We start from the raw sequence: 54944 nt of genomic DNA on the forward strand, positions 1-54944 counted from the left end.
CCCCGTACCCGCCACCGTCGTGCACCCGCCTCATCGGCGTCCTGGGCGCACATCGATGCGAGAGCTCGGCCCATTCCACCCGCCCCGACGATCAGCAGATCCTTCGGAGAGAGGGGGAGCGGCCCGGCGCGGTGACGTATGCGGAGGTTACGGTCCCGTCGTTGCCGTGCCAGCCTGACGCCGTGTAACACGCTGCTCCCCATCGGTCTCCGGCCGACCGGGCATTCGGCCGTGGTCGTCGGCAGACGATACAGCGGCCGCCGACGCGGGTGCTCCGGTCTCGGAATGTGGGGCTGAGCCCCCGGGGGTCTGTCAGGCCACGGCCAGCAGGGTCATCAGGGCCGCCGTGAGCACCCCGGTGAGCAGCAGGGCCGGGGCGCCCGGGGGCGGGGACCAGAGGTGCGCGGCGCGGGGCGGGGGTTCCGTGCGGGCGGCGGCGCGGGCTCGGGCCAGTTCGGCGGCGGGCGGGTCCTGCGGCAGGTCGACCAGCCAGGGGCGGCGCGGGTCGTGGCGGACGAGGGCCGCGCGGTGGACGCGGACGTCCTGGAGGTCGAGCGGGTGCTCGACCTCGATGCGGTACGGGGCGCCCCGCTCGGGCCGCACGGTGAGGTCGAAGACGAAGGCGGTCCCCCGGGTGGTGAGGCCGTTCAGGAGTGCGGGCGAGTGGGCGGCCCGCTCGGCCGGGACGGGGCCGTGGGCGACGCCGGGGCGGTGGTTCAGCCGGGCCGCGCCGAGCGCCACGAGCAGGGCGGCGGTGCCGTTGAGGCCCAGCATCATGATCCAGCGCGGTCCGTCGAGGGCACCGTGCACGAGTCCGGTGGCGGCGAGGGTGCCGGGGACCGCCGCGAGCAGGGTGGCCGGCGCGACCAGCAGGCGCAGCAGGGCGAGGGCCTGCGGGCGGCCACGCGGGCGCGGGGGCCGGTCGTCCTCCTCGGCCGCCGGGCCGCCGCGTACGGCCCGGACCGCTCCGGCCATGACGAGGACGACACCGAGCGCGGCGAGGCCGTACGCGGCCAGGAGCGCGTGGTCGTCCTCGCGGCGCACGAGGAGCCCGAAGGCGGCGAGGAGCGCCCCGACACCCGCGCCGCCGAGGCCCAGGTACGGGGCGGCGAGCACGGCGGCGACGACCGCGGAGATCACCCCGAAGGGGATCGCCGGGCCCGCGAGGTCGTTCGTGCCGCAGCCCTCCGCGTCGCAGTCCCAGCGCACGCCCGAGTGCTCGGTGGCGTACACGTGGAAGAGGAACCAGGTCTGCCAGAACAGCAGGACGGCCGCCGCGGCCCAGGGCCAGGACGTCCGTCCGTACGCGCGCGTGCTCATGGCCCGACCGTAGCCGCCGGACCGGACGGTGCGGGAGGCCCCCGGGGCCCGCGTCCGATTCGTACAAGACCGGCCGCGAGCACCCTGCCTAGCGTGACCGCATGGACACCACACCCCGCGTCACGCCCCGTTTCGACCTCGTCGGTCTCGTCGTCTCCGACATGGCCGCCTCGCTCGCCTTCTACCGGCGCCTCGGCCTGGACGTCCCGGCCGGGGCCGAGTCCGCCCCGCACGTGGAAGCGGTGCTGCCCGGCGGGCTGCGGATCGCCTGGGACACGGAGGACGTCGTACGTTCCTTCGACCCCGGCTGGACGCGCCCGGCCGGCGGCAACCGGGTCGAGCTCGCCTTCCGCTGCGGTGCGCCGGAGGAGGTGGACGCCGTGTACGAGGAGCTGGTCGCCGCCGGATACCGGGGGCACCTGAAGCCCTGGGACGCCGTGTGGGGACAGCGCTACGCGGTGGTCCTCGACCCGGACGGCGTCGGGGTCTCGCTCTTCGCGGCCAGGGAGGCCGTGTAGGCGCTCAGCGTCGTGCCCGCGAGGGCCCGGGTCTCGCGGGCGAGGTGGGCCTGGTCGGCGCAGCCGGCGCGCAGGGCGGCCTCCGCGTACGGGACCCCGGCCCTGACCAGGGCGAGCGCCCGCTGGAGGCGCAGGACGCGCGCGAGGGTCTTGGGGCCGTAGCCGAAGGCGTCCAGGGAGCGCCGGTGCAGCTGCCGGGCGCCGAGCCCGACCGCCTCGGCCGTCTCGGCGACCCCCCGGCCCGCGGCGAGGCGCGCCACGACGGCCCGCAGCAGCGGATCGGGCGCGAAGACGTCGGCGGCCCGCCGCAGGACCAGCTCCTCCAGGGCGGCGGCCGGGTCGGGGGCGTCCGTGATCCGCTCGGCGAGCCGCCGCGCCTCCGTCTCGCCCCACAGCGCACCGAGGGCGATCCGCCGGTCGCGGAGTTCATGGGCGGGGACGCCGAGGAAGCCGGGGGCGTCCCCGGGGGCGAAGCGGATGCCCGCGTACCGTGCGGCGAACTCGCCGGGCACGTACGCGCGTGTGTCGGGTCCGGCGACGAGGAGGCTGCCGTCGGCCCAGATCAGGTCCATGCAGCCGTCGGGCAGGACGGGCCGTTCCGCCGTGGGGCCCGCGGCGGCGCTCCGGGTCCACAGCACGGCCCCGTCGAGCAGGGCGGGGCGCTCCTCGTACATCCTTCGAGCCTATGCGCGCCCGGGGGCGTCAGTCCTTCTCCCGGCCGGAGAGGTACGTCCGGGGCCGGACGTCAGTCCTTCTCCCAGCCCGAGTGGAGGCGGGACTTCACGTCGTCCGGGGGCAGGAACCTGGACCAGCGCTCGGGGAACTCGGACGGCATGTCCGGGTCGTCCTCGTCGACGTCCTCGGCCTCGGCCCGCACGCGGGCGACGAGCTCGGCGGCCTGGACTGCGCGGGCCCGTTCGTTGGCCTCGCGGGCGGCGGCGGTGGCGACGGAGGGCCAGACGCGGTCGATGGCGGCGTTCACGGCGGCGCCGACGAGGACCGCGAAGGCCGAGATGCCGATCCAGAGGAGGACGGCGATGGGGGCGGCGAGGGAGCCGTAGATGGTCGGGCCCTCGACCTGGCTGGTCAGGTAGATGCGCAGCAGGAAGCTGCCGAGGACCCACATCCCGAGCGCGACGAGGGCGCCGGGGATGTCCTCGATCCACGGCGATCGGACGGGCACGGACACGTGGTAGAGCGTGGTGAGGAAGGCGATGGAGAGCAGGATGACGACCGGCCAGTAGAGGACGGCGACGACCTCGGTGCCCCAGGGGACGAGTTCGACGACCCGGTCGGGGCCGACGACCGCGAGGGGCAGCACGACGGCTCCGATGAGCAGCGCGATGATGTAGAGGAGCAGGGCGAGGAGCCGGGTCTTGACGATGCCGCGGCGCCCGTCGAGTCCGTACATGACGGTGATGGTGTCGATGAAGACGTTCACCGCGCGCGATCCCGACCAGAGGGCGATGGCGAAGCCGAGGGAGATCAGCTCGGGCCGTTTGCCCTGGGTGATGTCGTCGAGGAGGGGCTCGGCGATCTGGTGGACGCCCCGGTCGGAGAGGACCGTGCCGGCCGCGTGGAGGATGTTCTCCCGGATGCTGGCGACGGTGTCGGTGTTGGTCCAGTCGTCGGCGTAGCCGAGGACGGCGATCAGGCCGAGCAGCAGCGGTGGCAGGGACAGCAGGGTGAAGAACGCGGCCTCGGCGGCGAGGCCGAGGATCCGGTACTCGATGCACGAGTTGACGGTGTCCTTGAGGAGCAGCCAGACCATCTTCCGCTTCGAGACGTTGCGGTAGAGGACGCGCGCGCGGTGGAGTCTGCTCCAGGGCCGCCGCTCGGGCCGTTCGGGTGTTTCGCTTGCTGCCTGCACCTGCTTACCGTATCGGCATGGCAGCGAGCACCCACACCGTGACCAATCAGGCTCCTCCCCTGGTCGGATATGACGTCTTCACGAGCGATCGGGCGCTCTCGGAGGCGGTCGGGCGGCACCTCGCGCCGGAGCTTCTGGCGGAGGCGCGGGAGGAGCTCGGCCTGCTCGGCCGGGCGACCGGTTCGGAGCAGGTACGGGAGTGGGGCGAGCAGGCGAACGCGAACCCGCCCCGGCTGCTGACCCACGACCGGTACGGGCACCGGATCGACGAGGTCGACTTCCATCCGGCCTGGCACCGGCTCCTCGGCCGGTCCGTGTCGGCCGGGCTCACGCACGCGTGGGGCCGTCCGGGTGGTCATGTGCGGCGGGCCGCCGGGTTCCTGGTGGCCTCGCAGGCGGAGGCGGGGCACGGCTGCCCGGTGTCGATGACGCACGCGGCGGTGCCCGCGCTGCGTGCCGAGCCGGAGCTCGCGGCGGTGTGGGAGCCGGCGGCGCTCTCGCACGTGTACGAGCGGGAGCTGCGTCCGGTGGCGGAGAAGCCGGGGGCGCTGCTCGGCATGGCGATGACGGAGAAGCAGGGCGGCAGCGACGTCCGGGCGAACACGACGGAGGCCCGGCCGCTCGGTGCCGACGGGGAGTACGTCCTGACGGGGCACAAGTGGTTCTGTTCGGCGCCGATGTCGGACGCCTTCCTGGTCCTCGCGCAGGCCCCGGCGGGGCTGACCTGCTTCCTGGTCCCCCGGGTGCTCGGGGACGGCTCGCGCAACGCCTTCGCGATCCAGCGGCTCAAGGACAAGCTCGGCAACCGGTCGAACGCCTCGGCCGAGGTGGAGTTCGACGGGACGACCTGGGCGCGGCGCGTCGGCGAGGAGGGGCGCGGGATCCGGACCATCATGGGCATGGTCGCGGCGACGCGCCTTGACTGTGTGCTCGGCTCGGCGGCGCTGATGCGGCAGGCGGTGGCGCAGGCCGCGCACCACGCCTCGTACCGCTCGGCCTTCGGCGGGCCGCTCGTCGACAAGCCCCTGATGCGGAACGTCCTGGCCGATCTGGCCCTGGAGTCGGAGGCGGCCACGACCCTGGGCCTGCGGCTGGCGGCGGCCTACGACGCCGGGACTCCGGAGGAGTCGGCGCTGCTGCGGATCTCGGTGCCGGCGGCGAAGTACTGGGTGACGAAGCGGTGTACGCCCCTGGTGGCGGAGGCGCTCGAATGCCTGGGCGGCAACGGGTACGTGGAGGAGTCGGGGATGCCCCGGCTGCTGCGGGAGTCGCCGCTCAACTCGGTCTGGGAGGGCTCCGGGAACGTGCAGGCGCTGGACGTGGTGCGGGTGCTGCGGACCGAGCCCGCCGCGCTCGACGCGCTGCTCCGGGAGGTGGGGGCGGTGCGGGGCGCCGACCACCGGCTCGACCGGGCGATCCGGGGCCTGCTCGTCGAACTGGCGGACCTGGAGGGGATCGAGGCGCGGGCGCGGCGGCTGACGGAGCGCCTCGCGCTGGTGCTCCAGGGTGCGCTGCTCGTGCGGTGGGCCCCGCCGGAGGTGGCGGACGCGTTCTGCGCGGCGCGGCTCGGCGGGGACGGCGGCGCGGCGTTCGGGACGCTCCCGCACACCCTCGACCTGCGGGCGCTCGTGGAGCGGGCGCGGGTGGAGTGCTGAGCCGGAAGGAACTGTGCCGCGCGTACCAGGGGTGGACCTGAGGGGGTGTCTCATCAGGCCGGCACGCGCGGAAAAGCGGGGGTGGTGCTGCGCCGACACGGCACCACCCGCCGCTCGCACCACCCTCGCCCAGGAGGCCGGTCGGTCGCCAGAGTTGCAAAGGGTTGCAGGATTACCCGAACCGGGCCTCACCGGGGGGTCCCGGACGGCACGATGGGCACCGACACTCCGGACATCTGCCGTGTGCAGAACCGATACAGCACCCCGGGTGGCTGGGAGAGACCGATGAACAACACGCAGCTCGACATGAAGCGGCTCGCCTCCATGGACGCCGCCCAGGCCACCCGGCTGCTGCACCGGGTGCGCGAGGAGACGCTGGCGGGCCGCCGGCCCCCGATCGCGCCCCGCCCGGTGATCGACGCGTCCTGGCAGCGGATGGCCCGGCTCGGCCTCGACCCGGACCAGAGCACGAGCACCGTGCTGCTCCAGCGCGACGAGCTGGAGCAGCGGCGCAGGACCACGCTCCTCTCCGAGGTGATGCAGACGCTGAGCGGCGGGCTCGCCGGCATCGCCGACGCCTCCCTGCAGATCATGGTGGTCACCGACGAGCACGGCCGGGTGCTGTGGCGCCAGGGGAACCTCTCGGTGCTGCGCCAGGCGCACAGCATCTGTCTGGAGGAGGGCGCGGCCTGGGCGGAGGACGCCACCGGGACGAACGCGGTCGGCACGGCCCTCGCCATGGGCCGGGCGGTGCAGGTGCACTCCGCCGAGCACTACGTGCAGTCGCTGCACAACTGGACCTGCGCGGCCGCGCCCGTGCACGATCCGCGCGACCAGCGGCTCCTGGGGATCCTGGACGTGAGCGGTCCCGCCTCCAGCTTCCACCCGGCGATGCTGGCCCTGGTGGGCTCGGTGGCGCAGCTCGCCGAGGCCGAGATGCGGGAGCGGCACCGCCGGTCGATCGAGCGGCTGCGGGCGGTGGCGGCGCCGATCCTGTGCCGGGTGGGCGGCCGGGCCGTCGCGGTGGACGCCCACGGCTGGACGGCGGCGGTGACCGGGCTCGCGCCGGTGGACCGGATCCCGCTGCCGAAGTCGTTCCGGGCCGGGCGGGTCTGGCTGCCCTCGCTCGGCGTGTGCGCGGTGGAGCCGCTGCCGGGCGGCTGGCTGCTGCGCGTCGAGGAGGAGACGCGGCCCGAGGAGCCGGGCTCGGAGGAGGCGGCGAGCCGGGTGGTGCTCGACCTCAGCCGGCCGCGCCGCTGGACGGTGGCCGTCTCGGGGGTGGCGGGCAGCTGGCAGCAGGAGCTCAGCCCCCGGCACGCGGAGCTCCTCTATGTACTGGCGCTGCACCGCGACGGACGGACGGCGGCGGAGCTCGCGGAGGACGTCTTCGGGGACCGTACGAGGACGGTGACCGTGCGGGCCGAGATGTCCCGGGTGCGGCGGAACCTGGCGGGGGTCCTGGCGCACCGCCCGTACCGCTTCCGCGAGGAGGTCGCGGTGGAGGTGCTGCGCCCGGAGTGCCCGGGAGACCTGCTGCCGCACTCCACCGCGCCCGCCGTCCGCGCGGCGAGCCCCGCCTGATCGGGCTGATCGGGCTGATCGGGCTGATCGGGCTAGGAGGCGAGCTTCTGGAAGAGGACGCCGATCTCGTCCTGGGTCGCGACCAGCGGCAGGGTGTCGAAGTACAGCTCCCACTCCCCGCCGGGCCCGAAGCGCTCCACGATCCCGAAGGGGACGCCGGTGCGGAGCGTGCCGCCGTCGCGTACGGAGGCGGTCCCGTGCCACTCCACGTACGTGGTGGTCTCGCCGACGGCGACCTGGCCCGCCTTGAGGTCGAGGTCGGCGGTGGCGAAGAGGCGCTCCAGGTAGGCGCGCTTGCCGGCCTCGGAGGCGAGCGGGGCGGCCAGTCCGGGTCCGCCGAGCCGCGCGCCTCGGGTGCGGGCGAGGAGGGCGTCGGTGTCCCCGGCGTTCCAGGCGGCGAGCCGCTCCGGGACCTCTTCGGCCCGCGCCCGGAAGCCGGGCTGGGCGGGGAGGCCGGGCTGGGCGGGGAGGCCGGGCTGAGCGGGGAGGCCTGCCTCAGCGGCCGGGACGTCGGCCTGAGCCGGGAGGCCTGCCTCAGCGGCAGGGACGTCGGCCTGAGCCGGGAGGCCAGCCTGAACCGGGACGTCGGCCTGAACCGGGACGTCGGCCTGAGCCGGAAGATCGACCTGCGACCGCTCACCGCCCCCGGGCGCTCCCCCGTCCGTGATCCCCGCGAAGAGCGGTGCGGGCGCCGCCTCCGGCACGGTGTCCTGGAAGAGGACGGCCCGGTCGTAGTAGCGGCGGGCCTGGAGGGTGCGTCCCTCGTCGCCGAGGACGTTCCGCGCGATCTGCGGATAGGCGACGGTGCGGCCCTTGAGGGTGACCTCGTTCCACTGCCCGAACATCACGGTGCTGCCGTCGGCGACCACGTCCGTGCCCCGGTAGCTGAGGCTGGGCGCGAGGCCCAGGGAGCCGGTGATGGAGGTGCCGATCGCGGTGCGGCCGCGCTGCGCGGAGCCGCCCGCCTCCCAGAGCGTGGCCTCGGGGTCGAAGATGTCGAGGTAGGCGCGGACCCGGGGGTGGGCGAGATCGCCGTACGCGGGCGGCGTGCCGGTCGGCATCTCGCCGAAGGTGATCTGCCTCTCCATGAAGGCGCAGGCATTGGGGGTGATGCGGCCCTCCAGCCGCTCGACCTTCTCCCGCGCCGCCGGGCAGTCGCCCCGCGCGATCGTGGCCGCTCCGCCCGGCAGCGCCTCCGCCGCCGTCACGGTGACCGCCGCTCCCGCGACGATCGCCGTCGCGATCGCGATGCCCGCCAGACCACGCCGACCCGTACCCATGTCGTACCCCTCATGTCGTCGATCGCCGGGTGCGGCCGTCTGCCGTCCCGGTGCGCTCACCCTGCCGGGAGGGCGGTGCGGGGGTCGATTACCTCGGAGGTCATGCGCGACGGCGGCCGGGCGCCGGCCTGCTGTCCGCATGGCGGACACCCTGTCCGCCGCCACCGAACAGGGTGGGAATCCGGCGCTCCGCATGATGCGATGACCCTATGAGCATCACTCTCACCACCTGGTCCCTCGAACAGACCTCGCCGTCCGACCTCCGTCCCGCCACCCCGCCGGAGGGCGACGACGTGGTGATCCGGCGTGCCGAGGTGCCCTCGGCGGAGTTCAGCCGCTTCCTGTACACGGCGGTCGGCGGCGACATCCGCTGGTCGGACCGGCTGTCGCTGACGTACAAGCAGTGGCAGGAGATCGTGGAGAAGCCGGGCGCCGAGATCTGGGTGGCGTACGACAAGGGGACGCCGGCCGGGTACGTGGAGCTGGACCCGCAGGACGACGGCGTGGTGGAGATCGTCTACTTCGGCCTGATCCCGGCCTTCCGGGGCCGCCGGATCGGTGGCCACCTGCTCTCCTACGGGGCGGCGCGCGCCTGGGACCTGGCGGAGCGCTGGCCGGAGCGGGAGGCCACGCGGCGGGTCTGGCTGCACACCTGCTCGCTGGACGGGCCGCACGCCATGGCCAACTACGAGCGGCGCGGCTTCCGGCTGTTCGACACCAAGGTCGAGGAGGCGGAGGAGGCGGAGACCCCCGGCCCGTGGCCGGGCGCGTACGCCTGAGCCGTTCAGCAGACCGTTCCACCCGAAGGGGCCCTGGTCAGGGCCCCTTTCGCGTGACCCAGACCACACCATCTCGATCTACGAGACGACTATGTCCAAATCCTGGACGATGCTGGACTGGGTCCAAAGTCCCGTGACACGCTTCCGTCATGTCTGGAACTGGAATTGCCTTGGTGAGTCGGCGGCACGTCGACCTCGGCCGCATGTCCAGCGCCATGTGTTCGGCGCGCTGAGAGAACCAGCACCGCCGCGCATTCTTTCATTCCCGACTCTGCCCCACCCTGCTGCGCACTGACGCGCCACCCTCTGACCTGAGCGCGAGTGTGCAGGTCAGAGCCGCCCTCTCGCAGTCCCGAAGGACGAAACGCCATGGCCGCCACTCCGGAAAACCCCACTCCCGCCGCCGCCCGCCGCAAGGCCGGGCGCCACCGTGGCGAGGGTCAGTGGGCCGTGGGGCACTTCACCCCCCTGAACGGCAATGAGCAGTTCAAGAAGGACGACGACGGTCTCAATGTGCGGACACGTATTGAGACGGTCTACTCGAAGCGCGGCTTCGACTCGATCGACCCCAACGACCTGCGCGGACGCATGCGCTGGTGGGGTCTCTACACCCAGCGCAAGCAGGGTCTTGACGGCACCAAGACGGGCGTCCTGGAGCCGGAGGAGCTGGACGACGAGTACTTCATGCTCCGCGTCCGCATCGACGGCGGCCGGCTGACCACCGAGCAGCTCCGCGTCATCGGCGAGATCTCCGAGGAGTTCGCCCGCGGCACCGCCGACATCACGGACCGGCAGAACGTCCAGTACCACTGGATCCGCATCGAGGACGTCCCCGAGATCTGGAACCGCCTGGAGGCGGTCGGCCTGTCGACCACCGAGGCCTGCGGCGACACCCCGCGTGTCATCCTCGGCTCCCCCGTGGCCGGCATCGCCGCGGACGAGATCATCGACGGCACCCCCGCCATCGAGGAGATCTACCGCCGCATCGTCGGCAACAAGGACTTCTCCAACCTGCCCCGGAAGTTCAAGTCCGCGGTCTCCGGCTCGCCGCTGCTCGACGTGGCGCACGAGATCAACGACATCGCCTTCGTCGGCGTGGAGCACCCGGAGCACGGCCCCGGTTTCGACGTGTGGGTCGGCGGCGGCCTGTCCACCAACCCGAAGCTCGGCGTCCGCCTCGGCACCTGGGTCTCCCTCGACGAGGTCCCGGACGTCTACGAGGGCGTCATCTCGATCTTCCGCGACTACGGCTACCGCCGGCTGCGCAACCGCGCCCGCCTGAAGTTCCTCGTCGCCGACTGGGGCCCGGAGAAGTTCCGCCAGGTCCTGGAGGACGAGTACCTCAAGCGCAAGCTGACGGACGGCCCCGCCCCCGTGCAGCCCGCGGGCCGCTGGCGCGACCACGTCGGCGTCCACCGGCAGAAGGACGGCAAGTTCTACGTCGGCTTCGCGCCCCGCGTCGGCCGCGTCGACGGCGCCACCCTGACGAAGATCGCCGCGATCGCCGAGGAGCACGGCTCCGGCCGGGTCCGCACCACCGCCGAGCAGAAGATGCTCGTCCTCGACATCGAGGAGGCGCAGGTCGACTCGATCGTCTCCGCCCTGGAGGCGCTGGACCTGCGCGTCACCCCCTCGCCGTTCCGGCGCGGCACGATGGCCTGCACCGGCATCGAGTTCTGCAAGCTCGCGATCGTCGAGACGAAGGGCCGCGGCTCCTCGCTCATCGACGAACTGGAGCGCCGCATCCCGGAGTTCGACGAGCCGCTGACGATCAACATCAACGGCTGCCCGAACGCCTGCGCCCGCATCCAGGTCGCGGACATCGGTCTCAAGGGCCAGCTGGTCCTGGACGACCAGGGCAACCGCGTCGAGGGCTACCAGGTCCACCTGGGCGGCGCGCTCGGCCTCGAGGCCGGCTTCGGCCGCAAGGTCCGCGGCCTCAAGGTCACGGCGGCCGAGCTCCCGGACTACGTGGAGCGGGTCCTCAAGCGCTTCCAGGCGGAGCGCGAGACGGGCGAGCGCTTCGCGACCTGGGCGGCCCGCGCGTCGGAGGAGGCCCTCTCATGAGCGAGCGAGCCGCACCGTTCCACTGCCCCTACTGCGGGGACGAGGACCTGCGCCCCAACGAGCAGGGTCACGGCGCCTGGGAATGCGCCGCGTGCAGTCGAGCCTTCCAGCTGAAGTTCCTGGGGCTCCTCGCCCCGGCGACTTCGGACAACCCCACTGGGAGGGAATCGATATGACGATCACTCAGGACGCGACCGCGGCCGACCTGAAGGCACTCGCCGAGCAGGCCGGCCGTGATCTGGAGGACGCCTCCGCCCTGGAGATCCTCCGTTGGGCCGTGGACACCTTCGGCGACCGCTTCTGCGTCACCTCCTCCATGGAGGACGCGGTCGTCGCCCACCTGGCCTCCCGGGTCAAGCCCGGTGTGGACGTCGTCTTCCTCGACACGGGCTACCACTTCGAGGAGACCATCGGCACCCGCGACGCCGTGGACGCCGTCATGGACGTCAACGTCATCACCCTGACCCCGCGTCAGACGGTGGCCGAGCAGGACGCCGAGTACGGTCCGAAGCTCCACGACCGCGACCCCGACCTGTGCTGCGCGCTGCGCAAGGTCAAGCCGCTGGAGGAGGGCCTCACCGCCTACGGCGCCTGGGCCACCGGCCTGCGCCGCGACGAGTCCCCCACCCGGGCCAACACCCCGGTCGTCGGCTGGGACGAGAAGCGGCAGAAGGTCAAGGTCTCCCCCATCGCCCGCTGGACGCAGGACGACGTCGACGCGTACGTCACGGAGCACGGTGTCCTCACCAACCCGCTCCTCATGGACGGTTACGCCTCCGTCGGCTGCGCCCCCTGCACCCGCCGCGTGCTGGAGGGCGAGGACGCCCGGGCCGGACGCTGGGCCGGACGCGCCAAGACCGAATGCGGGCTGCACGGCTGATGACCCCCACCCCTCAGACCTCCCAGGAGAACCACGTGACCGGTGCCACCATCTGGCTCACCGGCCTGCCGAGCGCCGGAAAGACCACCATCGCGTACGAGCTGGCCGGCCGCCTCCGCGAGGAGGGCCAGGCCGTAGAGATCCTCGACGGCGACGAGATCCGCGAGTTCCTCTCGGCGGGCCTCGGCTTCACCCGCGAGGACCGGCACACCAACGTGCAGCGGATCGGCTTCGTCGCCGAGCTGCTCGCCTCGCACGGCGTGAAGGTCCTGGTCCCGGTCATCGCCCCGTACAACGACAGCCGCGAGGCGGTCCGCAAGCGCCACCAGGCCGAGGGCACCGCCTTCGTCGAGGTGCACGTGGCCACCCCCGTGGAGGTCTGCTCCGTCCGCGACGTGAAGGGCCTCTACGCCAAGCAGGCCGCGGGCGAGATCTCCGGCCTCACCGGCGTCGACGACCCGTACGAGGCGCCCGAGAACCCCGATCTCCGGATCGAGTCCCAGAACCAGACCGTGCAGGAGTCCGCGGCGCAGCTCTACGCGCTGCTCACTGAGAGGGGTCTGCTGTGACCACCGTCGTCCACGCTCACGACACCACGGACAGTCCGTTCGCGCTGTCGCACCTCGACTCCCTGGAGTCCGAGGCCGTCCACATCTTCCGTGAGGTGGCGGGCGAGTTCGAGCGGCCGGTGATCCTCTTCTCCGGCGGCAAGGACTCCATCGTCATGCTGCACCTGGCGCTGAAGGCCTTCGCCCCGGCGCCGGTCCCCTTCACGCTCCTCCACGTCGACACCGGGCACAACTTCCCCGAGGTCATCGAGTACCGCGACCGCGTCGTCGCCCAGCACGGGCTGCGGCTGCACGTGGCCTCGGTGCAGGAGTACATCGACGCCGGCAAGCTCCGCGAGCGCCCCGACGGCACCCGCAACCCGCTGCAGACCGTCCCGCTGACCGAGGCGATCCAGCAGCACCGCTTCGACGCCGTCTTCGGCGGCGGCCGCCGCGACGAGGAGAAGGCCCGCGCCAAGGAGCGGGTGTTCTCGCTGCGCGACGAGTTCTCGCAGTGGGACCCGCGCCGCCAGCGCCCCGAGCTGTGGCAGCTCTACAACGGCCGGCACGCCCCCGGCGAGCACGTCCGGGTCTTCCCGCTCTCCAACTGGACCGAGCTGGACGTCTGGCAGTACATCGCCCGTGAGGGCATCGAGCTGCCGGAGATCTACTTCGCCCACGAGCGTGACGTCTTCGCCCGCAACGGCATGTGGCTGACCGCCGGCGAGTGGGGCGGCCCCAAGGGCAACGAGACGGTCGAGAAGCGGCTCATCCGCTACCGCACCGTCGGCGACATGTCCTGCACGGGTGCCGTCGACTCCGACGCCACCACGCTGGACGCCGTCATCGCCGAGATCGCCGCCTCCCGCCTCACCGAGCGGGGCGCGACCCGCGCCGACGACAAGATGTCCGAGGCCGCGATGGAAGACCGCAAGCGCGAAGGGTACTTCTAATGAGCACGTCCACCGAGCAGTTCGCCGACGTCTCGGCCACCACCCTGCTGCGTTTCGCCACCGCCGGCTCCGTCGACGACGGCAAGTCCACCCTGGTGGGCCGGCTCCTCCACGACTCCAAGTCGGTCCTCGCCGACCAGCTGGAGGCCGTGGAGCACGCCTCGCGCTCCCGCGGCCAGGAGGCGCCCGACCTGGCGCTCCTCACCGACGGTCTGCGGGCCGAGCGCGAGCAGGGCATCACGATCGACGTGGCCTACCGCTACTTCGCGACGCCCCGCCGGCGCTTCATCCTCGCCGACACCCCCGGGCACGTGCAGTACACCCGGAACATGGTCACCGGCGCCTCCACCGCCGAGCTGGCCGTGGTCCTCGTCGACGCCCGCAACGGCGTCGTCGAGCAGACCCGCCGGCACGCGGCCGTCGCCGCGCTGCTCCGCGTCCCGCACGTGGTCCTCGCCGTGAACAAGATGGACCTGGTCGACTACCAGGAGCCCGTCTTCGCCGCGATCGCCGAGGAGTTCACGACGTACGCCTCCGAGCTCGGCGTCCCGGAGATCACCGCGATCCCGATCTCGGCGCTCGCCGGCGACAACGTCGTGGAGCCGTCCGCGAACATGGACTGGTACGGCGGCCCGACGGTCCTGGAGCACCTGGAGACCGTCCCGGTCAGCCACGACCTGACGGCCTGCCACGCCCGCTTCCCCGTGCAGTACGTGATCCGGCCGCAGACCGCCGAGCACCCCGACTACCGGGGCTACGCCGGTCAGATCGCCGCCGGTGCCTTCCGGGTCGGCGAGGAGATCACCGTCCTGCCGTCGGGGAAGAAGTCGACGATCACGGGGATCGACGCGCTGGGCACCGGTCTTGAATCAAACACAGCCGTGGACATCGCCTGGGCCCCGCAGTCGGTGACGATCCGGCTCGCCGACGACATCGACATCTCGCGCGGCGACCTGCTCGCCCCGAGCGGCGACGCCCCGGCCACCAGCCAGGACGTCGAGGCGACGGTCTGCCACGTGGCGGACCAGCCGCTCGCCGTCGGCCAGCGGGTCCTGCTCAAGCACACCACGCGCACGGTCAAGGCGATCGTCAAGGACATCCCCTCGCGGCTGACCCTCGACGACCTCTCCCAGCACCCGAACCCGGGTCAGCTGGTCGCCAACGACATCGGCCGGGTCGTGGTCCGCACCGCCGAGCCGCTCGCGCTCGACGCGTACGCGGACTCCCGCCGTACCGGATCGTTCCTGCTGATCGACCCCGCGGACGGCACCACGCTCGCGGCCGGCATGGCGGGCGAGTCCTTCGCCACGACCAAGGCCGTCGCCGCGGTGGACGAGGAAGAAGGGTGGGATTTCTGAGATGAGCCAGAACGTCTACGCCACCTTCGCGAAGGAGGGCGGCCGGGTCGGCTCCGGCGCCCTCGGTGCGGGCATGGGAGGTGTCGCGCGATGTGCGTGCTGACCTCGATGTGCCGCGCGATCGGTACGCACCGGCTCCACCCGCTCCACCCCGAACGACATAGACGCAGACTTCGCTGAGAAGTTGAACCGAGGGGAACACCACCCGTGCCTGCCACCACCCGTATCACCCTGCGCCGCGGCCTGGCCGCCGCCGCCGCCCTGCCGCTGCTGATCGGCGCGCTCGCCTCCTGCGGCTACGGCTCCGAGTCCAAGAACGACGACGACTCCACGAAGAAGGTGGCCGCCGAGGGCGAGAAGCTCTCCGCCGACACCGTACGGCTCGGGTACTTCCCCAACCTCACGCACGCCACCGCGCTGGTGGGTGACCAGGAGGGCATCCTCCAGAAGGAGCTGGGCGGCACCAAGCTGGTGTCCACCACCTTCAACGCGGGCCCGTCCGAGATCGAGGCGCTGAACGCCGGCTCCATCGACATCGGCTTCATCGGCCCGTCGCCGTCCATCAACGGCTACGTCAAGACCAAGGGCACCAACCTCCGCATCGTCGGCGGCGCCGCCTCCGGTGGCGTGAAGCTCGTGGTGAACCCGGCGAAGATCAAGACCCTGGACGACGTCAAGGGCAAGAAGATCGCCACCCCGCAGCTCGGCAACACGCAGGACGTGGCCTTCCTCAACTGGATCTCCGAGAAGGGCTGGAAGGTCGACGCCCAGAGCGGCAAGGGCGACGTCTCCGTGGTCCGCACGGACAACAAGGTCACCCCGAACGCCTACGCCTCCGGCGCCATCGACGGTGCCTGGGTGCCCGAGCCGACCGCGTCGAAGCTGGTCAGCGACGGCGCGAAGGTGCTGCTCGACGAGTCCGACCTGTGGCCGGACAAGAAGTTCGTCATCACGAACATCATCGTGTCGCAGAAGTTCCTGAAGGAGCACCCGGACGTCGTCGAGGCGTTCCTGCGCGGTTCGGTGAAGACCAACGAGTGGATCAACGCCAACCAGGACAAGGCGAAGGCCTCGGCCAACGCCAAGCTGAAGGCCCTCTCGGGCAAGGCGCTGGGCGCCAAGGTGATCGACGCCGCGTGGCCGTCCATCGGCTTCATCAACGACCCGCTGGCGGCCACCCTCCAGGCCCAGGCCGACCACGCCGTCAAGGCCGGTCTCCTGAAGAAGCCCGAGCTCTCCGGCATCTACGACCTGAAGCCGCTCAACAAGGTCCTCAAGGCCGCGGGTCAGCCCGAGGTCTCCGACGCCGGTCTCGGCGCGAAGTAACAGCCCGCAGCTGATCCCCAGGAGGTGACGACCATGGCCACGACCACGACGCTCGCCAAGGCCGAGGACCGTGCGACGGCGACCCATGCCGCCCGCATCGAGCATGTCTCCAAGTCCTTCGGCGGACCCGCCGGCGGGCAGCTCGTCCTCGACGACATCTCGCTCGATGTCGCCCCCGGCGAGTTCGTCACCCTCCTGGGCGCCTCGGGCTGCGGCAAGTCCACGCTGCTCAACCTGGTCGCCGGGCTCGACCGGCCGTCCGCGGGGTCCATCGAGACCCCCGGCGGCCGGCCGGCCCTGATGTTCCAGGAGCACGCCCTCTTCCCGTGGCTCACCGCGGGCAAGAACATCGAACTGGCCCTGCGGCTGCGCGGGGTGCCCAAGGCCGAGCGGCGCGAGGAGGCCGAGCGCCTCCTGACCCTCGTCCGGCTCGGCGGCTCGTACGACAAGCGGGTCCACGAGCTGTCCGGCGGCATGCGCCAGCGCGTCGCGCTGGCCCGCGCGCTCGCCCAGGACAGCGACCTGCTCCTGATGGACGAGCCGTTCGCCGCGCTCGACGCCATCACCCGGGACGTGCTGCACGACGAACTGACCCGGATCTGGCGGGAGACGAAGCTGTCGGTGCTCTTCGTCACCCACAACGTGCGCGAGGCCGTGCGCCTTGCCGAGCGTGTCGTCCTCCTCTCGTCCCGGCCCGGCCGGATCGCGCACGAGTGGACCATCGACATCCCTCAGCCGCGCCGCATCGAGGACGCCGCCGTCGCGGAACTGTCCGTCGAGATCACCGAGCACCTGCGTGGGGAGATCCGCCGTCATGGCCAGCACTGACATCACACCGAAGACCGACGACCTCGCCGGCCTCGAAGCCGGCCTGGACGCCCTCGACACCGTGCAGATCCGGCGGACCCCGGTCCGCGAGGTGCTGGTCAAGAAGGTGCTTCCGCCGGTCGTCGCCGTCGTCCTCGTCCTGGTCGTGTGGCAGCTCCTGGTGTCCCTGAAGGTCACCGACGAGTACAAGCTGCCCGCGCCGTCCGCCGTGTGGGACAGCCTGACCGCGATGTGGCTGGAGGGCACGCTCCTCGAAGTCCTGTGGACCAGCGTCTCCCGGGCCCTGTTCGGCTTCCTCCTGTCGCTCGCCATCGGCACCCCGCTGGGCCTGCTCGTCTCCCGGGTGAAGTTCGTGCGCGCGGCGATCGGCCCGATCCTCGCGGGGCTCCAGTCGCTGCCCTCGGTGGCCTGGGTCGCGCCGGCCGTCCTGTGGCTCGGCCTCAACGACAGCATGATGTACGCGGTGATCCTGCTCGGCGCCGTCCCCTCGATCGCCAACGGCCTGGTGGCCGGCGTCGACCAGGTCCCGCCGCTCTTCCTGCGGGCCGGCCAGACGCTCGGCGCGACGGGGCTCAAGGGCGCCTGGCACATCGTGATGCCGGCCGCGCTCCCCGGCTACCTCGCCGGTCTCAAGCAGGGCTGGGCGTTCTCCTGGCGTTCGCTGATGGCCGCGGAGATCATCGCCTCCTCGCCGGACCTGGGCCTCGGCCTCGGCCAGCTCCTGGAGAACGGCCGCAACAACATCGACATGGCCGGGATCTTCCTGGCGATCATCCTGATCCTGATCGTCGGCATCGCCATCGACCTGCTCATCTTCAGCCCGTTGGAGCGCGCGGTCCTCCGCCGCCGCGGCCTGCTCACGAAGGCCTGACCATGAACCGCCCCGCCCTCCCGTCGCCCACCACCGCCCTTGCAAGGAAGCGCTCCGCGCCTTTCCTTTTGGTCGTCGCCCACGGCAGCCGCGATCCGCGGCACGCGGCGACCGTCCAGGCGCTCGTGCGCCGGGCCGGTGCGCTGCGGCCGGGGCTGCGCGTGGAGACGGCGTTCCTGGACTTCAACCTCCCGTCGGTGCCGGGGGTCCTGGACCGCCTCGCCGCCGACGGGGTACGGGACGTGGTGGCCCTGCCGCTGCTGCTGACCCGGGCGTTCCACGCGAAGGCCGACATCCCCGCCGTACTGCGCCAGGCTCCCGCGTCCCTGAACATCCGTCAGGCGGAGGTCCTGGGCCCCTCGCCGCTGCTGATCGCGGCGGTGGAACGGCGGTTGTACGAGGCCGGGCTCGGGCCCGGCGACAAGGGCTCGACCGGGGTCGTCCTGGCCTCGGCGGGCTCCACAGACCCGGAGGCGATCGCGGTGATCGCAGAAACGGCGCGGGAGCTGCGGCGCACCGGTTGGTGCTCCGTGCGGCCCGCGTTCGCCTCCGCATCCCTTCCGCGCACGGAGGAAGCGGTACGGGCGCTCCGCGCCGAGCCGGGCGTCCGGCGGGTGGCGGTCGCCCCGTACGTCATCGCCCCGGGCCGCCTCCCGGACCGCATCGCGGCGGGCGCGGCCGGGGCCGATGTCCTGGCGGACGTCCTGGGTCCCTCCCCCGAACTGGCCCGTCTGCTCCTGGAGCGCTACGACGGCGCCCGCGCGGCCCGCCGTCCGGTCGCCCGGACCGCCTGACCCTTCGGGTTCCGTCCACTCATCGCGACAGGTGTCGCCGCCGGGTAAAATGGCCGGTGAAATGGTTCGGCTCCGGCTGGACTCCGGCCCGGCCGGAACCGGCGAGACATCGACTCCATTGATCCCCGAGGAACGCTCATGGGTATCCTCGCTCACTCGAATCTGCGCAGCCGGCGGCATGCGACCGTCGGCATGGCGGCGGTCGTGGCGGCCGCCATCAGCCTCGCCGTTCCCGGCGCGACCTCGGCGCACGCCGCACCCGCGGGCGCCCCCGACGCGCCCTCTCTGGTGAATTGCGGGACGACGCTGCCGTGGCTGTCGCCGTACACCTTCGACGGCCATCTGAAGCTCAACGGCGGCTGCTTCACGCTCGGCCGTCATGTCTTCCTCATGGTGAAGCACAACAACGGCACCATCTTCTTCAAGAAGTGGGTCTTCGCCAAGGAGAACCCGAGCCTGGCCGGAGGCTGGGTCAACACCGACACCGGCCTGAAGGCTCCCTGCGCCGGCCCGAGCAACGGCTATGCGCGGGGGTACGACGAGGCCACGGACAGGTGGTCGCCCCGGTACCCCGTGACGATCTGCGTCGCCTTCGACTAGCTGAGCCTTCGACTAGCTGAGCCGTCGACTAGTTGAGCCTTCGCAGCCGAGCCTTCGACTAGCTGAAGTCGAGGCCCCCGGTGCGGGTGCGCTTCAGCTCGAAGAGGTCGGGGTGGGAAGCCAGGACCCTGAAGCTGTCGAAGAGTTCGGCCGCCTTCTCGCCGCGCGGGATCGCCCGCAGGACCGGGCCGAACCAGACGGTGCCGTCCACGTGGATCGTCGGGGTGCCGACGTACCCCTCCGCCTCGGGGTCCTTGCCCGCCTCGTGGCTGCGGCGGACCGCGGCGTCGTACGCCGGGTCGTGGGCGGCGGCGGCCAGCTCGGGCGGGAGGCCGAGCTCGGTGAGCGATTCGGCGATGACCGCGTCGAAGTCCTTCTGCTTCTTCTCGTGGATGCGGGTGCCGTACGCGGTGTAGAGCGGGCGCAGGATCTCCTCGCCGTGCTGTTCGGCGGCGGCGGCCGCCACCCGGACCGGGCCGATGGAGGCGTCGACGAGCTCGCGGTACCAGTCGGGGAGTTCGTTGCCCTCGTTGTGGAAGTACAGGCTCATGACCTTGAAGCGGAGGTCGATGTCCCGGTGGCGCTCGACTTCCAGGATCCAGCGGGAGGTGATCCAGGCGAAGGGGCAGGCGGGGTCGAAGTAGACGTCGACGGTGGGGCGGGGCGCAGTGTGCTCGGTGCTCGTCATGAGGTCGAATCTAGTGGGCAGTTGGCCCGTGGCCACGGGCCATTCCGCGCCCTCTCGACTGGGCCACTCCGGGGTCAGTCGCCCCGCGTCATCTCGACGAGCTTGACCACTGTGTTCCAGTTCCGGCCGGTGGCGACGAGGCCCTTCACCACGGACGGGCGGGAGACGGCCTCGCCGAGCTTGGACTTCCCGAGGCCTTCGGGGGCGTAGAGGTAGAGCACCCGGTCGCCGAGGGCGAAGTCCTCGGGGAGGAAGGCCTCGCGGTCGATCGCGGCGAAGCGCGCGGGGTCGGCGGCCTCCGAGTAGTAGATGGCGTGGAGCTGCTTGCCCTCCAGTTCGGCGGCCGGGAAGGGGCAGGCGTCGGCGACGGCCGCGAGGTAGTCGCCGTCGCGGACGAGGCAGTCGACGCGGAAGCCGAAGCGCTCCTCGATCGCGTCTTCGAGCGCGATGGTGAGCTCGTCCTCGCCGGCACCGGAGTCGGTGGTGAAGACGGCGTTCCCGCTCTGGAGGTAGGTGCGGACGTCGGTGTGCCCGAGCTCTTCGAGGAGCTTCCGGAGTTCCGCCATGGGGACCTTGCGGCGCCCGCTGACGTTGATGCCGCGGAGCAGGGCCGCGTAGGTCTTCGTCATGGGCTCAATCTAGTCGGCCACCGTGCCGCGTGGGGGGCGGCGCGGTGGCCGGTTCGAACACTGTCCGATCGAGGAGTTCCGGAGAAGACCCTTCACCCATCTGTGACTTATTCAACAAGGTTTCGTAATCACGAATCCGTCATCTGCGCTGATAGCGGGCGAGAACCCGGTTGCCGTCCTCGACCAGGCGCCTGCGCAGTTCGCCGCCGTCGATGGCGCCGCTGTAGTACTCCTGGAAGGCCGGGGTGGCCACCTTGTCCTTCCACTCCGGGTAGCCGCGCACCGACTGCGCCGGCGCCGGCCGCAGGTGTTCGGCCACCGCCGCCCCGGTCGCCCAGCCGTCCCGCGCGGTGTGCAGGGAGGGGTCGGCGAGCGCGGCGGTGCCGGTGGGCAGCATCCAGTCGCCCCGGGCGAGCCGCACCATGTTCGCCGGGCGCAGGAAGAAGTCGAGGAACCGGGCGGCCTCCTGCTTGTGGGGGCTGTCCTCGGCGATCGACAGGGTCTGCGGGGAGACGCCCTGGGCGAGCCCCTCGGCGCCGGCGGGCGCGGGCAGCACCGTCCACTCGAAGCCCTTGGGCGCCTGCTGCACGATCTGCTGCCGGTAGGCGAATCCGAGGGGGACCATGGCGTACTTGCCGGCGAAGAAGCCGGGCAGGGTGTCGGAGCCGCCGCTGCCGAGCGTGGTGCGCGGGGCGGTCCGGTCGCTGACGACCAGGTCGTGGATGGTGCCGGGGACGATGCCGTCGGAGTCGGTGAAGTCGACGGTCACCCGGCCGTCCGGGCCCCGGTGGAAGAGCCGGCCGCCGGCCGAGACCCCGAGGTTGAGGCTGACGGAGACGGGCTCCTTGAGGGGCCAGGCGACCGCGTAGCGGCCGCTGCCCATGGTCCGGGTGAGGTCCTGGGCGATCTGCCGGAACTCGGTCCAGCTCCAGGGCTTCTCCGGGGTGGGGACGCGGACGCCGGAGGACTCCAGGATCTTCCGGTTGGCGATGAGGACGCGCGGTTCCTGGAGGAAGGGCACGCCGTAGACGCCCTGGCCGAAGGTGGTGGTCTCCCAGCTGCGGGCGGGGATGTCGGCGCGCAGCCGCTCGGAGAGCAGCGGGCGGAGGTCGGCGAGGTGGCCGCCGTAGGCGAAGTCGGACAGGTCGTCGGAGGCGTCGTGGATGATGTCGGGCGCCTCGCCGCCCTCGAAGGAGGTGAGGAGCTGGTCGTGGACGGAGTCCCAGCTGCCCTGGACGTACTCGACCTGGATGTCGGGGTGGGCGGCGTTCCACTCCTTCACCAGCTGCCGGTTGGCGTCGACGGACTCCTTCTGCCAGGCGAGGGACTGGAAGCGGAGCCGTACGACGCCGTCGTCGGGTCCGTCTCCCCCGGCGGTGCAGCCGGTGAGGAGCAGGGCGAGCGCGGCGGCGAGGGCGAGGATCCGTCTCATGACTTCACCGCCCCGGTGAGCATCCCGCCCGTGATCCGTCTCTGGAGGAGGCCGAAGACGAGGAGGGAGGGCAGGGTGGCGAGGAAGGCCGCGGCGGCGAGCGGGCCGAGGTCGGCGACGCCCTCGGCGCCGAGGAAGTGGGTGAGGACGACCGGGAGGGTCTGTTTCTCGGGGGTCTTGAGGAGGACGAGCGCGAAGAAGAACTCGTTCCAGGCGGTGACGAAGGCGAAGAGCGCGGTGGCGACGATGCCCGGGGCGAGCAGCGGGGCGGTGACGGAGACGAGGGTACGGATCCGGCCGGCGCCGTCGACGGCCGCGGCCTCCTCCAGTTCGGCCGGGACGGCCCTGACGTACCCCATGAGCATCCAGAGGGCGAAGGGCAGCGACCACACCACGTACACCAGGACGAGCCCGGCGACGCTGTTGATCAGGTGCAGGTTCTTGAGGATGAGGAAGAGCGGGATGATCACGAGGACGAAGGGGAACGCCTGGCTGATCACCACCCAGCCGGTGGCGGCCCCGGCGAGCCGGCCGCGGTGGCGGGCCGTCACATAGGCGAGCGGGGTCGCGACGGCCACCGCGATCACGGCGGCGGAGACGGCGGCGAGCAGGCTGTTCGCGGCGGCCCTGAGCAGCGGCTGCTCGTCGAAGGCCTGCCGGAAGTTGTCGAGGGTGGGGTTCTCCGGGATCCACGTGGGGTGGAGCGAGGCCAGTTCGGGCGCGGGCTTGAAGGCGGTGGACAGCAGCCAGAGGAAGGGGAAGGCGAGGAAGACCAGGTAGGCGAGGAGGGCCAGGTACTGGCCCGCCCGCGCGGACCCACTCGTCCGGAGGGCGCTCACCGGTCCTGGTCCCCTTTCAGACGGCGTACGAGGGAGAGGGCGATGAGCACCGAGACGGCGGCGACCATCACGCAGCCCATCGCGGCGGCGTAGCCGAACTGCCCGTAGCGGAAGGCCTCTTCGTAGGCGAAGAGCATGGGCAGCCGGGTCCGGCCGCCGGGTCCGCCGTTGGTCAGGACGTAGACCAGGGCGAAGGAGTTGAAGTTCCAGATGAGGTTGAGGGCGGTGATGGCGAGGGCCACCGGCCGGAGCGCCGGCCAGGTGACGGCGCGGAAGCGGCGCCAGGCGCCGGCGCCGTCGAGGGCGGCGGCCTCGTGGAGTTCGCGCGGGGTGTTCTGGAGTCCGGCGAGCAGGGCGACGGTGGTCTGCGGCATGCCGGCCCAGACGCCGACGACGATGACGGCGGGCAGGGCGGTGGCGAGGCCGGAGAGCCAGTCGTGGCCCTCGCCGAGGCCCAGGTTCCGCAGGGACTCGTTGAGGATGCCGGCGTCGGGGTTGTAGACGAGCCGCCACATGATGCCGACGACGACCTCCGGCATCGCCCAGGGGACGATGGCGAGGGCCCGCGCCAGCCAGCGGAAGCGGAGTTTCTGGTCGAGCAGGAGGGCGAGGCCGAGGGCGAGCAGGAACTGGGGGATCGTGACCCCGACGGCCCAGACGACGCCGATGCGGAACGACTCCCAGAAGAGGGTGTCGTGGAGCAGGTCCTGGAAGTTGAGGGTGCCGACCCAGCGGGTGGCCTGGGTGCGGCCGGACTGGGCGTCGGTGAAGGCGAGCGCGATGCCGTAGAGGAGGGGTCCGACGCTGAGGACGAGGATCGGCAGGAGTGCCGGGAGCACCAGGAACCAGGCGCCGAGGTCGGGGCCGCGCGGCCGTGTCCCGGGGGCGGCGCGGGGTGTGCGCGCCCGGCGGGGCCGCTCGGCCGTGGTCACCGAGCTCATCGAGGGCCCCCCGGCCGTCTGGTCGCGGTCACTGAGCTCACGATCCGACCCCCGTCCACACCGCTGCTGCCGCCGTCCGGAATCCCGCCATGGTGCTGACGGCGCGTCGGCCCGTCAAGGCGACGGGCGTGGTGAGCTGCGCGGATGGGAGACTTTGGCGCAAACACATGGGTGAGGAGTGGTCGATGGACGAGGCGCGGGCACGGGAGATCCTGGCCGGGGCGGGGCTGCCGGTCGCGGGTGCGCGGCTGCTCGCCCTGGGCGAGAACGCGGTCTTCGCCCTGGGCGACCTGGTGGTGAAGGTCGGCCGGGACGCGGAGCTGATCGAGCGGGCGGAGCGGGAGCTCGCGCTGGCCTCCTGGCTGGAAGCCGCCGGGGTCCCGGCGGTCCGGGCCGCCGAGGAGAAGCCGCGCCTGGTGGACGGGCATCCGGTGACCGTCTGGCACCGGCTGCCGGAGGCGGTGCGCCCCACGGAGCCCCGTGATCTCGCCCCTCTGCTGCGGGCGGTGCACGCGCTGCCCGAACCGACCGGGTTCACGCTCCCGCGCCGTGAGCTGCTCGGCGGGGTGGAGCGGTGGCTGCGGCTCGCGGGGGACGCGATCGACCCGGCGGACGCGGCGTTCCTGCGGGAGCGGCGCGATTCCTTCGCCCCGGCGGCGGCCGCGCTCACCCCGCGTCTGACGCCGGGCCCGATCCACGGGGACGCCCTCCCGCGGAACGTCCACGTCGGCCCGGACGGGCCGGTCCTGGTGGACCTGGAGACCTTCTCCTCGGACCTGCGCGAGCACGACCTGGTGGTCCTCGCGCTCTCCCGGGACCGGTACGGCCTGGACCCGGCGGCGTACGAGGCCTTCACCGAGGCGTACGGCTGGGACGTCCGGGAGTGGGAGGGGTGCGCGGTGCTGCGCGGGGCGCGGGAGACCGCGAGCTGCGCGTGGGTGGCGCAGCACGCGCCGACGAACCCGAAGGCGCTCGCCGAGTTCGAGCGGCGGGTGGCCTCGCTGCGGGACGGTGACCCCGAGGTGCGCTGGTACCCCTTCTGACATCATGGTGACCGCCGAACCGGCCAGTGACGAACGGGGTGTTGAGATGCGTGTCGAACTGTCCGAGGTGACCCTCGACGTCGAGGTGGGCGGGGAGGGGCCGGCCGTGTTGCTCGTGCACGGCTTCCCGGACAGCCACCGCCTGTGGCGGCACCAGGTCCCGGCGCTGCACGCGGCCGGTTTCCGGACCGTCGTGCCCACGCTGCGGGGCTTCGGCGACTCCGACCGGCCGGAGGGCGGTCCCGAGGCGTACCACCCGGGCAAGCACGTCGGCGACATGGTCGAGCTCCTGGCGCACCTCGACCTCGACCAGGTCCATCTGGTGGGCCACGACTGGGGTTCGGGCATCGCACAGGCCGTGACCCAGTTCTTCCCGGACCGGGTGCGGAGCCTGAGCATCCTGTCCGTGGGTCACCTGGGGTCCATCCGGGCCGCCGGCTGGGAGCAGAAGCAGCGCTCCTGGTACATGCTGCTGTTCCAGCTGGCCGGGGTCGCCGAGGACTGGCTCGCGCGGGACGACTACGCCAACCTGCGGGAGATGCTGGGCGAGCACCCGGACGCCGAGGCCGCGATCGAGACGCTGCGCGCGCCCGGCGCGCTGACGGCCGCACTGGACATCTACCGCGCGGGTCTGCCGCCGGAGGTCCAGTTCGGCGCGGACGTGCCGGCGGTGCCGCTGCCGGAGTCGGTCCCGGTGATGGGCCTGTGGTCGACCGGCGACCGTTTCCTCACCGAGCGCTCGATGTCCGGGACGGGCGAGTACGTCGCCGGCTCCTGGCGCTACGAGCGGGTCGAGGACGCGGGCCACTGGCTGCAGCTCGACCAGCCGGAGAAGGTCAACGAGCTGCTGCTCTCCTTCCTCAAGGAGAACGGCTAGCCGGCCACCGCGACCGCCGGGCGCAGGGGCCACGTGGAGTCGACGACCGCCTCCGCGTCGCCCTTGCGGCGCAGGAAGTCCTGGAAGTTCTCGGCCCAGGTCCGGTACCAGCCGATCTGCCGCTCGTGCAGCTCGGCCGGGTCGAGGGCGGCGACCTGGGGGTGCCGCTCGGCTATCGCGACGGCGACCCGGACGGCGGCGAGCGCGTCGGCGGCGGCCTGGTGGGCGGCTTCGAGGACCACGCCGTACTCCCCGCAGACCGCTTCCAGGGTCCGCTTGCCGCGCCGGTAGCGGTCGACGGCCCGGTCGATGGTGTACGGGTCGACGACCGGCCCGATGGCCGTCCCGCCGAGCCGCTCCTCCAGGGAGGGCAGGCCGTGGCGGCGCAGCTCGGCGGCGAGGAGCGTGAGGTCGAAGGAGGCGTTGTACGCGACGACCGGGACGCCGTCCTCCCAGTAGGCGGCGAGGGTCCGGGCGATCTCGTCGGCGACCTCGCGGGCGGGCCGGCCCTCGGCCGCCGCGCGCTCGGTGCTGATGCCGTGGATCGCGGAGGCCTGCTCCGGGATGCGGATGCCCGGGTCGGCGAGCCAGTCCCGCCGCTGCCTGACCTGTCCGCCGCCGTCGACCTCGACGATCGAGGCCGTGACGATACGGGCCTCCAGCGGTTCCGTGCCGGTCGTCTCCAGGTCGAAGCCGACCAGCGTGTCGCCGTGCCAAGCCATCGGGTCCTCCTTACGTGATCTCCCCCGTGGTGCTGACCACCCTCGCACGCACCACTGACAACGCCTTCGGCTGCCCCCGCCGAGGGGTCAGGAGACGGGCCGGGAGTCGAGCCAGACCGACTCGAACTCCTCCCGGTATGTCTCGAAAAGTCCGTGATCTCCGTCACGGGCGGGCTGCCCGTGCCGGACCACGTTCCGTCCGCCGCCGCGCAGGACGAGGACCGGGGCCTCCATGCCCCGGGCCCGGCGCAGATACGACTGGACGACACCGACCCCGTCCGGCCCGTCGCCGTCGACGAGGTAGGCGGTGAAGCGGGGCGTCTCGTCGAAGACGTGGATCTGGAAGGCGCCCGGGTCGCGCAGCTTCGAGCGGACCCGGCGCATGTGCAGGATGTTCATCTCGACCGAGCGGCTCAGCTCGCCCTTCTTCAGGCCGAGTTCCCGCTCGCGGCGCTTGACGGCGCTGCTCGCCGGGTTGAGGAAGAGCAGCCGGGTCCGGCAGCCGGACTCGGCGAGCCGGACCATGCGGCGGCCGGAGAAGTTCTGCACGAGCAGATTGAGGCCTATGCCGGTGGCGTCGAGGCGGCGGGCCCCGCCGAAGAGGTCCTCGGCGGGCAGCTGCCGCTGGAGCCGGACCCGGTCGGGGTGGACGGAGACGACGTCCGCGTACCGGTCGCCGACGAGGTCCTCGACCGCGTCGACGGGCAGCCGGTCGGCGGACGGCACCCCGGCCCCGCCGCCGAGGATCTCCAGGATGCGGGCGGAGGCCCGTTCGGACTGGGCGAGGACGGTCAGCGAGAGCGCCCGGTTGCGGGAGACCACGTTGCGCGTGACCTCCAGCTCGTCCAGGGCGAGTTCGACCTCGCGCCGGTCGTCGAAGTAGGGCTCGAAGCAGGGCCAGTGCTGCACCATCAGCTCGCGCAGCTGGGGCAGCGTGAGGAAGCTCAGCACGTTGTCGTCGGCCGGGTCGAGGAGGTAGCCCTTGCGCCGGGACACCTCGCGGACGGCGACGGCCCGCTGGACCCATTCCTGGCCGGCGGGACCGGCCGCGGCCACCACCCACTCCTCGCCGTGCACGGGCTCGTACACGGGCCGCAGGACGGCGGCGACGACGGCCCGCAGCCGCTGCTCGACCAGGTTCAGCCAGATGTAGGCCCGGCCGGCGCGCTGGGCCCGGGTGCGGACCTCGCTCCAGGCCTCGGCGCCCCAGTCGAGCTCCGCCCCGATCTCCACGGGCCTGCCGACGGTGACCGTGCCGGGCGGCACGACCGCGCCCGGCGGCAGGACCACGCCCGGAGGTACGGCCGCGCCCGGCGGCGCGACCGCTCCGGGCGGCGCCTCTGCCGGGTCGGCCGGGCCCCCTTCGTGACCCGCGTCACCTGGGGGCAGCTCCAGACCTCCCGAGCTCACCCGCGCACCGCCTTCTGCTCCCGGACACCCGTTCCGGCGGACAGGATGACCATGTGACAACGATCAAGGAAGGGTACTCCCCGAGCGGGAGGCGGTGCAGCAGGATCGTCAGGCTGCTTCCTCAACTCCCCAGATCCGGCTGCCCGTTCTGGGAGGCGAGATCGGCCGGAGTGAGCGGATTCATAGCGGTTACGTCCCTGGGCGCGAACTGGAAGCCCTGCCAGTGGACCGGCATCGGCTGCTGGTCCTCGTCCCGGGCGATGTGGTGGAACCCGATGTTGACCCACACGGACGGCTGAGTCAGCGTCTCGCCGTTGACCCACCTGTCGACGCTGTCGCCGGCGCCGGCCGGGCAGTTGCCGATGTTGTTGCTGGCGAACTTCTCGCAGGCGCGGTTCTGGGTGAAGTACACGTCGTGCTTGGTGAATCCGCGGCCCGCGTGCGTGTCGGTGTGGCCGGGCACGATCTCGTACGAGCGGGCGTGGCCGTCGGCGTTCTTGCCGGTGCCGCTGACCACCCGCCACCAGCGCATGTTCTTCGCGTCGCCGGCGAGTTCCTTGGTGACGACGGTCTTCTTCGTCTTCACGGTGGGTCCGCCGTTGCCGGCGGGCGCGCTGACGGTGGAGTCGAACTGCTCGATCCGGTCCTTGGTGGAGCCGTCGAGACCGAAGTCGAGCTTCCAGAACACGTTGTGGGCGTGGCTGGTGGCGTAGCCGCGGGCGCCCTTGCCGATGGGCCAGCCGCGGCCGTCGGTGGCGTTGTAGTCGACGGGCGAGAGGCTGCCGGTGGCTCCGACGTTGGCGCCGATGGTGCCGTCGGCGGTGAAGCGCCACTCGGTGATGTACTCGTACCAGCCGACCTTGTTGACGGTGTAGACGAGCAGGTCCTTGGCCTGGGCCGCCCAGACCTTCGAGCCGTTGTCGCTGGCCATGCGGTACGCGTGTCCACGCGCCCGCGTGGTGGTGCACAGGCCCTTGACGTCGCCGATCTCGGGCACCTTGACGGTGGTGAGGGTGCCGCCGGGGCACTCGGCCGGCTTGAGGTTCTGCAGGCCCCAGCCGAAGCCGGCGCCGGTGAGGTCGTCGTACTCGGCGCCGCCGTCGTCGTACGGCACGTGGATCTGGGCGAGCCGGGCGCTGTTGAGGACCTTGATGGGCGCGGTGGCGCCGGGCGGCTGGTAGGTGACGCGGTCGAGCGTGAGCCCGGCGTCGGTGTCGTAGCGCCAGCACATGCGCCAGGTGGTGCCGCCGTCGAGCTTCTGGGTGATGCGGTACGCGGCCGAGCAGTCGGGTGAGGCGGCGGGCGCCTGGTTCGGGCGGGCGGGCGGGGCGGGGGCCGCGGTGGCGCCGGTCGCCGGCCCTGCGGCGGCCGTGGCGGTGCCGAGCAGCACGGCGGCGGTCAGGACGGCGCCCCGCTTGCGGGCGCGCGGGTTGCTCCGGTGGGACATGGGGACGTACTCCCTCGTACGTGTCGTGAGGAGGCTGTGGAGTGGCCGGGGCGGTGGTCAGCCGACCCGGGTGACGGTCCTCGCGGAGAGGTCGACGATCAGGTTCCGGGTGTCGATCCAGGCCCCGTTGAGGACCTTGGTGACGAGCCGGACGCACCGGTGCTCCCCGCAACGGGCGAGCTGCGCGGGCACGTTCGCCTCGCGGTAGGTGCGGTAGACGTCGCCGTTGAACCACAGCTGTCCGGTGGAGGTGAGCTCCTTGCCGGTGGCGTCCTTGAAGTCCTCCTTGACGCCCTTGCCGAGCGGGCTCGCGAGGATCAGCTCCAGGGCCTCGCGCAGTTCCTCGGGGTGGGCGGAGGGCTGGACCCCGCGCTCCGCGCCGGACTTCTCGACCTTGCCGGTGTCGAGGTTGACGGTCTTCGTGAGGAGCTCGTCGCGCGCGTAGTCGTAGAGGCGGACATCGGCGCGGCGGGACGGGTCGCCCGGGACGGGGTCGGCCAGCCGGGTGCCGAGGCGCTGCGGGCCGCGGCCGCCGTCCACGTTCTGCTGGGCGGAGGCGGCGGGCGGGGTCAGCGCCAGCGTCTCGGCCCGTGCGAGCTCGTCGTCGGTGAGCGGGTCGCTGCCGACGCCCTTCTTCCCCTCGGCCGCGGGCGGGACGACGGTGGCGGGCGGCGGGGCGGTGCCGGTGTCCTGGACGCCCGCCTCCCCCTGCTGCGAGGCGCTGCCCGTGCCGCCCCCTGTCCGCGTACCGGCCGCGCCGGCGATGCCGGTGGACCCCCCGGTTCCGGCGGCCCCGTTCGCCCCTGCCTGCCCCGGCAGGCTGATGGCGACGGCGACGGCGGTGCCCGTCACCGCCATGGCCGCTCCGGCCACCACCTTCCCCAGGTGGCGGCGCACTATTTCGTACACACTTCCCCCTCTTTCCCCCTCTTGGTCTGCGGTCACCCGGTAGGACGGGGCGAAGTCCTAGGTGGTTGCCCTTCTTTCGGGCAGGATCTGGCCGAAGAACACCCACAAAACCCGGACAGAAGAGGAAGAATCTATATCCATGCAGGTCTGGCCGGGACAGGCGTACCCCCTGGGCGCCACCTATGACGGAGCGGGAACCAACTTCGCGGTCTTCTCGGAGGCCGCCCACAGGATCGAGCTGTGTCTGCTGCACGACGACGGCTCGGAGACGGCGGTGGAGCTGCGCGAGACCGACGCGTTCGTGCGGCATGCCTATCTGCCGGGCGTGATGCCCGGCCAGCGGTACGGGTTCCGCGTGCACGGCCCGTACGCGCCGGAGCGCGGGCTGCGCTGCAACGCGGCGAAGCTGCTGCTCGACCCGTACGCGCGCGCGGTGTCGGGGCAGGTGAAGTGGGGCGAGGCGGTGTACGGCTACCCGTTCGGGCGGCCCGACGCGCGGGGCGACCTGGACTCGGGGCCGCACACGATGACCTCGGTGGTCGTGAACCCCTACTTCGACTGGGGCGACGACCGGCGGCCGCGCACCGAGTACCACCACACGGTGATCTACGAGGCCCATGTGAAGGGCCTGACGATGCTGCACCCGGACCTTCCGGAGGAGCTGCGCGGGACGTACGCGGGGCTGGCGCACCCTTCGGTCATCGGCCATCTGAAGGAACTGGGCGTCACGGCGCTCGAACTGATGCCCGTGCACCAGTTCGTGAACGACCACCGTCTGGTGGACGCGGGGCTCGCCAACTACTGGGGCTACAACACGATCGGCTTCTTCGCCCCGCACAACGCCTACGCGTCCTGGGGCGACCGGGGCCAGCAGGTCCTGGAGTTCAAGTCGGCGGTCCGGGCGCTGCACCAGGCGGGCATCGAGGTCATCCTCGACGTGGTCTACAACCACACCGCCGAGGGCAACCACCTGGGCCCGACGCTCTCCTTCCGGGGCCTCGACAACCCCTCGTACTACCGGCTGTCGAACGACCCCCGGTACTACACGGACACCACCGGCACCGGGAACTCGCTGCTCATGCGCTCCCCGCACGTGCTCCAGCTGATCATGGACAGTCTGCGGTACTGGGTGACCGAGATGCACGTGGACGGTTTCCGCTTCGACCTGGCGGCCACCCTGGCCCGCCAGTTCCACGAGGTGGACCGGCTGTCCTCGTTCTTCGACCTGGTGCAGCAGGACCCGGTGGTGAGCCAGGTGAAGCTGATCGCCGAGCCCTGGGACGTCGGCGAGGGCGGCTACCAGGTGGGCAACTTCCCGCCGCTGTGGACCGAGTGGAACGGCAAGTACCGGGACTGTGTGCGGGACCTGTGGCGGGGCGAGCCGCGCACGCTCGCCGAGTTCGCCTCCCGGCTGACCGGCTCCTCCGATCTGTACCAGGACGACGGCCGGCGGCCGCTCGCCTCGGTCAACTTCGTGACCTGCCACGACGGCTTCACCCTGCGGGACCTCGTCTCGTACAACGACAAGCACAACGAGGCGAACGGCGAGGGCAACCGGGACGGCGAGAGCTACAACCGCTCCTGGAACTGCGGGGCCGAGGGCGAGACCGAGGACGTCGGGATCGCGGAGCTGCGCGCCCGCCAGATGCGCAACTTCCTCGCCACGCTGATGCTCTCGCAGGGCGTGCCGATGCTCAGCCACGGCGACGAGTTCGGGCGGACGCAGGGCGGCAACAACAACGCGTACTGCCAGGACAACGAGGTGTCCTGGGTGCGGTGGCCGAAGGAGAACAGCGAGGCGGAGGCCACGCTGCTGCGGTTCACGCGCGCGATGGTCCGGCTGCGCCGGGACCATCCGGTCTTCCGTCGCCGCCGCTTCTTCCACGGAAGGCCGGTGGAGGGCACCCACGACGAGCTGACGGACATCGCCTGGTTCACGCCCGAGGGCGAGGAGATGACGGCCCGCGACTGGCAGGCCGCGCACGCGAAGGCGCTGACGGTCTTCCTCAACGGCAACGCCATCTCGGAGCCGGGCACACAGGGCGAGCGGATCGCCGACGACTCCTTCCTGCTGATGTTCAACGCCTCATCGAAGGAGCTGGAGTTCGCGGTCCCCGACAGCCACGGCCGCTGCTGGCGGATGGTCGTGGACACCTCGGACCCGGAGGGCATGCCGCCGCAGGAGGGCCCTGAGCTCGCGGGAGGCGAGCGGGTGACGCTCGCTCCGCTCAGCCTGACCGTTCTGCGCCGACCGGCCTGAGTTCCCGCACGGGAGCCGTCACCCGCACCGTCCAGGACAGCAGCGCGCAGGCCACGGCCGCCCCCACCGCCACCGCGAAGGCGGCGGGGGCGCCGTGGCCTTCGGCGAGCCGGCCGGAGACGGCCAGCGCGAGCGCCTGGCCGCCCACGATCCCGCTGGTGAGGAAGGCCATCGACTCGGCGAGCCGGGTGGCCGGGACGGTCCGCTCGGTGAGCCCGAAGACGGTGATCAGATGCGGGGCGTAGGCGGCGCCGAGGACGACGACGACCGCGTACAGCGCGCCGAGGGAGCCGGCGAACAGCAGCGGTACGGAGAGGACGACGAGCCCGGCGGTCGCGGCGCGCCAGCGGGTCGTGAGCCCCATCCGGGCCGGCACGGCGGCCATGGAGAGGCCGACGGCGGCGCTCATGACGCCCATGGCCGCGTAGACGAGCCCGGCCTGGGCGGGGGCGCCGAGCTCCTCGGTGAGGGCGGTGATCCCGGCCTGCGAGGCGCCGAACATGGCGCCCTGGAGGACCATCGTGCCGCGCAGGGCGTACGCGGATCCCGGCAGCCGCGTCCGTTCGGCGGCACTCATTCGGGTGGTCGTGACGGGCACCGGGGCCGCGGCCGTCGGATGGAGCGCGAAGGCCGTCCCGCAGACGGCGAGCAGCAGCGCCGCCAGGAGCAGCGCGGCGGCCGGGTGGGCGAGGGCGGCGGCGAGGCCGACGAGGGCGGGGCCGAGGACGAAGGAGACCTCGTCGAGGGTGCCCTCGAAGGAGAGGACCGCGCCGACGAGCCGGTCGTCCGCCCCGGAGCGGCGGGCGAGGGCCACGGAGCGGGTCCTGGCGAGCGGCCCGACCTGCGGGACGGTGGCCCCGGCGAGTGCCCCGAGCACCATGAGCGGGCCGGTCGCGGCCTCGGCGAGGGCGGCGAGGACCAGGGCGGTGACGGCGACCGCGTTGGCCAGGGAGGCCGCGAGGACGACCCCGCGCTGGCCGTGCCGGTCGGCGAGCCGGCCGATGACGGGCCCGGCGACGGTCTGTCCGGCGGCGAGCGCGCCGCCGGTGAGTCCGGCGGTGGCGAGCGATCCGCTGGTCTCCGCGACCAGGAGCAGGCTGCCGAGCTGGCACATGGCGGTGGGCAGCCGGCCGAGGAACGAGACGACCGGCAGGGCCGGTCCCAGCAGGGACAGCGTGTCGCGATACATCCGGAGCATCACGCGAACGTAACGCGATGCACTCGAACGGGTGCATGGGGCGATGACACAGAAGCCCTCCGGCGGGGTACGTACGTTCGCATGACGCCCAATCCACCCACCTCGACCTACCGGCTGCAGCTCCAGCCCGAGTTCCCGTTCGCGGCCGCCGAGCGCGCCGTGCCGTACCTGGCCGGCCTCGGGGTCTCGCATCTGCACCTGTCCCCGGTCCTGGAGGCGGTGCCCGGCTCGACCCACGGCTACGACGTCACCGACCACCGGTCCGTACGGGCCGAACTGGGCGGCGAGGAGGGGCTGCGGGCCCTGGCGGCGACCGCGCGGGCGCACGGCCTCGGGCTCGTCGTGGACCTCGTGCCCAACCACATGGCGGCCTCCCCGCGCCACAACCACGCGCTGCGCGCCGTGCTCCGCGACGGCCCGGACTCGCCGTACGCCCGCTGGTTCGACATCGACTGGCGGGCCGGGGACGGCCGGATGCTGCTCCCGGTGCTGCCGGCGCGCCTCCCGGAGGTACGGGACGGGTTCCGGGTCTCGGGCGGGTCCCTGCACCTGGACGGCCAGGAGTTCCCGCTCCGTCCCGGCACCGAGGACCTGCCGCTCGACGAGCTGCTCGACGCCCAGTGGTACCGGCTCGGCTGGTGGCGGCTGGCCCGCACCGAGCTGGGCTACCGCCGCTTCTTCACCGTCTCGGAGCTCATCGGGGTGCGGGTGGAGGACCCCGAGGTGTTCGCGGCGAGCCACGCGAAGATCGTGGAGCTGGTCGCGGACGGGGTGATCGAGGGGCTGCGCATCGACCACCCGGACGGACTCGCCGACCCGCAGGGCTACTTGGAGGAGCTGGCGGCGGCGACCGGCGGGCGGTGCTGGACGGTCGTCGAGAAGATCCTCACGGGCGCGGAGACGCTGCCCGCCGACTGGCCGGTCGCGGGCACCACCGGGTACGACGCGCTGCGGCGGCTCGACGGCGTCTTCACGGACCCGGTCGGCGCCGACGAACTCGCCGATGTGTACCGGGAGTTCGTCGGCAAGGCCGGGGACCGGGGCGGCCGCTGGGAGGCGACGGAGCGCCGCGCCGCGTACGAGGTGGTCACCCATGACCTGGCGTCCGAGACGGCCGCGCTGACCCGGATCGCCGGGCGGATCTGCGCCGCCGATCCCAGGCTCCGGGACCACGCCCCCTGGGCGCTGCGCACCGCGATCCGGGAGCTCCTCGTCCGCGTCCCCGTCTACCGCCCCTACCGGACGGGCGGCGAGGAGGTGCTGACCCCGGAGGCGGCGCGCGGCGCGAAGGCCGCGTTCGCGGTGCCGGAGGAGGCTTCGGCCGTGGACACCGTGCGGGCGCTGGCGCTCGGCGGGCTCGGCGACGGTCCCGAACACCGGGCCTTCCGCGCGCGGTTCGCGCAGACCTCGTCCGCGTTGCGGGCCAAGTCCGTGGAGGACACCGCCTTCTACCGGTACGCGCCGCTGCTGTCGGCGAACGAGGTCGGCGGCGACGCGGGCCGTCCGGCGGTGCCGGTGGAGGAATTCCACGCGTACTGCCTGCGGATCGCCCGGGACTGGCCGGGCACCGGCACGGTGCTCTCCACGCACGACACCAAGCGCAGCGCGGACGTCCGGGCCGGGATCGCGGTGCTCTCCCAGTGCCCGGAGGTGTGGGCGGAGCTCCTCGCGGAGGTCGCCGGGGTGCCCGCGCCCGACGCGCACGTGGCGTGGACGGCCTGGCAGACGGCCTTCGGCTTCGGCGCCCCGGACCCGGACCGTCTCGGCCCGGCGATCCTCAAGTCCGTACGGGAGGCGGGGCTGCGGACCAGCTGGACCGAGCCGGACGCGGAGTACGAGCGGGCGGTGGCCGAGTTCACGGCGGCCGGGCCCGGCCGGATCCCGCTCCGGGCGGCCTCGGCGGCGGCCTTCGCCCTGGAGCCGCACATCCGGGCGCACGCGCTGGGCGCCGCGCTCGCGCAGCTCACGATGCCGGGGGTGCCGGAGCTGTACCAGAACACGGAGCGGGAGTACCGGGCGCTCGTCGACCCGGACAACCGGGCGCCGTTCGCGGTCGGCGAGGACGACGAGCGGACGGCCCTGGTCCGGGCGGCGCTGGGGCTGCGGCGGGCGCACCCGGAGGCCTTCGGGCCGGGCGGCACGTACGTCCCGCTCGCGGCGGAGGGCCCGGCGGCGGCGCACTGCCTGGCCTTCGCGCGCTCCGGACGGGCGATCACGGCCGTGACCCGGCTGTCCCTGCGGCTCGCTCAGGCGGGCGGCTGGCAGGACACGGAGCTGGTGCTGCCCGAGGGGCGCTGGGCCGACGCGCTGGACGGCGTACGGGAGTTCACGGGTGGAGCGGCGACGGAGGTCAAGCTGGCGGAGCTGTTCGCGGAGCGGCCGGTGGCGCTGCTGACCCGGGTGGAGTGAAGGGCCGCACCCGGAGTCGCACCCGGGTGGGGGGTCACCGCGATCCGGACCGTCGCCGGGATCCTCCCCGGCGTCCTGCTGCTCGCCTCGGTGCTGCGGCCGGGCCGTACGGACCCGGCCGCGGCCGAGCCGAGCGTCAGGAGCGGGACACTCGGGTGACCTCGCACTTGGTGTACTCGGAGCCGTCGCCGGATCCGGGGTAGGAGGTGGAGAGTTCCTCGGACTTGGAGGCGCCCGCCGCGACCGCGATGGCGGTCTTCGTCGCGCTCGCGGGGACGACGGTGACGCCGGCGTCGCCCGTGAACTTCATCGTGACGTTGTAGTCGTAGTCGAGCACGCCGTCGTTCTTGATGGTGACGCGGCCGACGAGGTTCTTCGTCGCCGGGTCGTACTTGCACTCGTCGATGGTCACATCGCGCATGGCCTTGTTGCCGCTGCTCGAACCGCCGGTCACGGAACCGCCGGTGCTGCTGCTCGACGAGCTGTCGTTGTCGCTGTGGTTGCTGCCGCTGCTGTGGCTGCCGGAGCTGCTGCCGCCGCAGCTGGCGCCGTGCGAGCCGCGGGCACCGGTGAGGGCGACGACCGCGATGCCGAAGACAGCGATCGCACGGACATGACGCATCTTCATGTTTGAATCCCCGTGGAAAGTGGTAGAACGAACGCTCGTTGACGAGCGCACGTCACCCTAACAGCGGTCGGGGACCCTCTCAGCCGCCCGGGCGGACGATGAGGCTCCGGGGAGCCCGCGTGATGAGCCCCGTGGGCGCGGGACGGAAGCCGTCGGCGAGTCGCAGCCGCGGCATGGCCGTGAAGAGGGCCCGCAGGGCGTACTCCGCCTCGAAGCCGGCGAGCAGCACCGCCGGGCAGAACCCCGAGCCGTACGTGAGCTGGCCCGGGTCGTCCCGGAACGGGTCGAAGCGGTCCGGCTCGCGGAAGCGCTCCGGATCGCGGCCCGCCGAGCCGACGAGCAGCGCGACGGACGCGCCCGCGGGGACGATCCCGCCGCTCACCGGCACCTCGGCGCTCGTGCGGCGCACGGCGATCTGCACGGGCGGGTCCCGGCGCAGCGACTCGGCCCAGGCGCGGGCGACGAGACCGGTCGGCGCGTCGCGGAGGGCGGCGACCAGGTCGGGGTCCGCGAGGACGTTGCCGAGGAAGGAGGCCAGCGCCTTCTCCCGTACGGCGATCTGACCGCCGCACTCCCCCGCCAGCGCCCCGGCCGCACGGCCGCGGACGAGCCGCATCATGTCGCGGTAGGGCACGCCGACGGCCGCGGCGACGGTGCCGGCGGGCAGCCAGTGGCAGAAGTCGGCGACCAGATCGGCCCGGGACCGTTCGGCGATCCGGGCGGCCAGGACGTAGGCGGTGCGTTCGGTGACCGCGCGCAGGGCCTCCACGTCGACGTCGACATGGGCCTGCGCGCAGGGCGGGTCGCCGGGCCGGTGCCCGTGCGTGAAGCGGGCGTCGGTGAGGGCGGCGGCCACGTCCGCGTACCGGCTGAGGACCCAGGCCCGCAGCAGCGGGTCGTAGGTGAGGGGGAACTCCTCGCGCAGGGTCCGGTGGATCCCGTGCGGGTCCCACGAGGCGCCGGGGTCGAGAGGACTGGGCGCGACGGTCCGCCCACCCGGCGGGACGGGCCCGGCGGCGGCCGGGTCGGCGAGGGTGCGCACATGGCCGGGAAGGGGCGTACGGGTGGGGGCCTCGGTCCCGGTCGCCGCGGGCGCCTCGGCCGGCGGTGCCGCCGGTGCCGCCGGTGCCATCGACGGCAGGCGGCTCCACAGGTCTTCCGGCTCCTCCGGCCGCTCGCTCCCCCTGCCCCGGTCCGGCTCGCGGTTCGGCGCGTCGCTCATCTCGCCCCCTGTCGATCGGCGGTGGGTGCCGCGGCCGGCGATCGTGGCCCGCGTCTACCCAGCCCATCACCGTGCGGGCCGCTCCGCCCGCCGCGTACCGCCGAACGGGTGAAGCCCGCGCTCAGTCGACGGACAGCCGGAACGACATCTGGCCGAAGCCGACCACGTCCCCGGCCCGCACCACCACGGCGCCGGTGACCCGCCGCCCGTTGACGGTGGTGCCGTTCGTCGAGCCGAGGTCGCGGAGCACCCAGAGACCGCCCTGGAGCGAGAGTTCGGCGTGCAGCCGGGAGGCCGTCTCATGGCTGAGCCGCAGCCCGTTGACCGGGTCGCGCCCGATCCGCAGCGGGTGCGGGCCCGGGTGCGGCAGGAGCAGCTTCGGCAGCCGCTCCGCGCTCCAGGCGCGCCCGATCCGCGCGGTGAACGCGGACATCCGCTCGACCGCGCCGACCACCCGGCGGGTCCAGGTGCCCTCGGAGCGCAGGTCGGCGGTGAGCAGGGCGAGTTCGTCGGGCCGGCGGGCCTGGAGCGCCCGCTCCATCCGGAAGAGGAACGTGTCGTGCGAGAGGCGGCCCTGGGCGGCGCCCTCACGGAGCAGCACCAGCGCGCGGTCCCGCTCGGCGTCGGTCAGCCGAGGGGAGTTCGCCGGAAGCTCGAAAGGGGTCGTCACACTGCAGATTGTCGGTCCGTCGGCCCCGACGTGTCCAGAAGGGCCCAGGGCCTGCGGAAACTCCGTACCGGTCGCGGCGTGACGCCTGTTACCTTCTGCCGTCCTCACACCAGAGATTCCCAGGGGGAAACCGGACGTGACCACGTCTTCCTCGTCCACGGACGACCAGCACCACGAGCACGACCAGCACGACCAGCACCACGAGCACGACCAGCACCACCAGCACCACCAGCACGACGACGCGCACGACCAGCGCCACGCCGAGCACGACCTGCACGACGACCCGCACGGCTCCGGCCCCGCGCAGTCCACTTCGGCCGTCCCCGGCCTCTACGTCCGCCCGCTCACCGGCCCCGGGGAACTCGACCTCTTCCTCCGCCTCACCTACTCGCTCGACCACGAGCTCGCCGACGACCTCGCGACCGGCCGTCGCCTCCCGCAGTGGATGTGGGTGGCCCTCGACGGCGACCGGCTCGTCGGCCGGCTCGCCTGGTGGACCCACGCGGCGGGCGCCGCACCCCAGGCGCTCGACTTCTTCGACCTCGACCCGGAGCTGTCCGCCGAGGAGCGCGCCGAGGTCGGTCTGCGGCTCCTGACGACCGCGACGGCCGCGGTGATCCCGGCGGGCACGCGGCGCCCCGAGTTCGGGCGGTTCATCCCGGCGGACTGGCGGGAGGTCCCGGAGACCCGGTCCGTCCTGGAGTCCCTCTTCGCCGTCCTGGAGCGCACGGGCGCCCGCCCGCTGGTGGAGCGGCTGCGCCTGGAGTGGCGGCCCGGCACCCCCGTACCGGAGCCGAAGGGCCGTCTGGAGTTCCGTCCCGTGCGGGACCGCGAGGACCTCCTCGCGCTGATGACGCCGGTCATGGAGGGCACGCTCGACGCGCACGGCCAGGCCGATCTGGCCTCCGGCCTGTCGGCGCGGGAGGCGGCCGAGCTGCACTACGACGAGGAGCTCGCGCACTACTCCTCGCCCCGCGAGTGGTGGCAGGTCGCCCGGCTGCCGGAGACCGGCGAGCCGGTCGGCTTCGTCATCCCCGCGCGGAACAACTACCACCACACCATCGCGTACATCGGTGTGCTGCCCGCCCACCGCGGGCACGGGTACATCGACGACATCCTGGCGGAGGGGACCCGGATCCTGGCCGCCGCCGACGTGCCCCGGATCCGGGCGGCGACGGACGTGGGGAACGTGCCGATGGCGGCGTCCTTCGCCCGTGCGGGCTACGTGGCGTTCGAGCGCGCGGTCAACTACGTGTGGGACGCACCGGGCGAGTCGGGGTCCTGACTGCCAGGATGGTCGCGGTAGCACTGCCGGAGTGGCTGGACCGTCGACGAGGGGATTCCCGTGCTCTTCGAGGTGTGGGCGCCGAGCGCCCGTGACCGGGTGACGCTGGAGCTGAACGGCTCCGCCCATCCCCTGGACCGGGACGCGGAGCGGGACGGCTGGTGGTCGGGGGTGGTGCCCGCCGGGGACGGCGACCGGTACGGCTTCTCCCTCGACGGCGGTCCCGTGCTGCCCGACCCGCGCTCGCGCCGGCTGCCCGACGGGCCCGACGGGCTGAGCGCGGTCGTCGACCACTCGGCGTACTCCTGGCGCCACGAATCCCCGCGGCTGCGGCTGCGCGGCGCCGTCCTGTACGAGCTGCACATCGGCACCTTCACCCCGGAGGGCACGCTCGACGCGGCGGCCGCGCGGCTCGGGGAGCTCGCGGGCCTCGGCATCACCCACGTGGAGCTGATGCCGCTGTGCCCGTTCCCCGGGGTGCGGGGCTGGGGGTACGACGGGGTGGCGCCGTGGGCGGTGCACGAGCCGTACGGCGGGCCCGAGGCGCTGAAGCGGTTCACGGACGCGGCGCACGGGCTCGGCATGGGCGTGGTGCTCGACGTGGTGCACAACCACCTGGGCCCGTCGGGCAACCATCTCCCGTCCTTCGGGCCGTACTTCACGGACACCCACCACACGCCGTGGGGCGCGGCGGTGAACCTGGACGCGCCGGGTTCGGACGAGGTGCGGGCGTACTTCCTGGGGAGCGCGCTCGCCTGGCTGCGGGACTACCGGATCGACGGGCTGCGGCTCGACGCGGTGCACGCCCTCGCCGACACGCGGGCGCTGACCTTCCTGGAGGAACTGTCCACGACCGTGGACGCGTTGGCGAAGGAGCAGGGCCGCCCGCACTTCCTGATCGCGGAGTCCGACCTGGCCGATCCGCGCACGACCACGCCGCGCACGCTCGGCGGGCTCGGCGTGCACGCCCAGTGGAACGACGACTTCCACCACGCCCTGCACACGGCCCTGACCGGCGAGTCCCAGGGCTACTACGGGGACTTCGCGCGCGCCCCGATGGCGTCGCTCGCCAAGACGCTCACCCGCGTCTTCTTCCACGACGGCACGTACTCCACGTTCCGCGGCCGCCACCACGGGCGTCCGGTGGACCGGGAGCGCACCCCCGCCCACCGCTTCCTGGGGTACGCGCAGACGCACGACCAGATCGGCAACCGGGCCCTCGGCGACCGCCTCTCGGCCTCCCTCTCGCCCGGTCTGCTCGCCTGCGCGGCGACGCTCGTCCTCACCGGCCCCTCGGTGCCGATGCTGTTCATGGGCGAGGAGTGGGGGGCGAGCACGCCCTGGATGTACTTCACCGACCACACGGACCCGGAGCTCGCGGAGGCCGTACGGCGGGGCCGTAAGCGGGAGTTCGCGGCGCACGGCTGGTCCGAGGACGAGGTCCCCGACCCCCAGGAGGCGGCCACCCGTGACCGCTCGGTCCTGGACCGGTCCGAACGCGAGCGGGACCCGCACAAGCGGCTCCTCGCCTGGCACCGCCAGCTGATCGCGCTGCGCCGCACCCTGCCCGATCTGACGGACCCGGACCTGGCGGGCGTGAAGGTGGCCTTCGACGAGGAGGCCCACTGGCTGGTCTTCCGGCGCGGGGACCTGCGGGTGGCCGTGAACCTGGGCAAGGAGCCGACGGTGATCCCGATCGGCTCCAACGGCCGCGACCGGGTCCTGGCCTCCTGGGACCCGGTCGAGGCGCCGTCGTCGGACGGCCTGCTCGCCCTCCCCGGCGAGTCGGCGATCGTCCTGACGGACGGCTGATCCGCCCGTCTCCTGTGGGTGGATACTCTGCACCGTGACCACCATCTACCGCACCGAGGCGGGCCGGGAGCAGATAGGGGGCTGGTGCCTCGACCGGCTCGACGCCTGGGGGGTGCCGCACGAGCGGGACGTCTTCGGCGCGGGAGGCGCCGCGACGCACGCGGTGATCGCGGGCATCCCCGGCCCGTCCGGGACGACGGTCGTCCTCGTCCCCGGCACGAACTTCAACGCCGCCGCGTCCCTGCCCCTGGCCGACGCCCTGCTCGCGGCCGGCCACCGGGTCGTCCTGCTCGACGTGCCCGGCCAGCCGGGCCTGAGCTCCGGCGAACGCGGCCTCGCCAAGGGCAGGTTGAGCTGGTACGGGGCCTGGCTCGACGAGGCCGTGGCGGAGACCTGCGAGGGGCGGCCCGTCACCGTCCTCGGGCACTCGTTCGGCGCGGCGATCGCCCTGTCCGCCTCCTCGGCGCACATCGAGCGCCTGGTCCTGGTCTCCCCCGGCGGCCTGTCCTCACTGCGTCTTCCGCCCGCGCTGCTCGCCGCCTCGGCCGCCTGGTTCCTGCGGCCCACGCCCGCCCGCAGCGCCCGGCTGCTGCGCACGATGCTGGCGCCCGGTCATGAGCCACGGGCGGAGCTGGTGGAGTGGATGACGCTCGTGGCGCGGCACGCCCGGTCCAGCGGGGCGCCCGGGCTCGCGGATCCGGGCGCCCGGAAGGTGCCGGTCACGGCCGTGACCGGAGAGCGGGATGTGTTCCTGCCGCCGGAGCGGCTTCGGCCCGCGGTCCGCGCCCGGCTGGGCGAGGGCGCGGAGCTCGGAGTCGTACCCGACGCGGGTCACCTGGTGGTGGAGGAGTTCCCGGAGCGGATCGCCGCGCTGGTGTCCCAGGGGCGGTAGTCAGTCGACGATGGCCATCTCGTGCGGGGTGTTGTTGAAGCGGCGGCCCCCGCCGTCCTCCGTGGCCGTGACGATGTCCTCGATGCGGACGCCGAAGCGGCCCGGGAGGTAGACGCCGGGTTCGATGGAGAAGCACATGCCGGGGACGACGGGGAGTTCCTCGCCCTCGATCATGTACGGCGGTTCGTGGGTGGTGACGCCGATGCCGTGGCCGGTGCGGTGGATGAAGTACTCGCCGTAGCCGGCGTCCGTGATGACCTTGCGGGCCGCCCGGTCGATCTCCTGGCAGGCGACCCCGGGGCGGACCGCCTCGAAGCCGGCCTGCTGGGCCTCGCGGACGAGGTCGTGGACGCGGCGCTCCTCGTCGGTGGGCTCGCCGACGTGGACGGTGCGGGTGGTGTCGGAGCCGTAGCCGTGCTTGAGGCCGCCGAAGTCGAGGACGACCATGTCGCCGCGCTCGATGACCCGGTCGCCGGCCTCGTGGTGCGGGTTGGCGCCGTTGGGTCCTGAGCCGACGACGGTGAAGTCGACCTGGGAGTGGCCGAACTCGATGAGGAGCCGGGCGAGGTCGGCGGCGACGTCGGTCTCCTTGCGGCCGGCGAAGCGGACCTTGAGGATCTCGCCGTACGCCTGGTCGGCGGCGGCTCCGGCGGCCGCGATCCTGGCGAGTTCATGGGCGTCCTTGACGCCACGGAGCATCGGCAGGGCCTCGGTGAGGGAGACGTACGAGGTGCCGGGCAGGGCCTGCTGGAGGCCGAGGAGGTGCATGGCCCAGGCGTTGTCGCTGACGCCGAACCGGCCGTCGACGTCGAGGAGCGGGGCGGTGACGGCGTACGGGTCCTTGCCGTCGGTCCAGTCCCGCAGGGTGAGCGCGGCGGCTCCGGCGGCCTTCTCGGCGTCGGGGGCCTCCAGGGTCGGGACGACGAGGACCGGTTCCTGGCCGGCGGCGAGGACGAGGACGGTGAGCCGCTCGGTGATCGCGGTCGGCTGGTAGCCGGTGAGGTAGACCAGGTCGGGTCCGGGGGCGACGAGGACGCCCGCGAGTCCGGCGTCGGCGGCGGACTCGGCGGCGCGGGCCATCCGGGCCCGGTAGTCGTCCGCGGTGAAGGGCACGACCTGTTCCGACATGGTGGCTTCTCCTCGACGTCTTCGGCTGCGTCCGGTACGACGTACAGCATCCTGCCGGGCGGGGACGCGGGCCGCGACCGGATACCGGAGAGCGGCGACCGGAATCAGCGGCGGTCGGGGCCCTGGGCGATGAGCCGTTCCAGGAGCTCGTGGAAGTCCTCGCCGACGACGATCCGCAGGTCGCCCCGCTCCTCGTCGTGCTCGCTGAGCTGGGTGAGGGTGCCGTCGCGCCACCAGAAGACGTACGGGCTGATGGCGCCCGGCACGTCCTCGTACCCGGCGGCGGCGAAGGAGGCCATCGCGCCGAGGGCCGGGATGATCGAGGTGTCGCGGATGGGGTGGAAGGCGAGCTGGTGCCGGAAGGGCAGGGCGACGAGGGCGCCGTGCTCGCCGAGCGGGACGCCGGTGACGCGCTGGACGACGTGGTCGAGGTCGAGGACGCGGCTGGCGGTGTAGAAGGAGTCGCCGAGGATGATCTCGAAGCACATGCCGTCGGCGTCGCGGACCGTCTCGTGCTCCTCGACGGGCAGTCCGCGCAGGTTGCGCAGGGCCCGGTCGCGGAGCTGCGCGTGGTCCCCGAGCCGTTCCAGGGCCTCGTCGGTGAGCATCATGACGCTCTCCGGCAGGTCGAGCGCGAGGACCTCGTAGAGCCCGGGGGCGACGGTCCTGGCGTAGCCGAAGGCGCCGGCGTCGATGCCGTCGCCGGAGACGACCCGGGGGTACAGCTGGGCGCGGATCTGCTCGGGCGGCAGGGTGTCGAGCGCGGAGGGGCCCTCCATGGCGCGGACGACGAGGCCGATGTGGCGGTGGATCATGCCGGGCCAGACGCGGGGGCCGCGCGGGTCCTGGTGGCAGACGGCGGCGAGGTTGCCGAGGCCGTAGCGCCGGCCCTTGTCGTCGACGACGTGGTCGGCGTAGACGCTGACCTCCAGGCCGAGTTCGGCGAAGGTCTCGCGGACCCGGCCGCGGAAGAGCGCGGCCTCCCGCTGGGAGAAGTACGCGAACTCGGGGTCCCTCGGTGCGTCGTCGCCGTCCCGCCTGGGTCCTCGTCGCAGCCACCTCACACCCGTCCGCCTTCCGTCGCCGTTGCGCACAGGGTAGCGACTGCGGATGTCAGCCCTTGAGCCGTCGGGCGAACTCGGCCACCGGACCGGACGGTTCGCGGTCCGCGCCCGCCGGGAGGAGGAGTTCGGTGCGGTGGACGAGGCGGGGCGCGACCAGGGGGACGGCGGCCGCCCCGGGCAGGCCCTCGGCCGCCGGCAGCGGAAGCAGGGCCAGACCGTGCCCGGCTGCGGCGAGGGCGGCGAGGGTGCGGGTGTCGGTGCCCTCGTAGCGCAGGGCGTCGCGGAAGCCGCGCCCGCCGGGCCCTCCGTGGACGGCCCGGAGCCGGTCGAGGGAGATGCCGGCGTCGGGCGCGTCCAGCCAGCGGGCGTCGACGAGGTCGTCGAGCCGGAGCCCGGGGCGGCCGGCGAGCGGGTGGTCGACGGGCAGGACGACGGCGAGGGGCTCCTCGGTGACACGGGTCGCGGCGAGCGGGGCGACGTCCGCGAGCCGCAGCGGGTCGCTGGGGGCGGCGATCCCGTCGACGAGCCCGGCGTCCGCCTCGCCGGTGGCGACGACGACGGGCACCCGCTCGCGGGGCAGGGCGCGCAGGGTGACGCCGGTGGCGGGCAGGGCGGCGAGGGTACGGGAGGTGAGGGCGAGCGGGGAGGCGGCGACGTCCAGGGTCGCGCGGGGCGCGGCGGCGAACCGATCGAGGTCGGCGCGGGCCGCGTCGAGGCGGAGCAGCAGCGCCCCGGCGTGCTCGAGGAGCCGCTCCCCGGCCGGGGTGGGGGCGACGGGCCGCCGGGTGAGCAGCGCCAGTCCGAGGTCGTTCTCCAGGGCGGCGATGTGCTGGGAGACGGCGGACTGGGTGTAGCCGAGGTCGCGCGCGGCCTCGGAGAAGGAGGCGAGCCGCGCGACCGTGACGTAGGTGCGGAGCAGGTGCGGGTCCACCGGTTCAGGACCCGAACGGCGTCTTGAGGAGGTCCTTGGCGTAGTACGCGAGGGAGCGGTTGTAGCGGGGCAGCAGCGGTGCGAGGGCGCCGAGGGCGAGGGAGGCGGCCTCGCGGTCGCGGCCGGTGTCGGCGAGGGCGAGGGCGAGGAAGGCGTCGACGGCGCCGGAGAGGGCCTGCTCGTCGGCGTCGAGCCGGTCGGCGGGGAGGGCGCGCTCGGCGGTGAGGAGTTCGACGCTGCGGTCGGGGCGGCCGAGGTTGCGCAGGCTGCTGGCGAGCTGGATGACGGCCCGGCGGCGGCGCAGGCCGGTGAGGCCGAGGTCGAGGGCCCGCTCGTAGTGGACGACGGCCTGTTCGGGCATGCCGGTGGAGTCGTGGGCGGCGCCCTGCTCGAAGACGGCGGCCGGGTCGTCGGCGGGCCGCTCGGCGGCGAGGGCGGCGACGCGGGCGCGGAAGTCGGCCGGTTCGAGGTCGTCGAGGCGCTCCCAGAGGGCGGTGACGCGGGACTCCCAGTCGTGATCGTTCGTCATGTGCCCACCCTAGCGGGGCGAGGATAAGCGTCCGTGATGGAAGGACCAGGAATCATCGTTGGACGTGAACGGGCGGCGGCGCCCAGCATGAGGGCCATGAACTCACCGACGCACACCCCCCGGATCGCCCTGGTCGGCGACCGCTCCCCGCACGTCCGCTCGCACGTCCGCATCCCCCTCCTCCTCGACGCCCTCGCCGAGCGCGACGGGCTCGTCCTCGACGCGTACTGGATCCCGACGGCCGACGCGGAGGCCCTGGGCGCGGTGCGGCGCTTCGACGCGGTGTGGGTGCTGCCGGGCAGCCCGTACGTGAGCGAGGCGGGGGCGCTGGCGGCGATCCGTACGGCCCGCGAGGACGGCATCCCGTTCCTCGGCACCTGCGCCGGTTTCCAGCACACCCTGATCGAGTACGCGCGGGACGTCTGCGGTCTGGAGCGGGCGGCGCACGCCGAGAACGACCCCTCGGCCGACCCGGAGGACCTGCTGATCGCGCCGCTCGCCTGCTCGCTGGTGGGCCACGAGGGGGTCGTACGGGTCACCCCCGGCTCGCTCGCCGAGAAGGCGCTGGGCGCGGAGCGGACGACGGAGCGGTACCACTGCAACTACGGCGCGGACAACCGCCACCTGGACACCCTGCGGGCGCACGGTCTCCGCTTCACGGGCGCGGACGAGGAGGGCGGCATCCGCATCGCCGAACTCCCCTCGCACCCCTTCTTCCTGGCGACCCTGTTCCAGCCGGAGCTGGCGGGCGACGGCACGCGCCCGCACCCGCTGATCAGGGCGCTGGCGGTGGCGGCGACGGAACACGCGGGCGGGACGCTCACGGAGAAGGCGTACGCGGGGGCCGGGGCGCGCTGAGGCCCGGCCGCCGCGGCCCGGGACGCGCTGAGGCCCGGGCGTCGCAGGCCGTGGCGCCTAGGCCCCGGTCGTCGCGGGGTCCGGGTCCTGGGTCGGGCTCGGGCGGCGGCGGGTGCGTTCCGCCCAGGCGGCCACCGGCGGGCCCGCCGCGCCCACGGCCGCGAAGAACAGGCCGAGCAGCAGCCAGCCGGCGTGTCCGAGTCCGAGGACCGCGGTCGTCAGGACCACCGGAGCCAGGGCCTGCCCGGCGTTGAAGGCGATGCCGAAGAAGCCCTGGTACTGCCCCTGGGCGTGGGCGGGGGCGAGTTCGAAGGCGAGCGTGTAACCGCCCGAGGACTCCCACACCTCCCCGAGGCTGTGCAGACAGACGGCGAGGATGGCGAGCGCCGCCGCGACCCAGGCCGGAACGTCCGCGGTCAGCGCCATCAAGGGGCAGCTGACCAGGAAGAGCAGCCCGGCGATACGGAAGGCCCGGCCGCCCTGCCGCGGGGTCTCGACCCGGGAGCCGATCCGGCTCTGGAGCAGGACGCACACCCCGCTGTTGACCGCGTAGACCACCGCCACGGTCCAGCGGGGCGCGTCGGTGTGGGCGGAGAGCCAGATCGGCAGGAGCAGGGAGACGGTCTGGTACTGCAGGCCCATGGCGCCGTAGAGCGCCGTGAAGGTCAGGTACGGCCGGTCGGTCAGGACGGCCCAGCGGTGGTGCTCCTCGGGGCGGGGCAGCGGCCGGTAGTCGGGGACGCCGATCAGGCCGATCAGGGCGGCACCGGCGAAGCTGGCGGCGTTGGCGAGGATGAGCACGGTGTAGGCCGCGCGGGTGTCGACGGCGACGGCGAAGCCGGCGCCGACCGTGCCCAGGACGACGCCGAGGTTGACCCAGGTGCGGAGCTTGGCCCGGAAGGCCGCCGGGCGTTCGCCGCCGGCCCGGGCGACGAGCCCGCCGCCCGCGGCGCCGCCCGCCGTCGCCGCCAGCCGGTCCAGGGTGGCGACGAGCGTGAACGTGACCCAGTCGTGGATGAGGACGAACGCGGCCATCGTCACGGCCTGCACGACGACGGCCACCAGCCAGACCGTACGCGGCCCGTAGCGGTCGGCGAGGTTCCCGGCCGGGATCCCGGCGAGCAGCCCGACGAGCCCGGCGACCGTGAGGCCGACCCCGACCTGTGCGGCGGGCAGGTGCACCACGAGGGTGAAGTAGAGCACCGCGGCGGTGTTGAAGAGCCCGTTGCCCACCCGGCTGACGAAGCTCGCGGCGATGAGGGCGCGCTGCGGACGGTTCCCCGTCCCGGCGTCCTTCCCGGTCACGGGGCTCACAGCGCGGGCAGCTCTCGGCCGACCAGCGCGCGCAGCCGTTCCGCGTCCTCCGGGGAGGGCAGCCCGCGCAGCGGCAGCACCTCCACGAGCAGGATGTTCGGGTCGCGGCTGAGGAGCACCAGGTGGTCGCGGGTCTCGCGGTAGCCGCGGAAGACCGACCAGCGCTGGAGCAGGGACACGTGCGCGGTGTCGGTCGTGATCCCCGTACCGCTCACGGACGCGCGGTACTCGCCCTGCCAGGAGACCGTGCGCAGCGCGTGGTGGGCCTGGAGGTGGGGCATCGCCCAGATCAGGACGGCGCAGAAGACGGCGAGGACGAGCGACACGGCGGAGGGCCGGCGCGAGGCCAGGGTCAGCAGGGCGCCCGCGCAGAAGAGCGCGACGAACCCCCATCGGACCAGATGGTGGCGGCGGAGGCGCTCGCGCACCAGGACCCCGGCGAGGATGTCGGCCCGCGTGGGTCGGTAGGCCAGCTTGACCATGTCCATGCCCGTGTCCGTGTCCATGATCCGTCAGCGTACTGTCCCGCTAACTCATGCTCACGATCAGGTCGGCGCGGTCCCGACCGCGGGCCACCAGGCGGGCGTTGGCCTCGTCGGAGTCGTGGACCCAGCGCTCGGCACGGGCCCGGTCCTTGCCGAAGCGGACGTGCCGCTCGACGAGCCGGGGGACGCGGCGGCGGGCGTCGAGCTCCAGGTACCAGGCCTCGTCGAGGAGGGGCAGGACGCCGGCCCAGGCGCCCTCGTCGTGCAGCAGGTAGTTGCCCTCGGTGACGACGAGCGGAACCTCGGGCGCGACGGGTATCGCCCCGGCGACGGGCTCCTCCAGGGAGCGGTCGAAGGCGGGCGCGTAGACGGTGGTGCCGGGGACGGGGGTGCGGAGCCGGGCGAGGAGCGCGGTGTACCCGGCGGCGTCGAAGGTGTCCGGCGCGCCCTTCCGCCCGGCCCGCCCGAGCCGTTCGAGCTCGGCCTGCGCCAGATGGAACCCGTCCATCGGTACGAGCACGGCGTGCCCGTCGAGCCGGGCGACGAGCCGCGCGGCGAGCGTGGACTTCCCGGCCCCGGGCGCCCCGGCGATCCCGAGCACCCGCCGCGTGCCGTCTCCGGCGAGCGCCCGCGCGCGCCGGACCAGCCGGTCGAACTCCTGCGCGTCCATGCGGGGCATTGTCGCACCGGCGCCGCGACCCCGGACCCTCTCAGCCGACGGGAACCGGCTGTGCCAGGCGGGGCGTCGAGCGGTGCAGGCCCCGGCGGTCGTAGAACCAGGTGAAGGCGAGGCCGAGGACGAGCGACACGGCGAAGCCGATGCCGACCATGGTCCAGGCGCGGCCGAGTCCGGCGTCGACCCGTGCGTCGAAGTAGAGGATGGACCGGACGCCGTCGACGACCTGCCGGAACGGTTCGAACTCGGCCAGGAAGCGGTAGAAGTCCGGGAGCGCCTGGATCGGGATGGTGGCGCCGGCCGACGGGATGGCGAGGCCGATCAGGACCAGCATCGAGACGATGGGGCCCGGGGTGCCGAAGACGGCGAGCAGGGCGAGCGCGGTGATGCCCATCGCGGCCGTGGCGCAGGTGCCGAAGAACCACAGCATCGGCCGGTGGGTGGCGTCGATGCCGACGACGTCGACGGCCGCGATCATGGCGAGGGCGGAGGTCAGCATCGACAGCACGACCATGAGCACCGAGCAGACCAGGAAGTGGTGCACCCGGGTGGCGTGCTGGACGGGCCTGACGATGCGGAACGGGCCCTTGTCGCTGGCGGCGTAGCCGAGGTCGGTGTCCACCTGCAGGTGGATGACGTTGGCGCCGAGCATGCCGCCGAGGACGAGGATGAGCGCGTAGAAGAAGGCGCTCAGGCCGAGGCCGCTGTGCTGTCCGAGGGGGTGGCCTTCCTGGACGGTGACCTTCACCGGGTCGGCGATCATCAGCTGCGCGGCGGCACCCGGGGCGGTGTGCGCGGTGGTGCCCTGCGCCGCCGCACGGTGCGCGGCCGCCTGACCCAGCTGCTTGCCCACCTCCGCGGAGGTGGTCGCGACGACCTTGCGGTTGATCTCGGCGGCCATGGCGGAGCCGAAGCTTCCGGCGGCGGGATTGGTCAGCACCGTCATGGTCGGCGGATGCGGCGTGCGCTGGGCGGGCCCGGCGAGCGCGGCCACGGAGGCGGAGAAGTCGTCCGGGATGACCAGGGCGCCGAACACCTCGCCGCGGGCGAGCAGGTCGTCGGCGGTGCGGCGGTCGACCGTCTTCCAGTCGACCTTCTCCTTCAGGTCTGCGGATCCGGTGATCTTCGCGGTGATCTGTGCGCCCAGGTCGATCCGCTCGCCGCCGACCCGGGTGCCCTTGTCCGTGTCGACCAGGGCGATCGGCAGGTCCTTCGTCGCGCCGACCGGGTCGTTGTTGGCACCCAGGTAGAGCAGGGAGAGGACGAAGGACAGCAGGCCGAGGATCACCGCCGAGGGCAGCCACACGCCACGCCGGCGCAGCAGTCCGCGGGCGCTCACGCGCAGCGGATGGGTGGGTTCGGGCATGACGGGCTCCGCTTCGATGGGAATGTCGCCGCTGGTCGGCGGCGTACTAGAAACCTTCACTTTCCAGTTGAAGAGTGACACTATCGAGTTGTGGTGTCCATCCGAGCCCTTGGGAGACTGATCACATCCCCTGGGAGACTGACCTCACGGAACAGCTTCGAGCGAGAGTGCCCATGAAGATCTCTGACCTGAGCCGTCTGTCCGGAACTCCGGTCGGAACGATCAAGTACTACCTGCGGGAAGGTCTGCTGCCGCCCGGCCGCCCGCTCGGAGCCACGCTGACCCTGTACGGGGACGAGCACGTCCAGCGCCTGCGCCTGATCCGCGCCCTGACCGCCCGCGGCGGCCTGTCCATCGCCGCGACCCGCGACGTCCTCGCGGCGATCGACGAGCCGCTCGACCCGCTCGCCACGCTCGGCGTCGTGCACTACGCGCTCCCGACCCCCGTCGACGCCGCGGAGACGGAAGCGGTGGACGAGCAGGCGCCGCGGGTCGACGAGCTCGTACGCGCCATGGACTGGGACGTCTCCCCGGACTCCCCGCACCGCCGCGCGCTCGCCGCCAGCCTCATGGACCTCAGCCGCCTCGGCATCGAGTACGGCACGGGGGACCTGCTGCCCTACGCCGAGCTGGCCGCGGCCGCCGCGAAGCTCGACGTCGACCAGGTGGAGGAGCTCGACGACGCCGAGGACCGGCTCAAGCTCGCCGAGCACGCCGCCATCGTCGTCCTCCTCCTGGAACCGGTCCTGGCCCTGCTGCGTCGTATGGCCCAGGAGAACGAGACCCGCCGCCGGGCCGCGTGGGCGCGCACGCCCGAAGAGGCCGCCCCGAACCCGCCGGCCGCCCCGCGCTGACGAGGGGGCGACCCTCGTGCTCCCCTCTCCCGGACCCTCGTTCTCGTCCCCGTCCGACAAGGGGCATCCCGCACGACGACGCGGGTCGACGTGACTGGGTTCCCACCCTTCCGCGTATTACGTTGAGGAAATGCCGTCCATCGCACTCGTCACTCTCGTCGTCCGTGACTACGACGAGGCCATCGCCTTCTACACCGACGCCCTCGGCTTCGTCCTCGTCGAGGACACCGACCGCGGCGAGGGGAACCGCTGGGTCGTCGTCCGCCCGCGCGGCGCGGCCGGCGTCGGCGGTCTCGGCAACACCGGGCTGCTCCTCGCCCGCGCCAGGAACGAGGAGCAGGAGGCCTCGGTCGGCAACCAGACCGGCGGCCGGGTCGGCTTCTTCCTCCACACGGAGGACTTCGCCGGCGACCACGAGCGGATGACGGCGGCCGGCGTGAAGTTCCTGGAGGAGCCGCGCCACGAGGCGTACGGCTCGGTCGCCGTCTTCGAGGACCTCTACGGCAACCGCTGGGACCTCCTCCAGCCCACCGAATAATTCGGTGTCGCCCGCGCGGCGGCGCTCCCTACACTCGCGGCACGGCACACCGACCGGTGTGCCGTGCCGCGAGTGTCTACCGAGGAGAGCCGACCGTGCGTACGCGCCGCTTCGACGTGATCCTCGCCTCTCGCTCCGGCCGGTGGCGGCTGCGCGCCCGCCATCGCCGACCCGTGACGTGACCACGATCCCGTAGGGATCCGTCCGGGAATCGCGCTGCCCCGTTCTTCACGCAGCAGCGAAAGGCACGACCTCCCATGCGTACCCACAGCGTCCGCAACCTCGGCATCCTCGCCCACGTCGACGCCGGCAAGACCACCGTCACCGAGCGCTTCCTCTTCCTCACCGGCGCCACCCACAAGCGCGGCGAGGTCCACGACGGCACCACCGTCACCGACTTCGACCCGCAGGAGCGGGACCGGGGCATCACGATCTTCGCCGCGGCCGTCAGCTGCGACTGGGCGGGGCATCGCGTCAACCTGATCGACACCCCCGGTCACGTCGACTTCTCCGACGAGGTCGAGCGTTCGCTGCGCGTCCTCGACGGTGCCGTCGCCGTCTTCGACGCCGTCGCGGGCGTCGAGCCGCAGAGCGAGACCGTGTGGCGCCAGGCCGACCGGCACGGCGTCCCGAGGATCGCGTTCGTCAACAAGCTGGACCGCGCCGGCGCGGAGCTCGACTCCGCCGTGGCGTCGATCCGGGACCGCCTCGGCACCGTCCCGCTCGCCGTCCAGCTCCCCATCGGCCGCGAGGACGGTTTCACCGGCGTCGTGGACCTGGTCGCGATGAGGGCGTACGTGTGGGCCGACGGCGCCGACACGTACACCGCGCAGCAGGTCCCCGACGCACTCCGGGAGGAGGCCCTGCACCGCAGGCGACGCCTCGTGGAGACGGTCGCGGAGCTGCACCCCGGCGCCCTGGAGGAGTTCTGCGAGCGGGACACCCTCTCCGCGGAGACCCTGACCGCCGTCCTGCGCGACCTGACCCTCTCCGGCGAGGCCGTGGTCGTGCTGTGCGGCTCGGCGTACCGCAACCGCGGCATCGAGCCCCTGCTCGACGCCGTCGTCGCGTACCTCCCGGCCCCGTCGGACATGCCGCCCGTACGCGGCGAGGTCCCGGCGGACCCGGAGGCGCCGTTCACCGCGCTCGCCTTCAAGGTGAACGCGACCACCACCGGCCGGATGACCTACCTCCGCGTCTACGCGGGCACGCTCAGGAAGGGAGACACCGTGCTCGACGCCACCACCACCCGCACCGAGCGCATCGCCCGCATCCTGCGCGTCCAGGCCGACCGGGCGACCGAGGTCGACGAGGCGCGCGCCGGCGACATCGTCGCCGTCGTCGGGCCGAAGTCCGCCCGCGCCGGGGCGACGCTCTGCGCCCCGGACGCGCCGGTCGTCCTCGAACCGCCGACGACCGCCGACCCCGTCGTCTCGGTCGCCGTCGAGGCCCGCCGCAGCACGGACACGGGCCGCCTGGCGACGGCCCTCGCCCGGATGACGGAGGAGGACCCGTCGCTGGTCGTGCGGTCCGACCCGGAGACGGGCCAGACCGTGCTGTCCGGACTCGGCGAACTGCACCTGGAGGTCGCGGTCGAGAAGCTGCGGCGCGACCGGGGCCTTGAGGTCACGGTCGGCCGTCCGCAGGTGGCGTACCGGGAGACGGTGACGAAGGGCGTCACCGGCCTCCTCCACCGCCATGTCAAACAGGACGGCGGAGCGGGCCAGTTCGCCCATGTCGTCATCGACGTCGAGCCGGCGGACGAGGAGTTCGTCTTCGCGTCGACGGTCACGGGCGGCCGCGTCCCGCAGGAGTACGTCCGCGCGGTCGAGGCCGGCTGCCGGGACGCCCTCGTCGAGGGCCCCGTCGGCGGCCACCCGGTGACGGGCGTCCGGGTCACGCTCACGGACGGCGCCACGCATCCGAAGGACTCCTCGGAGATGGCGTTCCGCGCGGCAGGCAGGTTCGCCCTGCGCGAGGCGCTCCGTACGAGCGTGATGACGCTCCTGGAGCCGGTGGCCGAGGTGACGGTCACCGTCCCCGCCGAGTCGGTCGGCTCGGTCCTCGGCGACCTCGCGGCCCGCCGGGGCCGGGTCACGGACTCGACGACCCGCTCCGGTACGGCGGTGGTGTCGGCGACGGTCCCGCTGGCCGAACTCTTCGGCTACGCGTCCCGCCTCCGCGGCCGCACCCAGGGCCGGGGCACCTTCACCACCCGGCCGGCGGGGTACGCCCCGGCGCCGCAGGGGCTGACGGTGTGAACGACGTCCGGGCCGTGGTGACCCCACGGCCCGGACACCCTGCCGGGCCGGAACGACATGGCCAGGACCGCCGTCGCCAACAGCCTTCCGGGGCGGTTACGTTGGCCGTACGGGACGGGAGGGGCACGAGTGACGGACCAACAGGATCTGCTGTACCGCGTGGAGTCGGACCCGGAGTGGGGGACGGTCGCGGCCGGCACGGCGCGCGTCAGCCTGCATCCCGACGAGACGGCCCCGGAGGTCATCGTGGTCAGCGGGCCGTGCCCGCGCTGCGGCCACGAGACCGTGCACGCCGAGCCGCTCGTCTCGTACGCGAACGCGCTCGGCGGCTCCGGTCTGCTGTCCCGACTGCTGCTCCGCCGGGCCGCCGAGACGGGCGCGCGCGAGGTCGAGGTCATC

Annotated in this window: 54 protein-coding genes (2 of these 54 cut by a window edge); 28 read left to right on the plus strand and 26 right to left on the minus strand. The window is 73.1% G+C overall.

All coding sequences use genetic code 11. The annotated features are described in order from the left end of the window. Together ACWGN5_RS11020 and ACWGN5_RS11025 are read right to left on the minus strand one after the other, a co-directional pair. Positions 1–203: the 5' portion of an acetyltransferase gene (locus ACWGN5_RS11020; RefSeq protein ID WP_453513456.1), read on the minus strand. The gene continues 574 nt to the left of window position 1, outside the view; 203 of the gene's 777 nt are visible here — the first part of the coding sequence; the start codon lies at positions 201–203; its stop codon lies beyond the left edge, outside the window. 109 nt (positions 204–312) lie between these two features. Next, positions 313–1320: a hypothetical protein gene (locus tag ACWGN5_RS11025; RefSeq protein ID WP_453513458.1), complete on the minus strand. Its 1008-nt coding sequence runs from the start codon at positions 1318–1320 to the stop codon at positions 313–315. Positions 1321–1421: 101 nt separating this feature from the next. On the opposite strand from ACWGN5_RS11025, the gene ACWGN5_RS11030 reads away from it, so the two are divergent. Next, positions 1422–1838 carry a VOC family protein gene (locus tag ACWGN5_RS11030; protein WP_453513460.1) on the plus strand — a complete coding sequence of 139 codons (417 nt, stop codon included), beginning with the start codon at positions 1422–1424 and terminating at the stop codon, positions 1836–1838. Here ACWGN5_RS11030 and ACWGN5_RS11035 read toward each other — a convergent pair. Then, positions 1772–2512: a helix-turn-helix domain-containing protein gene (locus tag ACWGN5_RS11035; protein WP_453513462.1), complete on the minus strand. Its 741-nt coding sequence runs from the start codon at positions 2510–2512 to the stop codon at positions 1772–1774. The genes ACWGN5_RS11030 and ACWGN5_RS11035 overlap by 67 nt on opposite strands. 71 nt (positions 2513–2583) lie before the next feature. Then, positions 2584–3708 carry a YihY/virulence factor BrkB family protein gene (locus tag ACWGN5_RS11040; protein ID WP_453513463.1) on the minus strand — a complete coding sequence of 375 codons (1125 nt, stop codon included), beginning with the start codon at positions 3706–3708 and terminating at the stop codon, positions 2584–2586. Positions 3709–3725: 17 nt separating this feature from the next. Between ACWGN5_RS11040 and ACWGN5_RS11045 the strand changes: the two genes are divergently transcribed. Continuing rightward, a complete protein-coding gene (locus ACWGN5_RS11045) occupies positions 3726–5363 on the plus strand; it encodes an acyl-CoA dehydrogenase family protein (protein ID WP_453513465.1) in 1638 nt (545 codons plus the stop codon). Between the two features lie 285 nt (positions 5364–5648). Beyond that, on the plus strand, positions 5649–6944 hold the full coding sequence (locus tag ACWGN5_RS11050; protein WP_453513466.1) for a GAF domain-containing protein: 1296 nt from the start codon (positions 5649–5651) through the stop codon (positions 6942–6944). A gap of 32 nt (positions 6945–6976) precedes the next feature. Here the strand turns inward: ACWGN5_RS11050 and ACWGN5_RS11055 are convergent, their stop codons facing one another. Then, on the minus strand, positions 6977–8224 hold the full coding sequence (locus tag ACWGN5_RS11055; RefSeq protein ID WP_453513468.1) for a hypothetical protein: 1248 nt from the start codon (positions 8222–8224) through the stop codon (positions 6977–6979). Between the two features lie 209 nt (positions 8225–8433). On the opposite strand from ACWGN5_RS11055, the gene ACWGN5_RS11060 reads away from it, so the two are divergent. The 13 genes from ACWGN5_RS11060 to ACWGN5_RS11120 all read left to right on the plus strand — a co-directional run bounded on the left by ACWGN5_RS11060 (position 8434) and on the right by ACWGN5_RS11120 (position 19228). Beyond that, a complete protein-coding gene (locus ACWGN5_RS11060; RefSeq protein ID WP_453513470.1) occupies positions 8434–9003 on the plus strand; it encodes a GNAT family N-acetyltransferase in 570 nt (189 codons plus the stop codon). Between the two features lie 149 nt (positions 9004–9152). Next, positions 9153–9236: a putative leader peptide gene (locus ACWGN5_RS11065; RefSeq protein WP_352077884.1), complete on the plus strand. Its 84-nt coding sequence runs from the start codon at positions 9153–9155 to the stop codon at positions 9234–9236. 136 nt (positions 9237–9372) lie between these two features. Continuing rightward, a complete protein-coding gene (locus ACWGN5_RS11070; RefSeq protein ID WP_453513471.1) occupies positions 9373–11070 on the plus strand; it encodes a nitrite/sulfite reductase in 1698 nt (565 codons plus the stop codon). Next, entirely contained in the window at positions 11067–11246 is a 180-nt protein-coding gene (locus ACWGN5_RS11075) for a hypothetical protein (RefSeq protein ID WP_453513472.1), read from the plus strand. Before ACWGN5_RS11070 ends, ACWGN5_RS11075 begins: the two co-directional genes overlap by 4 nt. Further along, entirely contained in the window at positions 11243–11950 is a 708-nt protein-coding gene (locus ACWGN5_RS11080; RefSeq protein ID WP_030692686.1) for a phosphoadenylyl-sulfate reductase, read from the plus strand. The genes ACWGN5_RS11075 and ACWGN5_RS11080 overlap by 4 nt, the downstream gene beginning before the upstream one ends. Continuing rightward, positions 11932–12519, plus strand: a complete 588-nt coding sequence (cysC, locus tag ACWGN5_RS11085) for an adenylyl-sulfate kinase (RefSeq protein ID WP_453513474.1) — start codon at positions 11932–11934, stop codon at positions 12517–12519. Before ACWGN5_RS11080 ends, cysC begins: the two co-directional genes overlap by 19 nt. After that, positions 12516–13451 (plus strand): sulfate adenylyltransferase subunit CysD, encoded by a 936-nt coding sequence (gene cysD / locus ACWGN5_RS11090; protein ID WP_453513476.1) that lies wholly within the window; start codon positions 12516–12518, stop codon positions 13449–13451. The genes cysC and cysD overlap by 4 nt, the downstream gene beginning before the upstream one ends. After that, positions 13451–14809, plus strand: a complete 1359-nt coding sequence (locus tag ACWGN5_RS11095; RefSeq protein ID WP_453513478.1) for a sulfate adenylyltransferase subunit 1 — start codon at positions 13451–13453, stop codon at positions 14807–14809. The genes cysD and ACWGN5_RS11095 overlap by 1 nt, the downstream gene beginning before the upstream one ends. 207 nt (positions 14810–15016) lie before the next feature. After that, positions 15017–16135, plus strand: a complete 1119-nt coding sequence (locus ACWGN5_RS11100) for an aliphatic sulfonate ABC transporter substrate-binding protein (protein ID WP_453513479.1) — start codon at positions 15017–15019, stop codon at positions 16133–16135. Between the two features lie 33 nt (positions 16136–16168). Then, positions 16169–16963, plus strand: coding sequence for an ABC transporter ATP-binding protein (locus ACWGN5_RS11105; RefSeq protein ID WP_453513480.1), 795 nt, complete (start codon positions 16169–16171; stop codon positions 16961–16963). Next, on the plus strand, positions 16950–17834 hold the full coding sequence (locus ACWGN5_RS11110) for an ABC transporter permease (protein WP_453513482.1): 885 nt from the start codon (positions 16950–16952) through the stop codon (positions 17832–17834). Before ACWGN5_RS11105 ends, ACWGN5_RS11110 begins: the two co-directional genes overlap by 14 nt. A gap of 2 nt (positions 17835–17836) precedes the next feature. Then, a complete protein-coding gene (locus ACWGN5_RS11115) occupies positions 17837–18628 on the plus strand; it encodes a sirohydrochlorin chelatase (RefSeq protein WP_453513483.1) in 792 nt (263 codons plus the stop codon). Between the two features lie 138 nt (positions 18629–18766). Further along, on the plus strand, positions 18767–19228 hold the full coding sequence (locus ACWGN5_RS11120) for a hypothetical protein (RefSeq protein ID WP_453513485.1): 462 nt from the start codon (positions 18767–18769) through the stop codon (positions 19226–19228). Between the two features lie 58 nt (positions 19229–19286). Here ACWGN5_RS11120 and ACWGN5_RS11125 read toward each other — a convergent pair whose 3' ends face one another. The 5 genes from ACWGN5_RS11125 to ACWGN5_RS11145 all read right to left on the minus strand — a co-directional run bounded on the left by ACWGN5_RS11125 (position 19287) and on the right by ACWGN5_RS11145 (position 23757). Further along, positions 19287–19916: a mycothiol-dependent nitroreductase Rv2466c family protein gene (locus ACWGN5_RS11125; protein WP_453513486.1), complete on the minus strand. Its 630-nt coding sequence runs from the start codon at positions 19914–19916 to the stop codon at positions 19287–19289. A gap of 74 nt (positions 19917–19990) precedes the next feature. Continuing rightward, positions 19991–20545, minus strand: a complete 555-nt coding sequence (locus ACWGN5_RS11130) for a DUF1697 domain-containing protein (protein ID WP_453513488.1) — start codon at positions 20543–20545, stop codon at positions 19991–19993. 139 nt (positions 20546–20684) lie between these two features. Then, a complete protein-coding gene (locus tag ACWGN5_RS11135; protein ID WP_453513490.1) occupies positions 20685–21977 on the minus strand; it encodes an ABC transporter substrate-binding protein in 1293 nt (430 codons plus the stop codon). Beyond that, complete coding sequence (locus tag ACWGN5_RS11140; RefSeq protein WP_453513492.1) at positions 21974–22816, minus strand: carbohydrate ABC transporter permease; 843 nt, start codon at positions 22814–22816, stop codon at positions 21974–21976. Before ACWGN5_RS11140 ends, ACWGN5_RS11135 begins: the two co-directional genes overlap by 4 nt. Then, positions 22813–23757: a carbohydrate ABC transporter permease gene (locus ACWGN5_RS11145; RefSeq protein ID WP_453513493.1), complete on the minus strand. Its 945-nt coding sequence runs from the start codon at positions 23755–23757 to the stop codon at positions 22813–22815. The genes ACWGN5_RS11140 and ACWGN5_RS11145 overlap by 4 nt, the downstream gene beginning before the upstream one ends. A gap of 185 nt (positions 23758–23942) precedes the next feature. On the opposite strand from ACWGN5_RS11145, the gene ACWGN5_RS11150 reads away from it, so the two are divergent. Further along, positions 23943–24800, plus strand: coding sequence for a phosphotransferase enzyme family protein (locus tag ACWGN5_RS11150; protein ID WP_453513495.1), 858 nt, complete (start codon positions 23943–23945; stop codon positions 24798–24800). A 46-nt stretch (positions 24801–24846) separates the two neighbouring features. Then, positions 24847–25677, plus strand: coding sequence for an alpha/beta fold hydrolase (locus ACWGN5_RS11155; RefSeq protein ID WP_453513497.1), 831 nt, complete (start codon positions 24847–24849; stop codon positions 25675–25677). Here the strand turns inward: ACWGN5_RS11155 and ACWGN5_RS11160 are convergent. The 4 genes from ACWGN5_RS11160 to ACWGN5_RS11175 all read right to left on the minus strand — a co-directional run bounded on the left by ACWGN5_RS11160 (position 25674) and on the right by ACWGN5_RS11175 (position 30165). Further along, positions 25674–26399 carry an exonuclease domain-containing protein gene (locus tag ACWGN5_RS11160; RefSeq protein WP_453513499.1) on the minus strand — a complete coding sequence of 242 codons (726 nt, stop codon included), beginning with the start codon at positions 26397–26399 and terminating at the stop codon, positions 25674–25676. The two genes, ACWGN5_RS11155 and ACWGN5_RS11160, sit on opposite strands and share 4 nt — an antisense overlap. Positions 26400–26486: 87 nt before the next feature. Further along, positions 26487–27809 (minus strand): SAV2148 family HEPN domain-containing protein, encoded by a 1323-nt coding sequence (locus ACWGN5_RS11165; RefSeq protein ID WP_453513501.1) that lies wholly within the window; start codon positions 27807–27809, stop codon positions 26487–26489. 121 nt (positions 27810–27930) lie between these two features. Continuing rightward, the gene (locus ACWGN5_RS11170; protein WP_453513503.1) at positions 27931–29256 is read right to left on the minus strand and encodes a copper amine oxidase; all 1326 of its coding nucleotides are present in this window, start codon (positions 29254–29256) and stop codon (positions 27931–27933) included. 57 nt (positions 29257–29313) lie between these two features. Beyond that, a complete protein-coding gene (locus ACWGN5_RS11175; protein WP_453513505.1) occupies positions 29314–30165 on the minus strand; it encodes a Tat pathway signal sequence domain protein in 852 nt (283 codons plus the stop codon). A gap of 139 nt (positions 30166–30304) precedes the next feature. Between ACWGN5_RS11175 and glgX the strand changes: the two genes are divergently transcribed. Next, positions 30305–32425 carry a glycogen debranching protein GlgX gene (gene glgX / locus ACWGN5_RS11180; protein WP_453513507.1) on the plus strand — a complete coding sequence of 707 codons (2121 nt, stop codon included), beginning with the start codon at positions 30305–30307 and terminating at the stop codon, positions 32423–32425. Here glgX and ACWGN5_RS11185 read toward each other — a convergent pair. Further along, entirely contained in the window at positions 32394–33614 is a 1221-nt protein-coding gene (locus ACWGN5_RS11185) for an MFS transporter (RefSeq protein ID WP_453513579.1), read from the minus strand. The two genes, glgX and ACWGN5_RS11185, sit on opposite strands and share 32 nt — an antisense overlap. A gap of 90 nt (positions 33615–33704) precedes the next feature. Between ACWGN5_RS11185 and treY the strand changes: the two genes are divergently transcribed. Then, positions 33705–36032, plus strand: coding sequence for a malto-oligosyltrehalose synthase (treY, locus tag ACWGN5_RS11190; RefSeq protein WP_453513508.1), 2328 nt, complete (start codon positions 33705–33707; stop codon positions 36030–36032). A gap of 136 nt (positions 36033–36168) precedes the next feature. Here the strand turns inward: treY and ACWGN5_RS11195 are convergent, their stop codons facing one another. The 3 genes from ACWGN5_RS11195 to ACWGN5_RS11205 form a co-directional block, all read right to left on the minus strand. Then, entirely contained in the window at positions 36169–36660 is a 492-nt protein-coding gene (locus ACWGN5_RS11195; RefSeq protein WP_453513509.1) for a hypothetical protein, read from the minus strand. Between the two features lie 79 nt (positions 36661–36739). Continuing rightward, positions 36740–37792: a cytochrome P450 gene (locus ACWGN5_RS11200; protein WP_453513580.1), complete on the minus strand. Its 1053-nt coding sequence runs from the start codon at positions 37790–37792 to the stop codon at positions 36740–36742. A gap of 211 nt (positions 37793–38003) precedes the next feature. Then, a complete protein-coding gene (locus ACWGN5_RS11205; RefSeq protein WP_453513511.1) occupies positions 38004–38552 on the minus strand; it encodes an FHA domain-containing protein in 549 nt (182 codons plus the stop codon). Positions 38553–38823: 271 nt separating this feature from the next. On the opposite strand from ACWGN5_RS11205, the gene ACWGN5_RS11210 reads away from it, so the two are divergent. Genes ACWGN5_RS11210 through ACWGN5_RS11220 form a run of 3 tightly spaced genes read left to right on the plus strand, consistent with a single transcriptional unit; the run spans position 38824 to position 42541 of the window. After that, a complete protein-coding gene (locus ACWGN5_RS11210; RefSeq protein WP_453513582.1) occupies positions 38824–39837 on the plus strand; it encodes a GNAT family N-acetyltransferase in 1014 nt (337 codons plus the stop codon). Between the two features lie 60 nt (positions 39838–39897). Beyond that, positions 39898–41649 carry a malto-oligosyltrehalose trehalohydrolase gene (treZ, locus tag ACWGN5_RS11215; protein ID WP_453513513.1) on the plus strand — a complete coding sequence of 584 codons (1752 nt, stop codon included), beginning with the start codon at positions 39898–39900 and terminating at the stop codon, positions 41647–41649. A gap of 34 nt (positions 41650–41683) precedes the next feature. Continuing rightward, positions 41684–42541: an alpha/beta fold hydrolase gene (locus ACWGN5_RS11220; protein ID WP_453513515.1), complete on the plus strand. Its 858-nt coding sequence runs from the start codon at positions 41684–41686 to the stop codon at positions 42539–42541. Here the strand turns inward: ACWGN5_RS11220 and ACWGN5_RS11225 are convergent, their stop codons facing one another. The 4 genes from ACWGN5_RS11225 to ACWGN5_RS11240 form a co-directional block, all read right to left on the minus strand. After that, positions 42542–43669 carry a M24 family metallopeptidase gene (locus tag ACWGN5_RS11225; RefSeq protein WP_453513516.1) on the minus strand — a complete coding sequence of 376 codons (1128 nt, stop codon included), beginning with the start codon at positions 43667–43669 and terminating at the stop codon, positions 42542–42544. Positions 43670–43773: 104 nt separating this feature from the next. Beyond that, on the minus strand, positions 43774–44733 hold the full coding sequence (locus tag ACWGN5_RS11230; protein WP_453513517.1) for a hypothetical protein: 960 nt from the start codon (positions 44731–44733) through the stop codon (positions 43774–43776). Between the two features lie 49 nt (positions 44734–44782). Beyond that, positions 44783–45664, minus strand: a complete 882-nt coding sequence (locus tag ACWGN5_RS11235) for a LysR family transcriptional regulator (RefSeq protein WP_453513519.1) — start codon at positions 45662–45664, stop codon at positions 44783–44785. Positions 45665–45668: 4 nt separating this feature from the next. Then, a complete protein-coding gene (locus tag ACWGN5_RS11240; RefSeq protein ID WP_453513521.1) occupies positions 45669–46193 on the minus strand; it encodes a tetratricopeptide repeat protein in 525 nt (174 codons plus the stop codon). 96 nt (positions 46194–46289) lie between these two features. On the opposite strand from ACWGN5_RS11240, the gene ACWGN5_RS11245 reads away from it, so the two are divergent. After that, a complete protein-coding gene (locus ACWGN5_RS11245) occupies positions 46290–47051 on the plus strand; it encodes a CTP synthase C-terminal region-related (seleno)protein (protein WP_453513523.1) in 762 nt (253 codons plus the stop codon). Between the two features lie 57 nt (positions 47052–47108). Here the strand turns inward: ACWGN5_RS11245 and ACWGN5_RS11250 are convergent, their stop codons facing one another. Genes ACWGN5_RS11250 through ACWGN5_RS11265 form a run of 4 tightly spaced genes read right to left on the minus strand, consistent with a single transcriptional unit; the run spans position 47109 to position 50892 of the window. Continuing rightward, positions 47109–48356 carry an MFS transporter gene (locus ACWGN5_RS11250; protein ID WP_453513525.1) on the minus strand — a complete coding sequence of 416 codons (1248 nt, stop codon included), beginning with the start codon at positions 48354–48356 and terminating at the stop codon, positions 47109–47111. A 5-nt stretch (positions 48357–48361) separates the two neighbouring features. Continuing rightward, positions 48362–48871, minus strand: coding sequence for a YcxB family protein (locus ACWGN5_RS11255; RefSeq protein ID WP_453513527.1), 510 nt, complete (start codon positions 48869–48871; stop codon positions 48362–48364). Positions 48872–48893: 22 nt separating this feature from the next. Continuing rightward, positions 48894–49529, minus strand: coding sequence for a nucleoside/nucleotide kinase family protein (locus tag ACWGN5_RS11260; RefSeq protein ID WP_453513528.1), 636 nt, complete (start codon positions 49527–49529; stop codon positions 48894–48896). A 31-nt stretch (positions 49530–49560) separates the two neighbouring features. Beyond that, on the minus strand, positions 49561–50892 hold the full coding sequence (locus ACWGN5_RS11265; protein WP_453513529.1) for a DUF3533 domain-containing protein: 1332 nt from the start codon (positions 50890–50892) through the stop codon (positions 49561–49563). 173 nt (positions 50893–51065) lie between these two features. Here ACWGN5_RS11265 and ACWGN5_RS11270 point away from each other — a divergent pair, with 173 nt between their 5' ends. The 4 genes from ACWGN5_RS11270 to ACWGN5_RS11285 form a co-directional block, all read left to right on the plus strand. Continuing rightward, positions 51066–51746, plus strand: coding sequence for a MerR family transcriptional regulator (locus ACWGN5_RS11270; protein WP_453513531.1), 681 nt, complete (start codon positions 51066–51068; stop codon positions 51744–51746). 130 nt (positions 51747–51876) lie between these two features. Beyond that, positions 51877–52284, plus strand: coding sequence for a VOC family protein (locus ACWGN5_RS11275; RefSeq protein WP_453513533.1), 408 nt, complete (start codon positions 51877–51879; stop codon positions 52282–52284). A gap of 257 nt (positions 52285–52541) precedes the next feature. Next, the gene (gene fusA / locus ACWGN5_RS11280) at positions 52542–54545 is read left to right on the plus strand and encodes an elongation factor G (RefSeq protein WP_453513534.1); all 2004 of its coding nucleotides are present in this window, start codon (positions 52542–52544) and stop codon (positions 54543–54545) included. A gap of 129 nt (positions 54546–54674) precedes the next feature. Continuing rightward, positions 54675–54944, plus strand: the 5' portion of a protein-coding gene (locus ACWGN5_RS11285) for a hypothetical protein (RefSeq protein ID WP_453513535.1). It continues 87 nt past the right edge of the window; only the first 270 of its 357 coding nucleotides appear in the window; it begins with the start codon at positions 54675–54677; the stop codon falls past the right edge of the window.

The organism is Streptomyces sp. NPDC055815 (genome assembly GCF_053616475.1).

Excerpts from the sequence above, each read along its gene's own strand:
- ACWGN5_RS11130 (WP_453513488.1), bottom strand. The coding sequence starts at position 20,545 with ATGACGAAGACCTACGCGGCCCTGCTCCGCGGCATCAACGTCAGCGGG.
- ACWGN5_RS11055 (WP_453513468.1), bottom strand. The coding sequence starts at position 8,224 with ATGGGTACGGGTCGGCGTGGTCTGGCGGGCATCGCGATCGCGACGGCG.
- ACWGN5_RS11105 (WP_453513480.1), top strand. The coding sequence starts at position 16,169 with ATGGCCACGACCACGACGCTCGCCAAGGCCGAGGACCGTGCGACGGCG.
- ACWGN5_RS11120 (WP_453513485.1), top strand. The coding sequence starts at position 18,767 with ATGGGTATCCTCGCTCACTCGAATCTGCGCAGCCGGCGGCATGCGACC.
- ACWGN5_RS11245 (WP_453513523.1), top strand. The coding sequence starts at position 46,290 with ATGAACTCACCGACGCACACCCCCCGGATCGCCCTGGTCGGCGACCGC.
- ACWGN5_RS11080 (WP_030692686.1), top strand. The coding sequence starts at position 11,243 with ATGACGATCACTCAGGACGCGACCGCGGCCGACCTGAAGGCACTCGCC.
- fusA (WP_453513534.1), top strand. The coding sequence starts at position 52,542 with ATGCGTACCCACAGCGTCCGCAACCTCGGCATCCTCGCCCACGTCGAC.
- ACWGN5_RS11075 (WP_453513472.1), top strand. The coding sequence starts at position 11,067 with ATGAGCGAGCGAGCCGCACCGTTCCACTGCCCCTACTGCGGGGACGAG.
- ACWGN5_RS11060 (WP_453513470.1), top strand. The coding sequence starts at position 8,434 with ATGAGCATCACTCTCACCACCTGGTCCCTCGAACAGACCTCGCCGTCC.
- ACWGN5_RS11125 (WP_453513486.1), bottom strand. The coding sequence starts at position 19,916 with ATGACGAGCACCGAGCACACTGCGCCCCGCCCCACCGTCGACGTCTAC.
- ACWGN5_RS11265 (WP_453513529.1), bottom strand. The coding sequence starts at position 50,892 with ATGCCCGAACCCACCCATCCGCTGCGCGTGAGCGCCCGCGGACTGCTG.
- ACWGN5_RS11155 (WP_453513497.1), top strand. The coding sequence starts at position 24,847 with ATGCGTGTCGAACTGTCCGAGGTGACCCTCGACGTCGAGGTGGGCGGG.
- ACWGN5_RS11045 (WP_453513465.1), top strand. The coding sequence starts at position 3,726 with ATGGCAGCGAGCACCCACACCGTGACCAATCAGGCTCCTCCCCTGGTC.
- ACWGN5_RS11150 (WP_453513495.1), top strand. The coding sequence starts at position 23,943 with ATGGACGAGGCGCGGGCACGGGAGATCCTGGCCGGGGCGGGGCTGCCG.
- ACWGN5_RS11025 (WP_453513458.1), bottom strand. The coding sequence starts at position 1,320 with ATGAGCACGCGCGCGTACGGACGGACGTCCTGGCCCTGGGCCGCGGCG.
- ACWGN5_RS11135 (WP_453513490.1), bottom strand. The coding sequence starts at position 21,977 with ATGAGACGGATCCTCGCCCTCGCCGCCGCGCTCGCCCTGCTCCTCACC.
- ACWGN5_RS11070 (WP_453513471.1), top strand. The coding sequence starts at position 9,373 with ATGGCCGCCACTCCGGAAAACCCCACTCCCGCCGCCGCCCGCCGCAAG.
- ACWGN5_RS11095 (WP_453513478.1), top strand. The coding sequence starts at position 13,451 with ATGAGCACGTCCACCGAGCAGTTCGCCGACGTCTCGGCCACCACCCTG.
- ACWGN5_RS11110 (WP_453513482.1), top strand. The coding sequence starts at position 16,950 with ATGGCCAGCACTGACATCACACCGAAGACCGACGACCTCGCCGGCCTC.
- ACWGN5_RS11255 (WP_453513527.1), bottom strand. The coding sequence starts at position 48,871 with ATGGACACGGACACGGGCATGGACATGGTCAAGCTGGCCTACCGACCC.
- ACWGN5_RS11035 (WP_453513462.1), bottom strand. The coding sequence starts at position 2,512 with ATGTACGAGGAGCGCCCCGCCCTGCTCGACGGGGCCGTGCTGTGGACC.
- ACWGN5_RS11260 (WP_453513528.1), bottom strand. The coding sequence starts at position 49,529 with ATGCCCCGCATGGACGCGCAGGAGTTCGACCGGCTGGTCCGGCGCGCG.
- ACWGN5_RS11030 (WP_453513460.1), top strand. The coding sequence starts at position 1,422 with ATGGACACCACACCCCGCGTCACGCCCCGTTTCGACCTCGTCGGTCTC.
- ACWGN5_RS11160 (WP_453513499.1), bottom strand. The coding sequence starts at position 26,399 with ATGGCTTGGCACGGCGACACGCTGGTCGGCTTCGACCTGGAGACGACC.
- ACWGN5_RS11270 (WP_453513531.1), top strand. The coding sequence starts at position 51,066 with ATGAAGATCTCTGACCTGAGCCGTCTGTCCGGAACTCCGGTCGGAACG.
- ACWGN5_RS11145 (WP_453513493.1), bottom strand. The coding sequence starts at position 23,757 with ATGAGCTCGGTGACCACGGCCGAGCGGCCCCGCCGGGCGCGCACACCC.
- ACWGN5_RS11065 (WP_352077884.1), top strand. The coding sequence starts at position 9,153 with ATGTCTGGAACTGGAATTGCCTTGGTGAGTCGGCGGCACGTCGACCTC.
- ACWGN5_RS11275 (WP_453513533.1), top strand. The coding sequence starts at position 51,877 with ATGCCGTCCATCGCACTCGTCACTCTCGTCGTCCGTGACTACGACGAG.
- ACWGN5_RS11200 (WP_453513580.1), bottom strand. The coding sequence starts at position 37,792 with ATGGCACCGGCGGCACCGGCGGCACCGCCGGCCGAGGCGCCCGCGGCG.
- ACWGN5_RS11195 (WP_453513509.1), bottom strand. The coding sequence starts at position 36,660 with ATGAAGATGCGTCATGTCCGTGCGATCGCTGTCTTCGGCATCGCGGTC.
- treY (WP_453513508.1), top strand. The coding sequence starts at position 33,705 with ATGACGCCCAATCCACCCACCTCGACCTACCGGCTGCAGCTCCAGCCC.
- ACWGN5_RS11185 (WP_453513579.1), bottom strand. The coding sequence starts at position 33,614 with ATGTATCGCGACACGCTGTCCCTGCTGGGACCGGCCCTGCCGGTCGTC.
- ACWGN5_RS11240 (WP_453513521.1), bottom strand. The coding sequence starts at position 46,193 with ATGACGAACGATCACGACTGGGAGTCCCGCGTCACCGCCCTCTGGGAG.
- ACWGN5_RS11170 (WP_453513503.1), bottom strand. The coding sequence starts at position 29,256 with ATGTCCCACCGGAGCAACCCGCGCGCCCGCAAGCGGGGCGCCGTCCTG.
- glgX (WP_453513507.1), top strand. The coding sequence starts at position 30,305 with ATGCAGGTCTGGCCGGGACAGGCGTACCCCCTGGGCGCCACCTATGAC.
- ACWGN5_RS11225 (WP_453513516.1), bottom strand. The coding sequence starts at position 43,669 with ATGTCGGAACAGGTCGTGCCCTTCACCGCGGACGACTACCGGGCCCGG.
- ACWGN5_RS11050 (WP_453513466.1), top strand. The coding sequence starts at position 5,649 with ATGAACAACACGCAGCTCGACATGAAGCGGCTCGCCTCCATGGACGCC.
- ACWGN5_RS11115 (WP_453513483.1), top strand. The coding sequence starts at position 17,837 with ATGAACCGCCCCGCCCTCCCGTCGCCCACCACCGCCCTTGCAAGGAAG.
- cysC (WP_453513474.1), top strand. The coding sequence starts at position 11,932 with ATGCGGGCTGCACGGCTGATGACCCCCACCCCTCAGACCTCCCAGGAG.